Origin of the sequence: Streptomyces sp. MB09-01 (assembly GCF_033794505.1) — a bacterium.
GTDB lineage: Bacteria > Actinomycetota > Actinomycetes > Streptomycetales > Streptomycetaceae > Streptomyces.
In genome coordinates, this window is the sequence record NZ_JARAYQ010000030.1 from 1 (window position 1) to 48,804 (window position 48,804).

44 protein-coding genes and 3 pseudogenes are annotated in these 48,804 nt (G+C 72.7%); 27 read left to right on the forward strand and 20 right to left on the reverse strand.

What is annotated here, in order from left to right; genetic code table 11:
* From PV721_RS09500 to PV721_RS09520, 5 genes and pseudogenes are all read left to right on the forward strand, one after another.
* A partial coding sequence (locus tag PV721_RS09500) for a serine hydrolase domain-containing protein (RefSeq protein WP_319722419.1) occupies nt 1-1,165 on the forward strand: 1,165 nt, incomplete at its 5' end.
* 58 nt (nt 1,166-1,223) lie between these two features.
* Nucleotides 1,224-1,748, forward strand: coding sequence for a GNAT family N-acetyltransferase (locus PV721_RS09505; RefSeq protein WP_319722420.1), 525 nt, complete (start codon nt 1,224-1,226; stop codon nt 1,746-1,748).
* A gap of 51 nt (nt 1,749-1,799) precedes the next feature.
* On the forward strand, nt 1,800-2,591 hold the full coding sequence (locus PV721_RS09510) for a class I SAM-dependent methyltransferase (protein ID WP_319722421.1): 792 nt from the start codon (nt 1,800-1,802) through the stop codon (nt 2,589-2,591).
* A gap of 468 nt (nt 2,592-3,059) precedes the next feature.
* Nucleotides 3,060-3,455: pseudogene (locus PV721_RS09515) on the forward strand (low temperature requirement protein A); the annotation flags it as partial.
* A gap of 45 nt (nt 3,456-3,500) precedes the next feature.
* Nucleotides 3,501-3,899, forward strand: a complete 399-nt coding sequence (locus PV721_RS09520) for a DUF4440 domain-containing protein (RefSeq protein WP_319722422.1) — start codon at nt 3,501-3,503, stop codon at nt 3,897-3,899.
* A gap of 30 nt (nt 3,900-3,929) precedes the next feature.
* Here PV721_RS09520 and PV721_RS09525 read toward each other — a convergent pair whose 3' ends face one another.
* Nucleotides 3,930-7,175 (reverse strand): amidohydrolase family protein, encoded by a 3,246-nt coding sequence (locus PV721_RS09525; protein ID WP_319722460.1) that lies wholly within the window; start codon nt 7,173-7,175, stop codon nt 3,930-3,932.
* Nucleotides 7,176-7,343: 168 nt separating this feature from the next.
* Between PV721_RS09525 and PV721_RS09530 the strand changes: the two genes are divergently transcribed.
* Nucleotides 7,344-8,240 carry an aminoglycoside phosphotransferase family protein gene (locus PV721_RS09530; RefSeq protein WP_319722461.1) on the forward strand — a complete coding sequence of 299 codons (897 nt, stop codon included), beginning with the start codon at nt 7,344-7,346 and terminating at the stop codon, nt 8,238-8,240.
* A 123-nt stretch (nt 8,241-8,363) separates the two neighbouring features.
* Here the strand turns inward: PV721_RS09530 and PV721_RS09535 are convergent, their stop codons facing one another.
* The gene (locus PV721_RS09535) at nt 8,364-8,900 is read right to left on the reverse strand and encodes a hypothetical protein (RefSeq protein WP_416371067.1); all 537 of its coding nucleotides are present in this window, start codon (nt 8,898-8,900) and stop codon (nt 8,364-8,366) included.
* Between the two features lie 248 nt (nt 8,901-9,148).
* Nucleotides 9,149-9,346, reverse strand: coding sequence for a response regulator transcription factor (locus tag PV721_RS09540; protein WP_319722424.1), 198 nt, complete (start codon nt 9,344-9,346; stop codon nt 9,149-9,151).
* 789 nt (nt 9,347-10,135) lie between these two features.
* On the opposite strand from PV721_RS09540, the gene PV721_RS09545 reads away from it, so the two are divergent.
* Together PV721_RS09545 and PV721_RS09550 are read left to right on the forward strand one after the other, a co-directional pair.
* Entirely contained in the window at nt 10,136-11,023 is an 888-nt protein-coding gene (locus tag PV721_RS09545; protein ID WP_319722425.1) for a helix-turn-helix domain-containing protein, read from the forward strand.
* A 91-nt stretch (nt 11,024-11,114) separates the two neighbouring features.
* Nucleotides 11,115-12,122 carry a LuxR C-terminal-related transcriptional regulator gene (locus PV721_RS09550; protein WP_319722426.1) on the forward strand — a complete coding sequence of 336 codons (1,008 nt, stop codon included), beginning with the start codon at nt 11,115-11,117 and terminating at the stop codon, nt 12,120-12,122.
* Nucleotides 12,123-12,337: 215 nt separating this feature from the next.
* Here PV721_RS09550 and PV721_RS09555 read toward each other — a convergent pair.
* Nucleotides 12,338-12,595: pseudogene (locus PV721_RS09555) on the reverse strand (DUF2690 domain-containing protein); the annotation flags it as partial.
* A gap of 377 nt (nt 12,596-12,972) precedes the next feature.
* Between PV721_RS09555 and PV721_RS09560 the strand changes: the two are divergent.
* From PV721_RS09560 to PV721_RS09570, 3 genes are all read left to right on the forward strand, one after another.
* Nucleotides 12,973-13,392 (forward strand): helix-turn-helix transcriptional regulator, encoded by a 420-nt coding sequence (locus PV721_RS09560; RefSeq protein WP_319722427.1) that lies wholly within the window; start codon nt 12,973-12,975, stop codon nt 13,390-13,392.
* Between the two features lie 10 nt (nt 13,393-13,402).
* Nucleotides 13,403-13,816, forward strand: a complete 414-nt coding sequence (locus PV721_RS09565) for a VOC family protein (RefSeq protein ID WP_030711955.1) — start codon at nt 13,403-13,405, stop codon at nt 13,814-13,816.
* 79 nt (nt 13,817-13,895) lie between these two features.
* Complete coding sequence (locus PV721_RS09570; protein WP_319722428.1) at nt 13,896-16,298, forward strand: excinuclease ABC subunit UvrA; 2,403 nt, start codon at nt 13,896-13,898, stop codon at nt 16,296-16,298.
* A 96-nt stretch (nt 16,299-16,394) separates the two neighbouring features.
* Here PV721_RS09570 and PV721_RS09575 read toward each other — a convergent pair whose 3' ends face one another.
* The 5 genes from PV721_RS09575 to PV721_RS09595 all read right to left on the reverse strand — a co-directional run bounded on the left by PV721_RS09575 (nt 16,395) and on the right by PV721_RS09595 (nt 20,525).
* Nucleotides 16,395-17,579 (reverse strand): cytochrome P450, encoded by a 1,185-nt coding sequence (locus PV721_RS09575; protein ID WP_319722429.1) that lies wholly within the window; start codon nt 17,577-17,579, stop codon nt 16,395-16,397.
* Nucleotides 17,569-18,276, reverse strand: coding sequence for a tRNA-dependent cyclodipeptide synthase (locus PV721_RS09580; protein WP_319722430.1), 708 nt, complete (start codon nt 18,274-18,276; stop codon nt 17,569-17,571). The genes PV721_RS09575 and PV721_RS09580 overlap by 11 nt, the downstream gene beginning before the upstream one ends.
* Before the next feature lie 302 nt (nt 18,277-18,578).
* Nucleotides 18,579-18,812, reverse strand: coding sequence for a hypothetical protein (locus PV721_RS09585; RefSeq protein WP_319722431.1), 234 nt, complete (start codon nt 18,810-18,812; stop codon nt 18,579-18,581).
* Nucleotides 18,813-19,011: 199 nt separating this feature from the next.
* Nucleotides 19,012-19,884 carry a PhzF family phenazine biosynthesis protein gene (locus tag PV721_RS09590; protein WP_319722432.1) on the reverse strand — a complete coding sequence of 291 codons (873 nt, stop codon included), beginning with the start codon at nt 19,882-19,884 and terminating at the stop codon, nt 19,012-19,014.
* 14 nt (nt 19,885-19,898) lie between these two features.
* Nucleotides 19,899-20,525, reverse strand: coding sequence for a hypothetical protein (locus PV721_RS09595; protein ID WP_319722433.1), 627 nt, complete (start codon nt 20,523-20,525; stop codon nt 19,899-19,901).
* Nucleotides 20,526-20,596: 71 nt separating this feature from the next.
* Between PV721_RS09595 and PV721_RS09600 the strand changes: the two genes are divergently transcribed.
* Complete coding sequence (locus PV721_RS09600; RefSeq protein WP_319722434.1) at nt 20,597-21,565, forward strand: TAXI family TRAP transporter solute-binding subunit; 969 nt, start codon at nt 20,597-20,599, stop codon at nt 21,563-21,565.
* Nucleotides 21,566-21,569: 4 nt separating this feature from the next.
* Here PV721_RS09600 and PV721_RS09605 read toward each other — a convergent pair whose 3' ends face one another.
* The 3 genes from PV721_RS09605 to PV721_RS09615 are packed head-to-tail and all read right to left on the reverse strand — an operon-like array spanning nt 21,570 to nt 25,235.
* A complete protein-coding gene (locus PV721_RS09605; protein WP_319722435.1) occupies nt 21,570-23,072 on the reverse strand; it encodes a HAMP domain-containing sensor histidine kinase in 1,503 nt (500 codons plus the stop codon).
* The gene (locus tag PV721_RS09610; RefSeq protein WP_319722436.1) at nt 23,069-23,803 is read right to left on the reverse strand and encodes a response regulator transcription factor; all 735 of its coding nucleotides are present in this window, start codon (nt 23,801-23,803) and stop codon (nt 23,069-23,071) included. Before PV721_RS09610 ends, PV721_RS09605 begins: the two co-directional genes overlap by 4 nt.
* A gap of 34 nt (nt 23,804-23,837) precedes the next feature.
* Entirely contained in the window at nt 23,838-25,235 is a 1,398-nt protein-coding gene (locus PV721_RS09615) for an MFS transporter (RefSeq protein ID WP_319722462.1), read from the reverse strand.
* 310 nt (nt 25,236-25,545) lie between these two features.
* On the opposite strand from PV721_RS09615, the gene PV721_RS09620 reads away from it, so the two are divergent.
* Together PV721_RS09620 and PV721_RS09625 are read left to right on the forward strand one after the other, a co-directional pair.
* On the forward strand, nt 25,546-26,889 hold the full coding sequence (locus PV721_RS09620; RefSeq protein ID WP_319722437.1) for a phytase: 1,344 nt from the start codon (nt 25,546-25,548) through the stop codon (nt 26,887-26,889).
* A gap of 108 nt (nt 26,890-26,997) precedes the next feature.
* A complete protein-coding gene (locus PV721_RS09625) occupies nt 26,998-27,846 on the forward strand; it encodes a PaaX family transcriptional regulator C-terminal domain-containing protein (RefSeq protein ID WP_319722438.1) in 849 nt (282 codons plus the stop codon).
* Nucleotides 27,847-27,851: 5 nt separating this feature from the next.
* Here PV721_RS09625 and PV721_RS09630 read toward each other — a convergent pair whose 3' ends face one another.
* From PV721_RS09630 to PV721_RS09640, 3 genes are all read right to left on the reverse strand, one after another.
* A complete protein-coding gene (locus PV721_RS09630; protein ID WP_319722439.1) occupies nt 27,852-28,511 on the reverse strand; it encodes a GDSL-type esterase/lipase family protein in 660 nt (219 codons plus the stop codon).
* Nucleotides 28,508-28,666 carry a hypothetical protein gene (locus tag PV721_RS09635; RefSeq protein WP_319722440.1) on the reverse strand — a complete coding sequence of 53 codons (159 nt, stop codon included), beginning with the start codon at nt 28,664-28,666 and terminating at the stop codon, nt 28,508-28,510. Before PV721_RS09635 ends, PV721_RS09630 begins: the two co-directional genes overlap by 4 nt.
* Nucleotides 28,667-28,901: 235 nt before the next feature.
* Nucleotides 28,902-30,542 (reverse strand): carboxylesterase/lipase family protein, encoded by a 1,641-nt coding sequence (locus PV721_RS09640; RefSeq protein WP_319722441.1) that lies wholly within the window; start codon nt 30,540-30,542, stop codon nt 28,902-28,904.
* 305 nt (nt 30,543-30,847) lie between these two features.
* Between PV721_RS09640 and PV721_RS09645 the strand changes: the two genes are divergently transcribed.
* The 6 genes from PV721_RS09645 to PV721_RS09670 are packed head-to-tail and all read left to right on the forward strand — an operon-like array spanning nt 30,848 to nt 35,819.
* Complete coding sequence (locus tag PV721_RS09645) at nt 30,848-32,023, forward strand: ABC transporter substrate-binding protein (protein WP_319722442.1); 1,176 nt, start codon at nt 30,848-30,850, stop codon at nt 32,021-32,023.
* Nucleotide 32,024: 1 nt separating this feature from the next.
* Nucleotides 32,025-32,903, forward strand: a complete 879-nt coding sequence (locus tag PV721_RS09650) for a branched-chain amino acid ABC transporter permease (RefSeq protein WP_319722443.1) — start codon at nt 32,025-32,027, stop codon at nt 32,901-32,903.
* Nucleotides 32,900-33,892 carry a branched-chain amino acid ABC transporter permease gene (locus PV721_RS09655; RefSeq protein ID WP_319722444.1) on the forward strand — a complete coding sequence of 331 codons (993 nt, stop codon included), beginning with the start codon at nt 32,900-32,902 and terminating at the stop codon, nt 33,890-33,892. Before PV721_RS09650 ends, PV721_RS09655 begins: the two co-directional genes overlap by 4 nt.
* Entirely contained in the window at nt 33,889-34,668 is a 780-nt protein-coding gene (locus PV721_RS09660) for an ABC transporter ATP-binding protein (RefSeq protein ID WP_319722445.1), read from the forward strand. The genes PV721_RS09655 and PV721_RS09660 overlap by 4 nt, the downstream gene beginning before the upstream one ends.
* Nucleotides 34,665-35,375 carry an ABC transporter ATP-binding protein gene (locus PV721_RS09665; protein WP_319722446.1) on the forward strand — a complete coding sequence of 237 codons (711 nt, stop codon included), beginning with the start codon at nt 34,665-34,667 and terminating at the stop codon, nt 35,373-35,375. The genes PV721_RS09660 and PV721_RS09665 overlap by 4 nt, the downstream gene beginning before the upstream one ends.
* An 18-nt stretch (nt 35,376-35,393) precedes the next feature.
* Nucleotides 35,394-35,819: a VOC family protein gene (locus PV721_RS09670; RefSeq protein ID WP_319722447.1), complete on the forward strand. Its 426-nt coding sequence runs from the start codon at nt 35,394-35,396 to the stop codon at nt 35,817-35,819.
* Here the strand turns inward: PV721_RS09670 and PV721_RS09675 are convergent.
* Together PV721_RS09675 and PV721_RS09680 are read right to left on the reverse strand one after the other, a co-directional pair.
* Nucleotides 35,788-36,759 (reverse strand): hypothetical protein, encoded by a 972-nt coding sequence (locus PV721_RS09675; protein ID WP_319722448.1) that lies wholly within the window; start codon nt 36,757-36,759, stop codon nt 35,788-35,790. The genes PV721_RS09670 and PV721_RS09675 overlap by 32 nt on opposite strands.
* Nucleotides 36,760-36,788: 29 nt before the next feature.
* Nucleotides 36,789-36,975, reverse strand: a pseudogene (locus tag PV721_RS09680) (two-component sensor histidine kinase); the annotation flags it as partial.
* Between the two features lie 135 nt (nt 36,976-37,110).
* Here PV721_RS09680 and PV721_RS09685 point away from each other — a divergent pair.
* Complete coding sequence (locus PV721_RS09685) at nt 37,111-37,536, forward strand: YjbQ family protein (protein WP_319722449.1); 426 nt, start codon at nt 37,111-37,113, stop codon at nt 37,534-37,536.
* A gap of 131 nt (nt 37,537-37,667) precedes the next feature.
* Entirely contained in the window at nt 37,668-38,042 is a 375-nt protein-coding gene (locus tag PV721_RS09690; RefSeq protein WP_319722450.1) for a hypothetical protein, read from the forward strand.
* Between the two features lie 55 nt (nt 38,043-38,097).
* Here PV721_RS09690 and PV721_RS09695 read toward each other — a convergent pair whose 3' ends face one another.
* The gene (locus PV721_RS09695; RefSeq protein ID WP_319722451.1) at nt 38,098-38,556 is read right to left on the reverse strand and encodes a hypothetical protein; all 459 of its coding nucleotides are present in this window, start codon (nt 38,554-38,556) and stop codon (nt 38,098-38,100) included.
* A gap of 63 nt (nt 38,557-38,619) precedes the next feature.
* Nucleotides 38,620-40,860, reverse strand: a complete 2,241-nt coding sequence (gene katG / locus PV721_RS09700) for a catalase/peroxidase HPI (RefSeq protein WP_319722452.1) — start codon at nt 40,858-40,860, stop codon at nt 38,620-38,622.
* A 301-nt stretch (nt 40,861-41,161) separates the two neighbouring features.
* On the opposite strand from katG, the gene PV721_RS09705 reads away from it, so the two are divergent.
* The 5 genes from PV721_RS09705 (at nt 41,162) to PV721_RS09725 (ending at nt 48,402) form a co-directional block, all read left to right on the forward strand.
* Nucleotides 41,162-41,572, forward strand: coding sequence for a transcriptional repressor (locus tag PV721_RS09705; RefSeq protein WP_319722453.1), 411 nt, complete (start codon nt 41,162-41,164; stop codon nt 41,570-41,572).
* A 104-nt stretch (nt 41,573-41,676) separates the two neighbouring features.
* Complete coding sequence (locus PV721_RS09710) at nt 41,677-42,159, forward strand: DUF6328 family protein (protein ID WP_319722454.1); 483 nt, start codon at nt 41,677-41,679, stop codon at nt 42,157-42,159.
* Nucleotides 42,160-42,352: 193 nt separating this feature from the next.
* Nucleotides 42,353-46,267, forward strand: a complete 3,915-nt coding sequence (locus PV721_RS09715) for a Pls/PosA family non-ribosomal peptide synthetase (protein ID WP_319722455.1) — start codon at nt 42,353-42,355, stop codon at nt 46,265-46,267.
* Between the two features lie 99 nt (nt 46,268-46,366).
* Nucleotides 46,367-47,782: a M1 family metallopeptidase gene (locus tag PV721_RS09720; RefSeq protein WP_319722456.1), complete on the forward strand. Its 1,416-nt coding sequence runs from the start codon at nt 46,367-46,369 to the stop codon at nt 47,780-47,782.
* A 65-nt stretch (nt 47,783-47,847) separates the two neighbouring features.
* Complete coding sequence (locus PV721_RS09725; RefSeq protein ID WP_319722458.1) at nt 47,848-48,402, forward strand: 2'-5' RNA ligase family protein; 555 nt, start codon at nt 47,848-47,850, stop codon at nt 48,400-48,402.
* Nucleotides 48,403-48,418: 16 nt separating this feature from the next.
* Here PV721_RS09725 and PV721_RS09730 read toward each other — a convergent pair.
* The coding region (locus tag PV721_RS09730) for an RICIN domain-containing protein (protein WP_319722459.1) at nt 48,419-48,804 on the reverse strand (386 nt) is incomplete at its 5' end.

Consider the following 48,804-nt stretch of genomic DNA (forward strand, 5'->3'; position numbering starts at 1 on the left):
CCGGGAAGTCGCCGCCGCCCCCACCCCGGACGCCGGCGGCGACTTCCCGGTGCTCACACCCGCCGTCGATGCCCGACTGGACGCCGCCGTGCGCAAGGTCATGGCCGAGGCGCAGGTGCCGGGCGTGATCGTGGGGCTGTGGGCACCCGGCAAGGGCAGCTACGTGAAGGCCTTCGGCGTGGCCGACAAGGCGACCGGTGCACCCATGCGGACCGACTTCAACACCCGCATCGGCAGCCAGACCAAGACGTTCACGGTCACCGCCCTCCTCCAGCTGGTCGACCAGGGCAAGGTCGGACTGGACGACCCGATCGGCGACTACATCGACGGCGTGCCGAACGGGGACCGCATCACCCTGCGCGAGCTGGCCGGCATGCGCAGCGGGCTCTTCAACTACAGCGAGGACCCGGACTTCGACAAGGCGTTCACCAGCGACCCCGATCGGCCCTTCTCGCCGCAGCAGTTGCTGGACTACTCCTTCAAGCACCCGGTCCAGTTCGAGCCGAACGCGCAGTTCCAGTACTCCAACACCAACCTGATCCTGCTCGGTCTGCTGATCGAGAAGGTCACCGGCAGGCCGCTCAAGGAGGTCATCAACCGGGACGTCGTGGGGCCGGCCGGACTGCGCCGCACGCTCTTCCCGACCGGCGCGGAGTTCCCCGAGCCGCACGCGCAGGGCTACACGGACCAGACGGCCTCCGGCAAGATCGAGGACGCGGCCGACTGGAACCCGTCCTGGGCCTGGGCAGCCGGAGCGATGATCTCCGACCTGGAGAACCTGCGCAGCTGGGCACGGACCCTCGCCACGGGCACGCTGCTGACGCCCGCGACGCAGGCACAGCGCCTGAAGACCACCTCGGTCGGCATTCCCGGCGCCGGCTACGGGCTGGGCCTCTTCAACGTCCAGGGCTGGATCGGTCACAACGGCTCGCTCCCGGGCTACGAGAGCCTGGGCGTGTACCTGCCGCAGGAGCAGGCGACCCTGGTCGTCATCCTCAACACCGACGTCCTGCACGACGGCCAGGAGCCCAGCACCCTCTTCGGCGAGGCGATCACGAGCATCGTGACGCCGGACCACGTGTACCCCGGCCACAAGCCGACGGCACCGAAGCCGTCCGCACCTGCATCGCCGGCCTCCACGCCGCCCGCGCCCACGTCCGGCTGAGGTCCGCCCCCGGCAGCACCGGATCGGGTCGGATGATCCGACTGTTATGGTCCGAGGTATGCCAGAGCTCATCAGCCCCACCCCCCGCCTGCACAGCTCCTGGCTCGCCGCGCAGCTGGAATCGGGCCCCGACGCCCACATGGACGGCGCCGGGCTCGGCTCCGACGACGACGTGGACAGCCCGGAGGGCTTCGCGGCCTGGGTGGACCGGCTGCACCGGTACGCGGACCGTACGCTGCCGGTCGAGCACGGCCGCGTGCACGCCACGTACTGGTGGATCGCCGAGGGCGACACCTATCTCGGCGCCATAGACCTGCGCCACTACCTGAACGGCTTCCTGCTCGACGCGGGCGGCCACATCGGCTACAGCGTCCGTCCCTCGGCCCGCCGCCGCGGACTGGCCACTTGGGCCCTCAGGGCCGTCCAGCACGAGGCCCGCCTGCTGGGGATGGACCGGGTACTGCTGACGTGCGACCCCGGCAACGAGGCCTCGATCCGCACGATCGAGGCCAACGGCGGTGTGCTGGAAGACGTCCGCGAAACCCTGATCGGCTCCAAACGGCGCTATTGGATCAACCTCTAGCGGTCGTGTCGTAACAGTGCCGTCCGGCCGTACCGGGTCGATAGTGGGGCTGTGAGCGACTGGTCGGAGGGACCCGGGCAGGGCGGCGCCGCAGAGGGCACCGCCTGGTCCGGACGTGACGGCGCGCGGGCCTTCGCGGCGGTGGAGGCGGCCACGGACTGGCTGCTCGGGTACCCGTTCGTCTTCCGGGCCCTGTCCCGCCGGACCGGCCCCGGCGCGGTCCTGGTGGACTACGGGTGCGGGCCGGGCCGGGTGGCCGACCGCGCGGCCCGCCAGCTGGGGGCGCGGGTCATCGGGGTGGACACCTCCCCGGAGATGCTGGCGCTCGCCCGCGCTTCGGCGACCGCGGTGGCGGAGTACCACCTCGTGGAGGACGGCCGGGTGACGGGCCTCGCGGACGGCTGCGCGGACGCGGTCATGTGCAACCACGTGCTCGCGTCGCTGCCGACCGAGGACGCGGTGCTCGGCGTGTTCACCGAGATCCGCCGCCTGCTGCGGCCGGACGCCCCCTTCGTGCTGCTGACCACCGACCCCGCCTGCAACGGCACGGAGTACGCCTCGCTGCGGATCGGCGAACCGGGCGAGGTGTACGGCCCGGGGGACGAGCTGACGGTACGGCTGCGGCGCACGGACGGAACCTGGCAGGAGATGCGCAACCACGCGTGGCCCGTCGGCTACTACGCGGGCCTGCTGGAGCGCGCCGGCTTCCGGGACGTCGTCCAGCACCGGCCCACCGTGGACGAGGCGCTCACCGTCGCCGACCCGGACCTCGTGGCCGGCCGCGCGTGGCCGGCGGAGCGTGTCAGGCCGCCCCTGGTGATCACCAGTGCGCTCGCGGTCTGACCGGACGGACGGCCCGTGGAGGCGGGTCACGAGCGTCACCGACCGCGGATCCGCGAGCCTGCGCCCCGGCCCCGCCGCCTGCTCATGCTCTCGGCCATGTTCTGCCTCGCGGCGATGGCCGCCGCGGTGCCGGGCGCCGACGGTGACGGCGACCGCGCGGCGGGTACGCGCTCGACTACGCGGGCACCCGGCTGGTGCTGCTGGGGCTGTGGTGGCCTGCCACCCGCTTCCCCGCGCCCCTGCGCATCCCGCGCTGGCGGCCACTGAGCTACTGCCTGGCCTCCGCCGTGCTCCGGGCCGCGTCGGTGGCGGTGCCCCTGCCCTGGCACTACGCCGTCCGGGCCGCGCTCCTCATCGCCGAGATCGTGCTCCTGCTGGGTTCCCGGGGCCGCGGGGGTCGGTCGTCCTTCGACTTCGTCCGACTTCGCCGCGACCTCGGCGGAACTCGTCCTCGGGTCGGCGCAGGGCAGCAGGGCCTACCTCCTCGCCCGCGACGTGGGCGGCTTCCTGCACTTCTTCGTCACTGCCGCCGTCATCTGCACGGCCGCCGGCCTGGCCACCGCCGTCGAGGAGGCCGGCCACGCGCATCTGCACCGCGGCGCGGTCTGGGCCCTCGCCGGCGGGCTCGCCGTCTACCACCTGGCCCACGCGGCCATCGCACTGCGCTTCGGCCGCCCGCCGCGAGACGTCGCGACCTGGGCCGTGCCCGGAGTCGCCGTTCCGCTGCTCGTCGTCCTGGGCACCGACCACCTCACGCCCTGGCAGGTCGTCCTGCTGCTCGCCGCCGAGGCCGTCGGCCACCTGCTGTACGCCAAGTCGATCGCCCGGCGCCGCACCCGCGCGGCGAGGAGCCGGCTCCCCTGAAAACGGAGCGATCTCCCCCGCCCGTAAGGGTGTTACTGTCGCGCCATGTCCAAGGCCGAGATAGACGTGGTGACCGCCGAGTTCTTCGGCGCCTTCGACAACCGCGGTGGCAAGGCCGCCGACGTGGGACGGCTCCGGCGGCTGATGCTGCCGGGCGCAGTGGTCGTGAAGACCGGCCCGGACCTCACCTCCTACACCGTGGACGAGTTCATCGAGCCGCGCCGGCTGTTGCTGTCCGGCGGCCGGCTGGCCGAGTTCTCCGAGTGGGAGACCTCCGAACGGACCGAGATCGCGGGCGACATCGCGTCGCGGTTCGGCGAGTACCGCAAGTCCGGGATCCTGGACGGCGAGCCGTTCGAGGGCGGCGGGACCAAGACCATCCAGTTCGTCCGGACCCCGGAGGGCTGGCGGATCGCCGCCTTCGCCTGGTTCGACCAGCCCTGACCACGAGGCCGGCGGCGCCTTGCGCCGGCCTCAGCGGGCGTCCCCGGGAGCGGTGCAGCAGCCGTCCCGGAGCATCTGGTGCAGCACGGCCCGCCAGTCCCCGGCGACCGCGTCCGCCGTCGTGCCGGAACGGGTGAAGGCGTGCTCCAGAGCGGGGCGTTCCCGCAGGAGACCGGCCCGCAGGGTCGCCCGTACGCGGATCAGGTCCGCGAAGTCGGTGAAGGGATCGCCGTCGACGAGGGTGAGGTCGGCGATCCTGCCCGGCTCCACCGTGCCGAGCCGGTCCGCGACGCCGAAGACCCGGGCCGGGGTCCGGGTCACGGTGGTCAGCGCCTGCGCCGGTGACATCCCGTACCGGTGCAGCGCGCGCAGGGCGAGGTGCAGGTGGAGCCCGACGGGGGTGAGCGGCGCGTCGGTGCCCAGCGCGAGGCGTCCGCCCCCCTCGACGACACGCCGGTAGACGCCCACCTCCCGCTCCAGGACGGCGCTCTGCTCCGCGCTCGGTGCGGTCGCGGCCGCGGCCCGGACGGCCTCCACGTCCCAGGGCGGCATCAGTGCCGTCACGCGGGGATCGGCGGCGAGCGCCGGATCGGCGCCGAGCAGCGGCAGCGCGGTGAAGGGGGTGGCGATGAGGTCGAAACCGCCGCGCGCGTACACCTCCACGGTGTCCTGGTACGTGTGGCCCCGCGGGGTCGCCCCGTGGCCGTACTCCGCGCGCTCGGTCGCCACCAGGTGCGTGGTCAGGTCCTGGCCGGCCTGGATGCCGGGGGCGCACAGGTGGGAGCCGGCCAGGACGCCGAGCCGGTCGTGGGCGAACCGGGCCGCCTCGGCCATCAGCTCGTAGGGGGCACGCACGTACGTCTTGACGAAGTCCCAGTCCAGCGCCGCGGCCCGGGCCAGCGAGCGGGCGAACCCCGCACGGGTGCGATGGGCGCGACCCATGCTGTAAGCGACCCGCGAGCCGTCGAGGAGCTCCCCGCCGGCCAGCAGCCGCGGCGCGGCGAGCAGCCCTGCCCGGATGTCCTCGCGCAGCCGGGCCTGCTCGTAGGCCGAACCGCCCAGCGAGACCACGGTGGTGACCCCGTACGCGAGGTGCAGCGCACCCTGGCGCGCACCGTACGTGTAGGGGTACGGATGGACGTGCGAGTCCCACAGGCCCGGCAGGACCGTGCCGCCGGAGGCGTCCACGGTGCGGGCGGCGCGGCGGCCCCTCCGATGCGGCTCTACCGCGGTGATCCGGCCGCCGCTGACGAGGACGTCGACGTCGGCCCGGGGCGGGGAGCCGGTGGCGTCCCACAGCAGCCCCGCGTGCACGACGGTGTCGACGGGGGCGGGGCGCCGGTAGGAGAGGGAGACGGGCACGGTGCGGGCGGGCCCGGCGGGCGCACCGGAGGCGTCGAGGGCGAGCAGGCGCAGCCGGGCGCAGGACTGGTAGAGCAGGGTGCGCGAATCCGCGGACCAGGAAGGGTGGTCGGCGGCCTCGTCGGTCAGGCGGCGGGCCGGGCCGGCGGGCGTGCCGTCGGGCCGGACGGGCAGCAGCCACAGGGCCGACTCGCTGACACAGGCCAGGAAGCGGCCGTCGGGTGACCAGACGGGTCCGGAGGCGTAGCGGTCCGCGAGCGAGGCGTGCGGGGCGAGTGCGTGCAGGCGGGCGGCGCCGGTGGCGGTGTCGACGATCCGGATGAGGTTGTAGCCCTCGCGGAAGCGCCGGCTGAGCCGGTTGCGGTCGCACAGGGCGAGGTGACGGCCGTCGGGCGACCAGCTGGGCGGGCCGGGCAGTCCGCCGCCACCCAGTGCCGGGACCAGCGGGGTCTCGGTCCCGGTCGCGAGATCGCGTACGAGGAGGTGCCCGGCCAGGTCCAGCGCGGCGAGCCGCTCGCCGTCCGGGGAGAGCGCCCCGTAGACCCGGCCGCCCGGCGCGAGCACGCTCTCCCGGCCGCCGTCGAGCTCCCGGCGGCGGACGGCGTTCAGCCCGTCGCGGTCGTCGGTGTAGACCAGGGCCCGGCCGTCCGGAGTCCACACCGGCCCCTGGACGTAGGCCGTGGCGGGGGCCTGGACGACCTTGCGCGGCGCCCCGCCGGCGACGGGCGCGACCCACAGCGCGTTGAGCGCGGCGAAGGCCACGCTGCGGCCGTCGGGGGACAGGGCGGGCAGGTGGATGCCCCGGACCCGGCGGCTCCGCTCGGCCTCCAGGACGTACTCCTTGACCCGGTAGCGGGGGCGCGTGAGGTCGAGCGTGGCGTCGAGGGGGATCTCCTGGCCGTCGCCGCCGTCACGGTGCGGGCGGATCACCCGGAACCGGCCGTCGAGGGTGATCAGCAGCCGGTCGTCGCCGATCCAGCGCGGGGGAGCGGGCGCGAGGTCGCCGTCGAGGGGGACCTGACGGCCGTCGGCGAACAGGGTCAGGTTCTCGGCCTTGCGGGGGCCGGGGGCCGCGGACAGCCAGGCGGTGCGGCCGGCCGGGGAGAGCGCCGGGGCGAGCAGCCGGCCGTCGGTGACGGTGTGTTCGATCCGTACGGTCCCGGGGCCGTCGCCGGGACCGGCGGAAACGGAGGCGATGGTCCGGGCGGTCAGGGTGTCCCCGGCCGGCGTGCCGGAGGTCACGGTGGCGCGGACGAACAGCACGCGGGAGCCGTCCGGGGACCAGACGGGGTCGAAGTCCTCCCACTCCCCGTCCTGGCCGGGCCCGTCCTGCCCGGGCAGGCCCGTCAGGCGGCGCGGGCGGCCGCCGGTGACCGGGACGGCCCAGATCCGGTACGGGCTGCCGGCCACCGGATCACCGCCGCGTTCGGAACAGCAGGCGAGGGTGCGGCCGTCGGGCGACCAGGCCGGCGCGCGGTGGTCGAAGGGACCGTCGGTGAGCCGGCGCAGGCCCGAGCCGTCCGCGTTCATCACCCAGAGGTGGAAGACGCCCCCGCGGTAGGCGCTCATCGCGACCTGCCGACCGTCGGGGGAGAACACCGGACGCCCGGGCTCCAGATCGGGCGGGGTGAGCGGCGTCGCGGGCCCGCCGTCCGGGGGCAGCGACCACAGGACGTTCTGCACCTCGGCGACGACCCGGTCCCCGCCTGCCGTGGCGGTCGCGGCGCCGTTGGTCGCACGGGTGAACCGCAGCGCGACCGGCGCCGCCCCGACCGCGGCGGCCGGGGCACCGGCCGAGGTGTCCTCGGCACCGGCCGCGGTGTCCTGGGCGCCGGCCGCGGGGGAACGGCCGAGCAGCGCCGCCGCGGCTCCCGCCGAAGCAGCCTGCAGCACGGTCCTGCGCGCAACTCGCATTCCGACCACTCGCCTCACCTGTCGAGGTACCTGCGATGACCGCCCCGGACATCCCGTCAGCAGCCAAACGATCAAGACCCCCTCCGGGCAACGGTGACACCGTCCGGGATAAATCGTTTGCTCCCGGCGGCCCTTGACGGTCGGATGGCGGTCGTGAGCACAGGACAGATGCATCCCGATCAGCACCCCGTCGGCGACGACCTCGTACGGCGGCTGGTCGCCGGGCAGTTCCCGCAGTGGGCGGGGATGCCGGTGGAAAGGTTTCCCTCCGGCGGCACGGTCAACGCCATGTACCGGCTGGGTGAGGACATGGTCGTACGGCTGCCCCTGCGCGGGGGCGGAGCCGAGGACGTGTTCACGGAACGGGTGTGGCTGCCGCGACTCGCTCCCCGGCTGCCCACGGCCGTTCCCGAGGTGCTCGGGTCCGGAGAGCCCGCCGAGGGCTATCCGTGGAGTTGGTCGGTGTACCGGTGGCTGGCGGGGGAGAACCCGGAGGCGGGCGCACTGGGCGAACCCGAGGCGCTGGCCCGGGACCTGGCCGGGTTCGTGGCGGCGATGCGGAGCATCACCCTGCCGGGGCCGCCGCCCGCCTACCGCGGCGGACCGGTCGCCTGGCTCGACGGGGCCACCCGGGCGGCGATCGAGGAACTGCGCGGGATCCCGCAGGAGGGCGTCGACTGCGATGCTGCGGCCGCCGTATGGGAGGACGCGCTGCGGGCCCCGGACCGGGGCGGGCCGCCGGTGTGGCTGCACGCCGATCTGACGCCGGGCAATCTGCTCGTGCACGGCGGCAGGCTGACCTCGGTGATCGACTTCGGGTGCACGGGGGTGGGTGACCCGGCGTGCGACCTGTTCCCCGCGTGGAACCTGCTGCCGGCCGATGCGCGGGAGGTCTTCCGCGAGGCGCTCGGCGTGGACGACGCGACCTGGAGACGAGGCCGGGGCCGGACGCTCTCGCAGGCGCTGATCGCGCTGCCGTACTACCGGAGGACCAACCGGACGATGGCGCACAACGCCCGGCACGTGATCCGGGAGGTGCTGGCGGAAGTGCACGGCATGGGCTGAGGCCTTCGGCCGCCGCCCATGGCGTGACCGGCACCGCCACGGGGTCGTCTCGCCGCCGCTCGTGCGGCGCAGCGGGCCGGGCGGGGGCTTCGGCGACGCCCCGCCCGGTTCGCCGTGCGTCGCTCAGGAGCTGGCCGCCGAGGTGCATGCCGAGCTGCCCCCGCAGAAGGTGACGTCCCAGTGGTTGCCCTCCCGCGCGTAGACGTTGCCCGCGGCGGACCGGTAGCGGGCCGCGCCGTCGCCGCGGTTGGCGATCCGCGTGAAGCTGCCCGTGACGTAGTTGCCGACACACCTGGTCGGACTGAAGTCGATCTTGTAGCCATTCCAGTGGCTGTAGGTGCCGGACGCGTGGCCCACCTCGGTACCGCCGGTGATGGTGAGGGTGCACCCGCCCGCCTTGCGCAGGGTGATGACGTCGCTGATGCTCGCGGCGTTGACCTGCTCCAGGGAGGTGCAGGTGGCGTTGGTCCGGTTGCTGCAGCCGCCGCTCGAGCACAGGCCTATTCCGCCCGTCGCGTTCAGCTTGCCGACGGCCGACGCGTGGCTGAGCTTGGCCGGGGCGGCGTGGGCGGTGCCGGGCACGAGCAGGGCGGCTAGGGCGGCGGTGGCGCCGACGAGGCTGGTGGCGAAGGTGCTGCGGACTCGGCTGCGCATGAGGATCTTCCCCTTGTCGGATCGGCGTCATGGTGTCCGGGGCCGCTCGCTGCGTAACGCGGCGCGGCCTGCCGGCCGGTGACGCCCAGTGCAGCACCGGGAGCCGAACCCGGCCAGGCCGAACAGGACGGCTGACCGGTGCAGGACGGCTGACCGGTACCGGACAGGGGAAGGGTGGTCCGGTCCGGTCCGGTTCGGTCCGGTCCGGTTCGGTACGGAACCGGCGGCGGGCCGCCTCCGTACCGTGGAGACGCTCAGTGGCCGGCGGGCAGCCAGCCGATCCTGATCGCGGCGAGCGCCAGGGTGAACCGGTTGCTCGCGCCGGACCGCTGGGCCAGGGCTTCCACCTGGCGTCGTACGGAGCGTTCGCTCAGGTTCAGCCGGCGGGCGATCGCCCCGTCCTTGGCCCCGCCGGCCAGGAGCACCAGCACCTGCCGCTGGACGGGAGACACGGCGGCGGGCTGGCGCAGGGGGTGTGGGAGCCGGCCGCGGTCGACCGCGCGCAGAGCAGGTCGATCTGTTCCAGCAGGGCGTTCTGTTCGGCCAACAGACGGCGGTGGGCCCTCAGCAGGCTTTCCCGGTCCGCCAGCAGCTCGTGGTACAGGTGCAGTGCCGGCGGCACCTGCTCACCGGCCGTCGCCGTGGTCGTCGTGGTCGTCCTGGTCATCGTGCTCCTCCGCGGCTCGGGCCCGCCCGGCCCCGTGCGTCGTCCCAGGAGCGGTACCAGGCAGATGATTTGGCCATCCTCAAGATGATCGTCTCGCTTCCGGCAAGAGCCGTGTCCGTGCCGGCCCGCGCGCTGTTCCTGACGAGCTGATCGAGCTCGGGCCGGTAGCCGGCGGGCCAGCGGCAGGCCCGGGATCGCACACGGGAGTTCGCGGAGAACTTCGCGGAGCTGCCTTTCCCCTCGGGTCCCCGGACAATTCGTCGATGAGTCGAGCCGGTTCAGTCCCAGATCATGGGGATTACCTCAATTCTGAAGTCTGGAAAGACCCGGCCTCCGGGTCATTTCCTTTGCGGCGGGTCGCCGTGTTCCTGGTGACCAGCTTTCCGCCCGGCACGGACCGGTGGAAGGGGGGACGCGTGAGAGCAAGTACTCCGGAGAGCTTGGTGTCACCGCTCGGAACCGGCCAATTGCCCTGTCCACCCGGCAATGTGCCGAGACCCGCCTGTGGATTCCGTCCGGGCTGATGCATCCTGGTGGCCGTCCGGACCGTAGGCGCCCTATACGGGGGGTAGGCATGGTCTTGATCGTTCGCGCTCCGGAGCCCGCTGCCGGAGGTGCCGAGAGCGTCAGGTCGCGACCCACAGCGGCCCTGCGGGGGCAGATCATCGCCTACCACGGCTACCGGCTGCCGGAAGGCCGGCCCCGGTCCCGGCTCGAAGTCCCCGACGGCGTCGTGACGGTGGTCATCGCCCTCGCGGGCGGCCTGAGCCTCACCGCCGGCGGACCGCCCCGGGGCGCCTCGTCCTTCCTCTCCGGACTGCGCACCACCGCGACGCGCGGTGAGCACACCGGAGGCCTGCACGGCATCGAGGTCACCTTCTCCCCGCTCGGCGCCTACCGGACCTTCGGGATACCCATGAGGCACTTCACGGAGGCCTTCGTCGACCTGACCGACCTGCTCGGCCGGACCGCAGCCTTCCTCGTCGAGCAGCTGCAGCACACCGAAGCCTGGGCCGACCGGTTCGCCCTCCTCGACGCCGTGTTCCTCTCCTGCGGCGGCGACCGCGGCGGCAGCGTCTCACCCGAAGTCCGCGAGGCGCTGCGGCGGTTGTGGGCGGCCGGCCGGCCGGAGACCCTCAGCAGCATCTCCAGCGAGGTCGGCTGGAGCTCCCGCCATCTGCGCGCCTGCTTCGGCCGGCAGGTGGGGCTGGCACCGAAGTCCGTCGCCAGGGTGGCCCGGCTCCAGCGGGCGCTGCGCCTCCAGTCGCTCGGCCTGGACGGGGCCGAAGTGGCGGCCTTGGGCGGTTTCCACGACCAGGCCCACTGCATCCGCGAGTTCAAGGCGATGACGGGGCTCACCCCGTCGCAGTTCGCGGCCCGCCGGGGCGGCCTGCCGCCCGGCTCCGCGCTGGACCGGGTGGCGGGCCGGGTGACCAGCCTGCTGTTGCCGGATACGGCCTGAACTCCGATTCCTACAAGACCGCCGGCCCTGCTTCCCCCCATGCTGCTGTGCGCCTGGAAAAGACGTTGTCGACGTGGGTAGGAGCGCCGGGATGCTGTCCGCACTGGGACTCGACACATCGACCGAGGCCGTCTACAGGCTGCTGGCCGCACGCCCCGAGGGCTGGGGCGTCGGGCAGATGGCCGAGCGGCTCGGACTCGAGGAACAGCACGTGCGGGACGCGTTGGACAGACTCGCCGAGCTCTCCCTGCTGCGCAGGTCGGCGGACCGGCCCGGAGGATGGCGCGCGATCCACCCCGAGCTGGGGCTGCAGCTGCTGCTCCGCCGCCAGCAGGACGAACTCGAGCGGCGCCGACGGGAACTGGACGAGACCCACGTCGCGGTCACCCGGATGATCGCCGACATCGCCGGGCCCGCACTCGGGGTCGCGGGCGAAGGCGGGAGCGACGAGACCGACAGCGAGCGCCTCATCGGCATGGACGCGATCCAGAGCCGACTGGAGCAGATCGCCGACAAGGCCGCCGCCTCGGTCTGTACGTTCATGCCGGGCGGCGGCCACTCCGCGGCGTCCATCGAGGCGGCACGGCACAACGACGCCCAGATCCTGCTCCGCGGGGTGGAGGTCCGGACGGTCTGCCTGGACAGCGTCCGCAACAGCGCTCCGACGCTGGAGTACGCGCGCTGGCTGACCGAGTCCGGGGGCGAGGTGCGCACGGTTCCCAGCCTGCCCCTGCGGATGATCCTCATCGACGGTGCCAGCGCGCTGGTCCCGCTGGACCCGTCGGACACGCGCCGTGGTGCCGTCCTCCTCCACGCGGCCGGGGCCATGACCGCGCTGTCGACGCTCTTCGAGCAGGTGTGGGCGGTCGCGCTGCCGCTCGGCGCACAGCAGGCCAGGGACGAGGGCACCGGGCTCACCGTGCAGGAACGGGAACTGCTCACCCTTTTGGCCAAGGGGCTCACGGACGAGACGGCCGCCGGGAGGCTGGGCGTGTCCCTGAGCACCGTCCGCCGCAGCATGGCATCGATCATGGAAAGGCTCGGTGCGCGCAGCCGCTTCGAGGCCGGGCTGCGGGCGGCGCAGGCCGGCTGGCTGTGAGCGGAGCCGCACGGCGAGGGGAACGGGGACGGTGCCTCACCCCGGCGAACAGCGTCGCCGCGGTGAGGCACCGCCGGCGGTCCGGCCTCAGGAGGTAACGTCCGCCCCGGTCGCCGGCGCGAGCGGGCCGAGGAGCGCGGCCCCGGTGACGAGGAGCTTCCGCTTGGTTCCGCTCAGTGGATCCATGGACGGATGCCTGGTCATGTCCGGTCCCCTCAGAAGTCGCCCGTGCACGCGGTGTTGGTCCTGCCGAACTCGGAGGGCCAGATGCCGCAGGCCCACGCCTTCACGTCCTTGTCGTTGATCATGACGGTGTAGAACTTGCCGCTGCCGTTGGTCGTGTACTTCTTGCCCTGGCTGTTCTTGATCTCCATGCGGGAGCCGGACGGTGCGTTGATTTTGAACCGGCCCCAGGCGGCCCGGCAGGACGGGCTGTAGCGCAGCTCCATGGCGCCCATCGGGTCGCTGGACTCCGCGACCGTGCGGGCGTCGTTCTGGCACGAGGTGCTCGCAGGGTTCTTGCCGTTGCACGCCGCTCCGACGCAGGTCGGAGCGGCCGGCGGCCGACGCGGTGGGCACCGTCAGCAGGCCGGTGGCCAGGAGCGCACCGGCGCTGAGCGAGACGGCGATGATTCGGGTCCTCATGACATGCCCTTCCGAGGTGATGAGGGGTGGGTGGGGGGCGACGGACGCGTCCGTCGTGAACGCACGGGAAGCATCCGCGCGGCAGGGGTGCCCGAGGTAGGTCCGACGGCTGAGAGCAAGCGCTCCTGAACGCTTGCTCTCAGCCGCCGGACCGATTTCGCACAGGTGGCCGACGCCCCGGCCCCGCCCGTGCGATGCTGGCTCCATGACCTTGGAGGACCTGGTACGCCTGCGTCGCGCGCGGGACACGATGGACCGCGACTACGCGCAGCCGCTGGACGTTCCGGCGCTGGCCAACGTCGCCCTCATGTCCCCCGGACACTTCTCCCGCAGCTTCCGCGCCGCCTTCGGGGAGACCCCGTACAGCTACCTCATGACCCGCCGCGTCGAGCGGGCGAAGGCACTGCTCAGGCGGGGAGACCTCAGCGTCACGGAGGTCTGCTTCGAGGTCGGATGCACCTCGCTCGGGTCGTTCAGCTCGCGGTTCACCGAACTCGTCGGCGAGAGCCCGAGCGCGTACCGGGCCCGCCGCCACGAGGCCGGCGCGGCGATCCCGGCGTGCATCGCGAAAATTCATACGCGACCGATCAGAAACGGAGAAGCGGAATCGGCCACCGCCTCGTAGCGTCGGAGGCATGACCATCAAGCTCTCTCAGTGCTTCATCGCAGTCGACGACCACGACAAGGCGCTCGCGTTCTACCGCGACGTCCTCGGCATGGAGGTGCGCAACGACGTCGGGTTCGAGGGGATGCGCTGGGTGACCGTCGGCTCACCCGAGCAGCCAGACGTGGAGATCGTCCTCGAACCTCCGCTCGCCAACCCCAACGCCTCCCCGACGGACAAGCAGCAGATGGCGGAACTGCTGGCCAAGGGCATGCTGCGCGGGGTGATCTTCTCCACCGACGACGTCGACGCGACCTTCGAGCGCATCCAGGCAGCCGGCGGGGAGGTGTTGCAGGAGCCGATCGACCAGCCGTACGGCGTCCGCGACTGCGCCTTCCGCGACCCGGCCGGCAACATGCTCCGCTTCAACCAGCCGAAGCGGTGAGACCGCAGGCAACAGGGTCCGGACCAGCGAAACCGACGGGGACCGCGCACGCGGTCCCCGCCCGAACGACGGAGAGACGATGAGCAAGGCCACGGGGACGGGGACGGGGGCGCGGTCGTCCGCGCCGCACGGTGCCGACAGCCACGATGTGATCCGCGTGCACGGCGCGCGCGAGAACAACCTCAAGGACGTCAGCATCGAGATCCCGAAGCGCCGGCTCACGGTGTTCACCGGGGTCTCCGGCTCGGGCAAGAGCTCGCTCGTGTTCAACACGATCGCCGCGGAGTCCCAGCGGCTGATCAACGAGACGTACAGCACCTTCGTCCAGGGCTTCATGCCGACGCTCGCCCGCCCCGAGGTCGACGTCCTCGACGGTCTGACGACCGTCATCACCGTCGACCAGCAGCGGATGGGCGCCGATCCCCGCTCCACGGTCGGCACCGCCACCGATGCCAACGCGATGCTGCGCATCCTCTTCAGCAGGCTCGGGAAGCCCCACATCGGCCCGCCCAGCGCATACTCCTTCAACACCGCCACGGTCCGGGCGAGCGGGGGGATCACCGTCGAACGCGGCGCCGCCAAGACCAAGACGGTGAAGGCGACCTACAACCGCACCGGCGGCATGTGCACGCACTGCGAAGGCCGCGGCAAGGTCTCCGACATCGACCTCACCCAGCTCTACGACGACTCCAAGTCCATCGCCGAGGGCGCGTTCACCATCCCCGGCTGGAAGTCGGACAACGTGTGGACCGTGGGGATCTACGCCGAGTCGGGATTCCTCGACCCGAACAAGCCGATCCGCCGGTACACCAAGAAGGAGATGCAGGACTTCCTCTACCGCGAGCCGACCAAGGTGAAGGTCAACGGCGTCAACCTCACCTACGAGGGGCTGATCCCGAAGATCCAGAAGTCCTTCCTGTCCAAGGACAAGGAGGCGATGCAGCCGCACATCCGGGCGTTCGTGGAGCGGGCGGTCACCTTCACCACCTGCCCAGAGTGCGACGGCACCCGGCTCAGCGAGGGGGCCCGGTCGTCGAAGATCAAGCGGATCAGCATCGCCGACGCCTGCGCGATGGAGATCAGGGACCTCGCCGAATGGGTCCGCGGTCTCGAGGAGCCGTCGGTGGCACCGCTGCTCTCCGCCCTGCAGCAGACCCTCGACTCCTTCGTCGAGATCGGCCTCGGCTACCTCGCCCTCGACCGGCCCGCGGGCACGCTGTCGGGCGGCGAGGCGCAGCGCGTCAAGATGATCCGCCACCTCGGCTCCGCGCTCACCGACGTCACCTACGTCTTCGACGAGCCCACGATCGGCCTGCACCCCCATGACATCCAGCGGATGAACGACCTGTTGCTGCGGCTGCGCGACAAGGGCAACACGGTCCTCGTGGTGGAGCACAAGCCCGAGGCGATCGCGATCGCCGACCACGTGGTCGACCTCGGCCCCGGCGCCGGGACGGCGGGCGGCACCGTCTGCTTCGAGGGCACCGTCGAGGACCTCCGGGCCGGCGACACGATCACCGGCCGCCATCTCGACGACCGGGCCACCCTCAAGGAGACGGTGCGCGAGCCCGCCGGCACCCTGGAGATCCGCGGCGCGACGGCGAACAACCTGCGGGACGTCGACGTCGACATCCCGCTCGGAGCACTGGTCGTCATCACGGGGGTCGCCGGCTCCGGCAAGAGTTCCCTCGTCCACGGGTCGATTCCCGCGCGCGAGCAGGTGGTGTCGGTCGACCAGACGCCGATCCGCGGCTCCAGGCGCAGCAACCCGGCGACCTACACCGGACTGCTCGACCCGATCCGCAAGGCGTTCGCCAAGGTCAACGGCGTGAAGCCGGCCCTGTTCAGCGCCAACTCCGAGGGTGCCTGCCCCACGTGCAACGGCGCCGGGGTCATCTACACCGACCTGGCGATGATGGCGGGCGTCGCCACCCCCTGCGAGGACTGCGAGGGGAAGCGGTTCCAGGCGGAGGTGCTGGAGTACAAGCTCGGCGGCCGCGACATCAGCGAGGTCCTCGCGATGTCCGTCAACGAGGCCGAGGAGTTCTTCGGCGCCGGCGAGGCGCACACGCCGGCCGCGCACAAGATCCTGGACCGGCTCGCCGACGTGGGCCTCGGGTACCTCACCCTCGGCCAGCCGCTCACCACGCTGTCCGGCGGCGAGCGGCAGCGGCTCAAGCTGGCCACCCACATGTCGGAGAAGGGCGGCGTCTACGTCCTCGACGAGCCGACGACCGGCCTCCACCTCGCCGACGTGGAGAACCTGCTCGGCCTGCTCGACCGGCTCGTCGACTCGGGCAAGTCCGTCATCGTGATCGAGCACCACCAGGCGGTCATGGCGCACGCCGACTGGATCATCGACCTCGGCCCCGGCGCCGGCCACGACGGCGGCAAGGTCGTCTTCGAGGGCACTCCCGCCGACCTCGTGGCCAAGCGCTCCACGCTCACCGGCGAGCACCTCGCGGCCTACGTCGGCGCCTGACCCCTGGCGGGCGTCGCACGCGCACCGCTACGGGGACTGCCCCGGCCGGATGTTCCGGCCGGGGCAGTCGTCGTACGCGTGCACGCGCCCGGCGGGTTACCAGAGCACGGGCAGGCGCTCCGGCAGGCGCTTCATGAAGCGGGTCCGCCAGACCAACTGGTCGATGGGGACGGCGAGCTGGAGGTTGGGCATCTTCTCCAGCAGGACCTCGATGGCGATCTCGGTGTGCCGCTTGCCGAGGGCGGTGGCGGGGCAGTAGTGCTGCCCGCCGCCGAAGGAGAGGTGCGTGCCGGCGTTCGCCCGGTCGATGTCGACGACGTGCGGGTCCGGGTACACGGCCGGGTCGGTGTTGGCGGCCTCGACCAGGACGAGCATCAGCTCGCCCTTCTTCACCTCGACGTCGCCGAGGGTGACGTCCTCCAGGGCGAGGCGGGGCAGCCCGTCGGCGATGGAGAGGTTGATGCGCAGGAGTTCGTCCACGGCGGCGGGGATCTTCTCCGGCGCCTCGCGCAACTGCTCCCACACCTCGGGGTGCTGGATGAGGGAGACGAGTGCCATCGTCAGGAAGCCCATGGTGGAGATGACACCGGCGCCGAAGAGCGTGACGCCGACCGTGGCCAGCATCTCGTCCGTCAGGTGGGCGTAGTCCGGGTCGTTGCGCAGGGCGGCGAGTTCGGAGATGAGCCCGGTGGTGGCGGGGTCGTCCAGGCGCTCGACCATGTAGGCCATGTCCCGGTCCCAGTTGAGCTTGGCACCGGTGACCGGGCAGGCCGAGTTCATGAAGGCGATGTCGAGGCTCGCGGCCAGGCGCGGGGCGTCGGCCTCCGGGATGCCGAGGATCCGGCAGTGGAGGCGCTCGGCGTACGGGTTGGCGAACTGGCCGCGCAGGTCGACCGGCGCCCCGTGGGTCAGCAGGCTGTCCACGAGCGAATTGGCCTCGGCGCGCATCCAGTCGATGAGGCCGTCGGTCTTGGGGTTGATCGCCTTGAGGACGGCCTTGCGAAGGCCGGCTCCGGTGATGTTGCCCATGTTGTTGACGACCTCGGGCGGGATCGTCAGGGCGTACTGGCGGGGCACGCCGGGAGCCGAGGTGTCCTTCAGGCTGAACCGGGGGTCCTCCAGGACCAGCTTGCACAGTTCATAGGAGGAGACGAGCCAGGCTTCGTCACCGGCTATCGTGCGGACCCGCTTCACGGGCTCGTTGCGGAGCTCCTCGATCTCACGGGGGAGCTGGTCGCCGCGCGCGGAGAACGGGAAGTCGAGCAGGGTGTCAGTGGGCATCGGGGTGTCCTTCGGCGGGCGTGATGATGGCGTGGCCCTGGTTGCGCGAGGCGCGCAGACCCGACCCGCGGGAGTAGAGCAGTTCCGCCATCGGCAGGAGCTGGTGGTAGCAGTTGAGCGAAGACGGCACGCCGAGGATGGCCGGCGTGTCGAGGAAGAGCGGCGCCTCGGCACAGACGTACTCGAGGCACACCTCGCGCTGCCGGGTGGTGGCGGACTTCCCGTCAAGGACCTTGGAGGAGAGGAATGCGTCGACCAGGGAGTTGCAGGTCTTGCGGAACTCCGGGTCGTTGTCGAGCAGGCTGTTCAGGTGGCTGTGCAGAGCGCGGTAGGCCGGGATGTCCGTGAGGGAGGACATCGGCCGGGCGCGCAGGCGGGTGCCGGTGGGGTCGGCTTCTGCGGCGGCGTTGTTCACCTTGGCGCGAACGCCCCGCAGATTCTTGACCGCCTTGCGTCGGGCCTCGTCCTCGCCGTAGCCGAGGGCCTCGTACATCTCCGCTACGTGCAGGTCGGTGTAAATGAGGTCGACCTGCTCGAAGTTGCGCATCCCCCATTGGGCGAGGTCGAGAACGCGCTGGGCGGAGAAATAGCTGTTGCCCGGAGAGATGCCTATGACGGCATGGTCGCCTTCGGTGCTGATCACCTGGCAATGCGGGGTGTACGGCCGGACTGTGAAGACTTCGGTCGCTGTCGTCAACAGGTGTCGGGTCCTTTGCGCCGCAAGTCCCGTGGGGCCCTGTGCCCCGGGTGTGGCGGCGACGTGAAGGAAGGTACCGCAACTCTGTGCGACCTTCCATCACTTCCTGTTGGTAACTCACCTGTCGGACAACACGGTTGTCTGGGGCATCTATTGAGTGGGCCGTGCGGGGCGAAGAGTTGGCGCTGAGTTCGCGCTGAGTTGGCGAATTCCGGGGGCCGTTGTGGCCGGGCCGGGGACGAGGCCGCCCGGATGGCCGCCGGTCCCTGTCCCCGGGCTTCGTGGACGCGTCGCCCCGTCGGTCAGAAGGTGCCCGCCCAGTCGACCAGCGGCATGGTCTCGAAGGCCGAGACGGACGTGGCCGCGGTCTCCCCGTTGTGGGAGCCGACCGTGTTGTCGCGTCCGGCGTTGAAGACGTCGTCCTGGACCACCTGGGTGATGGTGCTGCCGACGACGAACACGTACGTCGAGCCCGAGTCGGCGGCCGCGGGCGCGGCGGTGGCGAACAGACCCGCCCCGCCATGGAGGGCCGACACACGGCGATCGCCCTGAATGGCCCACGCCGGCGTGCTCTCCCCCCCCGGCGGATCGTCACGGTGGTCATCGCCCTGGCCCTGGGTGCGCTCCTCGCGCTCTCGCGTACCGTCGCCGGCAGTTCCCTGCCTCACCGCCCGCCGGCGCGCCCTCGCATCCGAGCCCGAGGCCCTCGGGCATCGCCGAACGCCGTACGGCCCCTCACTCCGGCGGCAGTTCGCGCAGTCGGCCCTCCGCGACGAAGGCGACGCCGCCCCCGACGCGCACGGAGCGGACCTCCTCGCCGAGACCGTCGGCGATGACCGTCATCTCGCTGGGGCGGCCGGTGAACCGGCCCTGACGCAGAAGGGCCGGCTCACCGGCGCCGATGCGGCCGTGGCGGCGCAGGTAGGCGGCTGCGCAGCCCGCGCCGCTGCCGGTCGCGACGTCTTCGAGGACCCCGTCGTTGTTCCAGTGCCGTCCCTCCAGGGCCGCGGCGTCCAGAAGGTAGGCGAACTGGGCGCCGATGCGGGCCAGGGGCCCGTCGAGGGGCGCGGTGACGCGGGCGCGGGCCAGCGCGTCGCCGCGTACGGGGAGCACCAGGTAGCGCAGGCCCGTGGAGACGACCTCCGGCGGCAGGCCGGGGTCCAGGTCCCCCGGTTCGAGCGCGAACAGGGCGGCGAGGCCGTGCGGGTCGGGGCGGCCGAGGAAGGCGGCGGAGCCCTGGTCGAGGAGGCTCGCGTACCGGCCCGGACCGCGCCGCTCGGTGGTGACCTCCACCGTCCGGGCCGGCAGCCGCAGGGTCCAGACCTCGCGGTCGGCAGCGCCGCGGAGGGCGTGCAGCACGGCACCGGCGCCGATGAGGGGATGACCGGCGAAGTCCAGTTCCCCGGTGAGGTCGAAGACACGGGCCCGCGCCCGCCGGGGGTGCGCGGGCGCGCCGTCCCGGAGCAGGAAGACGGACTCGAAGTGGCGCAGTTCGCGGGTGACGGCCTGCATCTGTCCGCCGGTCAGCGCATCCGCCTCGGGGAACACCGCGAGGCTGTTCCCGCTGTACGGGTGGCCGGTGAAGACGTCGACGTGGTGGTAGCGCACGGGGTCGCGGGCCGTCAGTGGGCGAAGGGCGGTTCGAAGCAGCCGCTCTCCATGTAGGGGCCGTTCGTCTTCACCTGGTAGTTGGTCTTCTGCACGAAGGCCGTCACACAGGCGTCGTCGTGGACCCGCAGCCCGACGCGGGTGCCCTCGGGGGTGACGTAGTGGTCGGCCTGGAAGCGCGGCTCCATCTCCCGCACGCTGAGCGTCCCGCCGAGCCGTTCGCCCTTCGGCCCGGTCTTCTCCTCCTCGTATCCGAGCGGCCGCAGGGCCGACCGCACGCTCTGGGGGTCCCACTTCCCCTCCTCCCAGAGCCGCTTGAGCACGGGCTCGATCCGGTCGGCCTCCCTCCGGGCGTCCTTCGCGCTGGCGGGGGACATCTCGCCGGAGCGGCGATGGGCGTTGTTGTCCCCGTAGTGCGGGGCGCCGTCGCCGGCTCCGGGCTCCACGTAGGGGGAGGCGCCCGGGGCACCGGGACTCGCACCGACGGCCGCACTCGGGCTCGCGGTCGGGAGCGCGCCCGGGGCGGCGGGTGCAGCGTCCGTGCCGCGGCGCTCGCCGCAGGCGGTCAGGGACAGGGCAGCGCTCAGGAGAAGAGCGGCCGCGGCGGAGCAGCGGCGCGGCCCGCGTATCGAATTGACCATGGGAGGACTCTGCCATGCCGGGCCGCGAAGCCGCCCTCCGCCACCACGGCCAGACCCCCTAGGCTTGGGTGGTGACCAGCGCAGGGCCCAGCCGCCGACGGGCGATCGCCGCCGGGCTCGGCGCCCTCGCCGGGGCACTGGCCGGCTGCTCGGGCGAGGCCGGACCGGTACGCAGGCTGCGGCTCGCGACGGGACCGGAGGGCGGGCCGTACAACGCCTTCGGGAAGGCCCTCGCCCAAGCCGTCGCCGCGAGCGGCCGGCCGCTCGAGATCGTGCCCGTCAGCACCGCGGCGAGCGTGGACAACCTCCGCCACCTCGACGGCGGCTCCGTGGAACTGGCGCTGGCGATGGCGGACGTGGCCGAGGATGCGGTACTCGGGCGCGAGTCGTTCTCCCGGCCGGCCGCGGTGACGGCACTGGCCCGGGTGTACGTGAACTACACGCACCTGCTCGTCCCTGCGGACGGGCCGGTACGCGCGGTCCAGGACCTCGCAGGGCGTCCGGTCGCGGCCGGCGCGGAGGGCTCGGGCGTACAGGTCGTGGCGGAACGGGTCCTGCGGGCGGCCGGTCTGAGCGGGGGCCCCGCGCCCGCCCGCGCACGGCGCCTGGGCCTCGCGGCCTCGGTCGGGGCGCTGCGCGAGGGCACGGTCGACGCGTTGTTCTGGTCCGGGGGCGTGCCCACACCGGCCCTGTCGGGGCTGGCGCGCGAGCTGCCGCTGCGCTTCCTGCCCCTCGACGGCTACGTGGGCGCGCTGCGGGAGCGGTACGCCCCCGCCTACTCGGCGGTCACCCTGCCGGCCGGGGTGTACGGGCTCGCGGAGCCGGTCGGGACCATCGGGGTCGGCAACTACCTCCTGGCCCGTGCGGACGTGGGGGAGGGCGCCGCGCGCGGGCTGCTCCACGTCGTGTTCGAGCAATGGCGTGACCTGCTGCGCGAGGTCACGGCGGGGGCGCGGCTGGAACCCCGGTTCGCCATCTCGACCGGGGAGGTGCCGCTCCACCCGGGGGCGGTCGCCTACTACCGGTCGGTCTACGGGTGAGCCGTCACGGGGCCGCGAGGCGGAGCTCGACGACCAGGCCGTGCGGCACGTTGCCGCGGACGTCCAGCCCTCCGCCGCTGCCGCGGGCGAGCTCGTCGGCGATGGCCAGTCCCAGGCCGCTGCCGCGCACGTTCTGGTGCGCTGGGGAGCGTGCGAAACGCCTGAGCAGCAGCTGCAGTTGGTCCTCCGGCGCGCCCGGGCCGTCGTCGGCGACCCGGACGACCGCGCTCCCGTCGGCCGCACGCGTGACGAACACCTCGACCCGGCCGTCACGCGGCACGAACTTGACGGCGTTGTCGAGGAGCGCGTCCAGGATCCGGCCGGCCGCGTCGGGCAGCGCCCGCGCCCGCAGTTCCTCGGGCAGGCCGGCGGCCGTCAGGCGCAGTCCCGCGGCGCGGAACACCGGGGTCCAGGCCGTCACCCGGTCCCGTACCGCCTGCGCCACGTCCTGGTCGCCCGGCTCCGCCGTGCCGGACTCCACCCGTGCCAGGGACAGCAGGCCGTCGAGGAGTTCCTCCAGGCGCTCCGCCTCGTCCAGGGCGCGGGCGTGCTCGGTGCGGCCGGGACCGGGAGCGATGTGCGGTTCCACGTTCTCCAGCTGCAGCACCAGGGTGGCCAGCGGGTTGCGCAGCTGGTGGGAGGCGTCGGCGACGAAGTCGCGCTGGCGGCCGATGGAGTCGGCCACGGCCTCCGCCATGGTGTTGAAGTGCTGCCGCAGGTGGCGCAGTTCCGGCGGCCCGGTGTCGGAGACGGCCCGCGCCTGGAGGCTGCCGGCGGTCAGCCGTTCCACCGCCCGGTCCAGATCGAGGAGCGGGCGCATCAGCCAGCGCGCGATCCCCGCCGCGACCAGGGCCGCCGCCGCGAAGGCGGCGACCGCCCCGGCGGCGATGAGCGCCCAGCGGACCGCCACGTCCCGGCGGGCGGCGTCGGTGGGGACGGCCAGCAGGACCGCCCCGCTGACCCGCTCGTCCCGGCCCACCGGTTCGGCGAGCACGACGGTCCTCGGGCCCCAGGGGCGCAGGGTGGGCAGCCGGTCGGTGGAGCGGCCGGTGAGGGCGCGACGACGGGCCTCCGCCGCCGCGGAAGGGGCCCTCGGGGCGGCGGAGGCGCGAGTGCCGGAGCCGCCGTCCGGGCCTGCTTCGCCCGAACCCATCCCCGTCCCCGTCCCCGTCCCTGTACCCGTTCCGGTTTCGGTGGCCGCGTCCGTGGCGGCCTGCGACGCGGGCCCCGAACCGGCCCGTGCGACGGTCTCTCCCGCCGTGTCGACCACCACCACGCCGGCTCCGTACAGCTCGGCGTAGCGGCCGATCTCGGCCGAAAGCTCCGCCCGGTCGGCGGCGGTGCGCATCCGGTCGGCGAGATCGGCGAACCGCACCGCCTCCGAACGCCGTTGCAGGAGCAGGTGCTCGGTGCGGCCGCGCGCGTAGGCGTCGGCCAGGGGGACGCAGAGCAGCAGGGCCGCGGCCCCCATGAGCACCATCAGCACGGCGAGGAGCCTGCGCCTCATCGCGGGCCGTCGCCGTCCGCGGGCGCGGTGGGGGACCCGAGCTGGTAGCCGAAACCGCGGACCGTGCGCACCAGGTGGGAGCGGCCGGTCTTGGCGCGGATCCCGGCCACGTGCACGTCCAGGGAGCGGGAGGCGGTGAGGAAGGCGTCCCCCCAGATCCGGTCCAGGATCACCTCGCGGGAATGCACCTCGCCCGGGCGGGCGGCGAGGAAGGCGAGGACGTCGAACTCACGGCGGGTCAGCCGCACTTCGGCGCCCGCCACGGTGACGGTGCGGCCCGCCAGGTCGACCTCGACGTCCCCGGTGCGGACCGGCCGGCCACCGGCGCCGGTGACGTCGGCGGGGTGGGCGGGGTGGGCGCCCGCCCGGCCGGGGTGGCTGTCCGTCCGCCGGCGTACCGTGTCGATACGGGCCATCAGCTCGGCCATCCGGAACGGCTTGACCACGTAGTCGTCGGCGCCCGCCCGCAGCCCCTGCACGATGTCGCGCTCCTCGCAGCGCGCGGTCACCACGATCAGGGGCGCGTCGCACACGGTCCGCAGCCGCCGCAGCAGTTCGAGCCCGTCGAGGTCGGGAAGGCCCAGGTCCAGCAGGACGAACTCGGCCTCGTGCACGTGCCGCAGGGCGTCCAGGGCCCGGCCCACCCGGCGCACCGTGTGCCCGCGCTGGGCGAGAGCGGTGCCGAGGGCCCGGGCCATCCGGTCGTCGTCCTCGACGAGAAGCGCGTGCATGGACAGTTCCCCCGCGACGTGTGACCCGGTCGCCTCAGCTTACGGGAGCCGCCGCCGGACGTCCCGGGGCTTCACCGGCGCCCGAACCGCTCCCGATGCCGGCACCGGCACCGGCGTCGGCATCGGCCTCGGCGCGGCTGAGTGCGGCGTTGCGGGTGTCCGGCATCAGCACGTACGTCACGAGGGAGACCAGGGCGCACCCGGAGACGTACCAGAAGAACATCTTCTCGTGGCCGCTGTTCTTGAACCACAGCGCCACGTACTCCGCCGTGCCGCCGAAGAGCGCGTTGGCGATCGCGTACGGCAGGGCCACGCCCAGGGCGCGCACCCGGGTCGGGAACAGCTCCGCCTTCACCGCCGCGTTGATCGACGTGTAGCCGGTGATGACGACCAAGGCCAGCAGGGACAGGCCGAGCGCGGACCAGTACGAGGACGCCGACCCGAGCGCGGTCATGATCGGGTACGTGCCGAGGGTGCAGCCCACCGCGAAGGTGATCAGCAGCGGACGTCGGCCGATCCGGTCGGACAGCATCCCGGCGAAGGGCTGCAGCACGGCGAAGAGGGTCAGAGCGGTGAAGCTGACCAGCGTGGCGGTCGTCTTCGGCATGCCCGCGCTGCCGACCAGGTACTTGGTGAGGTAGGTGGTGTAGGTGTAGTAGGCCACGGTGCCGCCGAGGGTGAGCGCCATGACGAGCCCCGCCTGCCGTCGGTAGAGCCACAGGGCCTTCAGCGTGCCGCGCGTGCTGTCGTCGTGGGCGTCCTCGCCCGACGACTCCTCCTTGAACGCGTCGGTCTCCTGGAGCCTGCGCCGCAGCCAGAAGACGACCACCGCGAACAACGCCCCGAGGACGAACGGGATCCGCCACCCCCAGCTCTCCAACTGGGCGGTGGTGAGGGTGTGCTGCATCGTGATCAGGATGCCCAGGCCGAGCAGCTGGCCGCAGGTCATCGACACGTACTGGAAGGAGGAGCCGAGGCCGCGCCGGTTGCGGGCCGACGCCTCGGTCAGATAGGTGGCGCTGGCCGCGTACTCGCCGCCGATGCTCATCCCCTGGAGCAGGCGGGCGAGCAGCAGCACCAGCGCGCCGAAGTAGCCGGCCTGGCCGTAGGTCGGGGCCACGGCGATCAGCAGGGCGGCCACCGACATCATGGTGACGGTGAGGGTGAGGGCGCTCTTGCGGCCGTGCCGGTCGGCGGCGCGGCCGAGGATCCACCCGCCGACGGGGCGCATCAGGAAGCCGACGGCGAAGATGCCCGCCGTGTTCATCAGCTGCGTGGTCGGATTGTCGCCGGGGAAGAAGGAGTCGGCGAAGTAGATCGCGAAGCTGGCGTAGACGAACCAGTCGTACCACTCGACCAGGTTGCCGAGCGACCCGCCGATCAGGGCGAGGCGGCGCTTCTTGCGCTCGTCCCCGGGCGGTGAAGCGGGCATGACGGCGGACGCGGACATGGCGGCTCCTGACGGAAGTCCCCGAGGGGAGAGGGAGGGATGCCCCGGTGGCGGGGAGTGTCCCGAGCATGGGACCGCCGTTCTGCCCGGACAAGCTCCGGCACGCAGATCTAACATTCTGCTAAGGAAGCCGCGCAGCTGCGGGGATTTCACGGCTCGGTCATGTGCACGTCATGTCCGCTCCATGGCGGCCACCCGCAGGTGGCCCACGGTGGTGGCGCCGGCCCGGGAGCACCCCCAGGGGACCGGACCGGAGCCAGGCCCCCACCCGAAACCGTGAGCAGGAGGCAGGATGAGCGTGATCAGGAGAAGGCGGACACCGGTCGTGGCAGTGGCGGCCCTCGTGGCCCTGGGAGTGGTCGCCGGGCCGGCGCACGCCCGCGGTGACCACGGCGCGGCGGCGTCGCTGCCGCAGGTGCAGGCCTCCCTGGAGACGCCCTCCCTGTTCGACGACGAGGCCGGCGGCAACGCGAACGCCGACGACCCCGCGATCTGGCGCAACGAGAAGGACCCGGACCGGAGCCTGGTGATCGCCACCGCCAAGGAGGGCGGCCTGCGGGTCTACGACCTGGACGGGCGCCAGGTGCAGTCCCTGCCGGCCCCGCCGCCGCCGAGGGCCGGCGACGCGCCCGGGCGTTTCAACAACGTCGACCTGATCACCGGGCTCCGCTTCCCCGGCGGCGCCCGTCACGACGTGGCCGTCGTCTCGGACCGGGGCCGCGACCAGCTGCGCGTCTACCGGATCGACCCCCGCCGGCCCTCCACGCCCCTGGTCGACGTCACCGACGAGTCGGCGGCCCCCCGCGTCTTCTCCGCAGATCAGGACGAGGTCAACGACCAGCGGACCGTCTACGGCCTGGCCGCGTACACCGACCGCCGCAGCGGCCGCTCCTTCGCGGTCACCAGCCGGCGCCACGCCACCGCCCTCGCACGCGCCGAACTCGTGCCCGACGCCCAGGGGAAGGTCGGCTACCGCACGGTCCGCACCACCTCGCTGCCCTCCACCTTCACCCTGCCCGACGGGAAGACGTGGACCCCGTGCGGTGAACCGGGCGAACTCCCGCAGATCGAGGGCATGGTCATCGATCCCGACACCGGCGACCTCTACGCGGGCCAGGAGGACGTCGGCATCTGGAAGCTGGAGGCCGACCTGCGTACCCCCGCCCGGCTGATCGAGAAGGTCCGCTCCTTCGGCGTGCCCGGCACCTGGAACCCCGGGACCGAGGAATGCGACGCGGGCGCGGACCCCGGCTTCGGCGGCCGGCACGTCTCCGCCGACGTGGAGGGACTGACCCTCTGGCGCGACCCGGAGCACCCCGGGCACGGCGGCTACCTGCTCGCCTCCAGCCAGGGCGACGACACCTTCGCCGTCTTCGAGCGGGAGCGCGGCAACGCGTACGTCCGGAGCTTCCGCATCACGGCCGGCACCAGGCCCGGTGCACCCGACGGTTCGCAGGAGTGCGACGGCGCCGCCGTCACCAGTGCACCGCTGGGCAAGAAGTTCCCGAACGGCCTGCTGGTCGTCCAGGACGGAGCCAACACCCCCGAGTCCACCGGTCCCGACGGGGAGGCCCGCACCGACACCGACTTCAAGTTCGTGGACCTGGGGCGCCTCGAACGCGCCGCGCGCCTCTGACCCGGGCCCGGGCAGGCCGGGCCCGGCCTGCCCGGGCCCGGCGGGACTGGACGGCGCCGCGTTCGCGCGGCTCGGTAGGATCGCGACCGCATACGACGGAAGGCGATCATGGCGGACAGTCCCCTCAGGCCCAGCTCGTTGATCAACACGGTCTACGGGGCGTTCCTGCGACGCCTCGGAGGCTGGATCTCCGTAGCCGACCTGGTCACCCTGATGTCCGAACTGGACGTCGACGGCCCGGCGGCGCGCTCGGCGATCTCCCGGCTCAAGAAGAAGGGCGTCCTCGAACCGGAGCGCCGGGGCGCCACCGGGTACCGGCTCAGCCCGGCCGCCCAGCCCGTCTTCGACGAGGGCGACCGGCGCATCTTCGGCAGCCTGGAACCGGCGAAGCTGAGCGACGGCTGGGCGATGGCCGTCTTCTCCGTGCCGGAGTCCGAGCGGTCGTACCGCTACCAGCTGCGCACCCGGCTGACCTGGCTCGGCTTCGGCAACATCGCCCCGGGCGTGTGGCTGGCGCCCGGCCGCCTCCTCGGAGACGCCCGCGACATGCTCGTCCGCCTCGGACTCAGCGACTACGTGCACCTGTTCGCCGCCGACTACGCCGCCTTCAGCGAGCTGCCCGAGACCGTCAGCTCCTGGTGGGACTTCCCGGCGATCGAGGAGCAGTACGCGGGCTTCACCCAGGCCTACGGACCCCTCGCCGCGCAGCTGACCGAGCAGCGCGACATCGACGGCGCCGAGGCCTTCCGCGCCTACGTACCGATGCTCACCCAGTGGCGCCGCCTGCCGTACCTCGACCCGGGCCTGCCCGCCGAACTGCTTCCCGCCGACTGGAACGCGGTCGCCGCACGGCAGATCTTCCAGCAGCTGAACGAGGTACTCGCCGCGCCCGGCCTGCGCCACGTACAGGAGATCACGGGCCTGGCGGAGGAGCCGCCGAGGCCCGAGAGGGGGTAGTCCGTCTAGACCGTTTCCTGCAGCCGGTCACCCGGCACGGCCACGGGCCCGGTCGCCTCCCCGGACGCACGATGGGCCGCCGTCGCCGCGAGGAGGGTGGGGAGGACGCGGACGGCGTGCTCGGCATACCCCCGGGGCGACGGGTGGACCCGGTCCGGGCCGAGGAGCTCGGCGGCCCGGATGCGGAAGTCGTCGACCGCCGACGCGGCGATGAGCGCGCCGAGCCGCGCGGCGGCGCGGGACTGCAGGCGCCCGAGCCTGCGGGCCCGGCGCGAGGCCGCCCAGCGGACCGGCGCGCGGAAACCCGGGGCGTTGCCGGGGTCGGGGCAGGGCATGACCACGACCTGCCGGCCGGCCGCACGCAACCGTTCGACCGCGCGCTCGAAATGGCGGGCGGCGCGGCCGATGGAGGTGGGGATCAGGGTGTCGTTGCTGCCGATGAACACCACGGCGATCTCGCGTTCGACGGTGCCGATGCGGTCCAGCTGGCGGTGCAACGCTGCGGTGGTGCTGCCGGACCTGGGCAGGACCCGCAGGTACACCGGGCAGCCGGTGGTCTCGGCCAGGGCGTGGGCCAGCCGGGCGCCGAGCGTCTCCTGGAACGCGATGTCGGCGGCGCTCGTGCCGGACCGGGCAGCGGGCGCGTGGGGGACGGTCGTGGTCATGCCGCTCCTGAAGGGGTCTGGCCGGTGCCCCGGGGAATGGGCGTACCGGATAACCGCACGGGCAGCATGATGAATTGACGGTTCATCATATTTCTGAAGGGGGGCTTGGGCTCGCCCAGCCGGGAGAGGTCGGTCCACGCGGAATCGATCTTCACGGAAAGTGATCATGACGTGGCGTGGAGTGATCATGCAAACCGGCTCACCCGAAAGGGTGCCCTATGCCGTCTTCGGGGCGGCGCGGATGCCCACGTACCCCACGGGGTGCCGTCGGGGGTGGCGACCTTCGCGCCGGCAGGTGCCGAGCAGCGGGGTGATGTCGACGGCCGGGGGCTGCGCGGCCTCCCGGCCGGGTCCTGCTCCGGGAGGCCCGCTTGCCCGGCCTCGCGCCCCTCAGCGCCCCGTCGACTGGTGCAGGCGCCGCCAGTAACCGGCGAGGTCGTCGACGGCGGAGGTGACCGAGTCCAGCCGCATCGTGGTGCGGGAACTGCGCTCGTAGCGCGCCCAGTTCGGAATGGGGCCGTGGTTGGGGTCGCCGGTGCGGATGAACGAGATCCAGGACGCGTGCATGGTCGAGGCCAGGCCGTCACGGACCCGGGGGTTCAGCCCGGCCAGGAACGGCGCCTGCGACCACTTGTCGAAGTTGTTGAACGAGAACGGCAGCTCCAGGCAGTGGGCCGCCCCCAGCTGGCCGTTCTGGGCGGGCGTCGGAAGGTCGAACTGGTACGCCCAGACCGGCCGCCCGCGGGCCGCTCGCCGCTCGGCCAGCGAGACCGCCGGCATGCGGAACAGGTCGTCGCCGACCAGGTCCATGAGGACGTCGACGGGGCGGGCGCCCGGCCGGGCCTCCTCGTACGCGGTGTATGCCTCGCCCGCCCGCGCTCCGAAGGTGTTCCGCACCCGCGCGAGCACCTGGTCCTTGGTCGCCCCGGTGTATTCCGGGTCGAGCGCGAAAGCGAAGTTGGCCTCCTCCCGGGTCCAGCCGATGAGGACGTCGACGTCCGCCCCGGGGCCGCTGAGCAGGAGGTCGGCCGGGTTGCGGTCCAGCGTCGCCTCGTCGATCACCGGCAGGTAGGGGGTCGACCAGTACCCCCATTGCCTGGTGTGGCCGAACATCCCGAAGGTGGCGGCGACCAGTTGGGGCCAGGGGACGGCCCTCAGCGCGGCCACGTCCGGCACTCCGACGATCTTGAGGAAGGCGGCGCTGCGCTGCAGCGACTCGGCCCGGGTGGGGATCTTCAGCCCGAGCGGCGGGCTCTGCAGGATGGCGCGCCGGAACAGCGGGCGCCCGGCGGGCCGGGCGCCGGCGAGCGCCGCCACCGAGAAGGCGCCGCCGGACTGCCCGGCGAGCGTGATGTCGTCCGGGTCGCCGCCGAACCTGGCGATGTTGTCCCGTACCCAGCGCAACGCGGCGAGCTGGTCGGTGAACCAGAAGTTCCCGCCGGCCCCGTCCTCGCCGAAGTAGAGGTACCCCAGCGGGCCCAGGCGGTAGTTGAGGGTCACGACGACGAGATCGCCGTTGCGCGCGAACGTCTCGCCGGAGTAGTTGGGCAGCGAACCGGAACCGGAGATGAAGCCGCCGCCGTGGATCCAGACCATCACGGGGCGCTTTCCGGCATCGGCCGCGGGGGTCCAGACGTTGAGCGTGAGGCAGTCCTCGCTGAACGGGGGCGCGCCGTGGTTGCCGAGCAGCCCGCCGCCCCCTTCCTGGTAGGGCTGCGGTGCGCTCGGGCCGAAGGCGGTCGCGTCGCGCGTTCCCTGCCATCCGGGATGCGGCTGGGCGGGCCGCCACCTGAGGGCGCCGACCGGCGGCGCCGCGTAGGGCACGCCCTTGAACACGGCGAGCCCTCCCTCGGTGACTCCGCGCAGCAGGCCCGCGGGCAGCTCCACGACGGGCGGGGGCTCGTTCGCCCGCGGGGCGGCCTGCGCCGAGTGAGCGCCCGGGAGGCCGCCCGGAAGGCCGGTGAGGAAGGCGGCGCCGGCCAGCACCCCGCTGTTCTTGAGGATTTTGCGGCGCGATGGATCGTCGGTCATGGTGCTTCACTCCCTGACGGATCGGGGGCCCGCTGCCCTAATGACATAGCGTGAATTTGACGAGGGTCAGTGCTACGGCATATGGGCGATCCGGGTCAAGGGGTGGAGCGCCCCCGTCGCGCAAATCTCGTGAACTATTGACGAGCGTCGTCAATGCGCGATAGACACGTGTCACCTCGACCCCGCACTCCTCTCCCGGGACCCCGTCGGGCACCCCCACTCCGCACCCCGTTCCGCACCACCATTCCGCACCCCATCGGCACCATCCGGTCCGCCAGGGCCGGGTCACAACGTACGGAGTCCCCATGGCAGGTCGGTTTCGCCCCGTAGGTCTGATCACCGCAGTCACCGGCCTCTTGCTGGCCACGGCATGCGGTGGTGCCAGCCTCGGCAACGGCGACGGCAGCAAGCAGAGCGGGCCCGTGAAGATCGGGCTCCTGGTCCCGCAGTCCGGGACCTACAAGGCGCTCGGCGACGACATGAAGCAGGGCTTCGAGCTCTACCTCGCACAGCACGGCGGCAGGCTCGGCGGCCGCGAGGTCCAGCTCGTGGTCGCGGACGAGGGGGAGACCGCCGACTCGGGCAAGGCGGCGGCCGAGAAGCTGGTCAAGCAGGACCGGGTCCTCGCGGTCAGCGGCGTGGTCAGCTCGGCCACCATCAACGGGGTCAAGGACCTCTTCGAGACCAGCAAGGTCCCACTCGTCGGCTCCAACGCCTCGCCCACGACCCTGACCGGGACCACGTACGTCTGGCGCACCTCCTACGTCAACGACGAGCCGGGCAAGGCACTGGGCCGGCACGTCGCCGAGAAGGCGGGCGGCCCGGTCTTCCTCATCGCCGCGGGCTACCAGGCGGGCAAGGACGAGATCGAGGGCTTCAAGTCCACCTTCCTGCCCGCGGGCGGCAAGATCGCGGGGGAGGAGGTCTACACCCCGTTCCCGGCCACCAAGAACTTCCAGCCCTACCTCTCGCAGATCGAGAACTCCGGCGCCAAGGCCGTCTTCTGCTTCTACGCCGGCGGCGCGGCCGTCGACTTCGTCAAGCAGTACCGGGACTTCGGCCTGGCCGGCAAGATCCCGCTCTACGCGCCCGGCTTCCTCACCGAGGGCGGCGTACTGAAGGGGCAGGGAGAGGCGGCCACCGGCATCCTCACCGCGCTCAACTACAGCGCCGACCTGGACAACGCCGCCAACAAGCAGTTCGCACCTGCCTACCGCACCGCCTACGGCGCCGACCCGACCACGTATGCAATGGCCTCCTGGGACGCGGCGCAGGTGCTCGACAAGGCGATCAAGGCGGCCGGCGGCGCCGTGACCCCGGAGACGGTCAACGCCGCCATCGCCACGGTGGGGGACATCGACAGCCCGCGCGGCACCTGGCGGTTCAACGGCGGCGGCACGCCCGTGCAGCCCTGGTACCTGCGGGAGGTCCGGCAGGGAGCCAACACCGTCGCGGGCGACCTCGGCCGGCTGGGCGGCTGACATGGGCGGATGGCTGGACGGCAATGTCGTCAGCGTGGTCGACGGGGTCGCCTTCGGACTGCTGCTGTTCACGATCGCGGTGGGCCTGTCCCTGGTCTTCGGCATGATGGACGTCCTCAACCTGGCGCACGGCACGCTCTACCTCGCGGGCGCCTACACCGCGTACGCACTCTCCGACGGGACCCTGCCGGGCCTCCTCCTCGCCCTGGCGGCCGGGGCCCTGGTGGGCGCCCTCGGGGGAGTGGCGCTGACGGCACTCACCCAGCCGCTGGCCCGGCGCGGGCACCTGGACCAGGCCGTGCTCACCCTCGGCATCACCTTCATCGTCGCCGACCTCCTCGCCGCCGTCTTCGGCGGCGAGGTGCTCCCCACCGACCCGCCCACCTCGCTGCGCGGGACCGTGGACCTCCTCGGCCACACGTATCCGGTGTACCGGCTGGTGTTCATCGCCGTCGCCGCCGGCCTCGCCACCGTCGTGTACCTCGTCTTCGAACGCAGCTCGCTCGGAGCCCTGGTACGGGCCACCGTCGCGGACCGTGACATGGTCCGCGCCCAGGGCATCGACATCCGCAAGGTGCTCTACGGAGTCTTCGCCGCCGGCGCTGCCCTGGCAGCGGTCGGCGGGGTCCTCGGCGCGCCGATCCTCGGTCCGGGGCCGGGCGTCGACGAGAGCGTGCTCGTCCTCTCGCTCGTCGTCGTGGTCGTCGGCGGCCTCGGCTCCGTGCGCGGCGCACTCGCCGGCGCCCTGCTCATCGGCCAGGTCCAGACGCTCGGTGTGGCCCTCCTCCCCGAGTACGCGCCCTTCCTCCTCTTCGGCACCATGCTGCTCGTGCTCGTGGTCCGCCCGCACGGCCTCGTCGCATCGGCGGTGCGCACATGAGCCACGCCGCTCCGTCCGGTGTGACGAGGCCGGGCTCCGCGACCCGGCGGATGCCGGTCACCGCCGTGGTCACCGCACTCGCCGTGGCCCCCTTCCTGCTCGGCCCGTACGCCATCGGCACCCTCTCCAGGGTCCTCGTCTTCGCCCTGCTCGCGCTGAGCGTGAACCTGCTCACCGGCCTCACCGGACTGCCGACCCTCGGCCAGTCCGCCTACTTCGGCGTCGGCGCCTACACGGCGGCGATCGTCGCGACCCGGGTCACCGACATCGGCGCACTCCAACTCCTCATCGCCGCGGGCGTGTCCGCGCTGGTGGCCGTGCCGACCGGATGGCTCGCCGTCCGGGCCCGCGGCGTGGTGTTCCTGATGCTGACGCTGGCCATCGGCGAGATCGCGTACAGCGCCGCGGTCAACTGGAAGACGCTGACCAACGGCAGCGACGGCATGTCCGGCATCCCGCCCGTCGTACCGCTGCCCGGCATGCCCGCGCTGGAGCTCGACGGGCTGGTCTACTTCTACGTACTGGCCGTCTTCCTCCTGCTCTTCGCGGCCGTCAGCCGCCTCGGCTCCACCCCCTTCGCCCTCGCCCTGCGCGGAATCCGCGACAACGAGGCCCGCATGAAGGCCATCGGCTACCCCACCCGCCGGTACGCCCTGACCGTCTACTGCGGCGCCGCGGCGCTGGCCGGCGCCGCCGGGTCCCTGTGGGTCTCCGTACAGCGGTTCGTCTCGCCCGGCGACGCCGGGTTCGAGATCGCCGCCCTGGCGCTGCTGGCCGTCGTCATCGGCGGATCGGGCTCGATGTGGGGCGCCTGCGCCGCGGCCGCGCTGATCTGGACCACCCGCGACCACCTCGGGAACCTCGAGGCCGTCGCCGGACGAGGGCCGCTGCTGCTCGGGCTGCTCTTCGTCGTCGCCGTCTACACCCTGCCCCGCGGCCTGGCCGGCATACGGCTCCCGTCGAGGCCGAACCGGAAGAGGACGGCGTGAGCGATCCCGCACCCGATCTACTGGAACTGCGCGGAGTCTCGAAGCACTTCGGGTCCTTCCGAGCCGTGGACGAGGTCAGCTTCACCGTGCGCCCCGGCGCGCGCCACGCGGTCATCGGCCCGAACGGCGCCGGCAAGTCCACCCTGTTCGGCCTCGTCTCCGGAACCCTGCCCGCCACCGCCGGATCCCTTCTCCTCGACGGACGGGACGTGACCCGGCTGCCCGTGCACCGACGGGTCGGGCTCGGCATCGCCGCGACCTTCCAGCACTCCAGCCTCTTCCTGCGGGAGACCGTGCTGGAGAACGTCCTGCTCGCGGCGCTGCGCCGGGCCGGAGCCGGTAGCGGAGGGAGGCCGGGCGGGCGGCGGGGGGCCGGTGCCCGGGCCGTCGCGACCGCGCGGGCGCGCACGCTGCTGGAGCGCGTCGGCCTGCCCACCCGGCACGACCTGCCGGCGGCGGAGCTCTCGCACGGTGAACGGCGACAGCTGGAGGTCGCCGTGGCGCTCGCCACCGAACCGAGGCTGCTGCTCCTGGACGAGCCCGCAGCCGGCATGTCCCCGGCCGAGACGGAGCGGCTGACGAAACTGATCGCCGCTCTGCCCCGCGAGGTGACCGTACTCCTCATCGAACACGACCTCGACATGGTCTTCGAACTCGCCGACACCGTGACCGTCATGCACCTCGGCAACCACCTCACCACCGGATCCCCGGACGAAGTACGGGCTTCCGCCGAGGTCCAGAGCGCCTACCTGGGCACCACGGAGGTCTCCTCGTGAAAACGTTCTTCAGCGTGCGCGGCCTGCGCTCCGGATACGCCGGCGGCGTCGTGCTGGGCGGCGTCGACCTCGACCTCGAAGCGGGCGGGACCCTCGCCGTCCTCGGGCGCAACGGGGTCGGGAAGACCACCCTCATCTCGACGGTCATGGGATTCGTCCGGCCCTACGAGGGCAGCGTCGAGCTCGACGGCCGGGAGATCGGCGGAGCCCGCGTCGACGTGATCGCCCGGGCCGGGGTGGGCGTCGTCCCGCAGGGGCGCCGGGTGTTCGCACCGCTGACCGTGGCGGAGCACCTCGCGATCGCCGCGCCGCGGCGCCGCGCGCGGGGGCCGTGGACCCGGGCGCGCATCCTCGACCTGCTGCCCCGGCTGGGGGAGCGGCTGGGACACCGCGGCCACCAGCTCTCCGGGGGAGAACAGCAGATGCTCGCGATCGCCCGGGCCCTGCTGGGCAATCCGCGGCTGCTGCTCCTCGACGAACCGTCCGACGGGCTCGCCCCGGCGATCGTCGCCCAGGTGGGCGAGGTGATCCGCGAGGTGAGCGCGCAGGGCATGACGGTCGTCCTCGTCGAGCAGAACCTGGGGCTGGCCCTGTCCGCCGCCCGACAGGTGGCCGTCATGCAGAAGGGCCGCATCGTGCACCGGGCGGACGCGGCCGCATTCGCCTCCTCCCCCGACGACCGGCGGCGTCTGCTGGGCGTCGACTGACACCGGAAGGACTCACCGATGGCTCCCTCTCCCGACCGCGAACCACCGTTCACCGCCTTCGGCCGCACGGTGGTGCTCGTCGCGGACGCCGAAGCCGCCCTGGTCTTCTACCGGGACGTCCTGGGCTTCGCCGTGCTGCACGACCGGACGGCCGACGGCTACCGCTACCTGCACATCGGCCTGCCCGGCCCGACCGGAGAACGGAGGGCAGGCCTCTGGCCGATGCCCGCGGCCTCGGCGGGGGAGCGCGAGCTGATCGGCCGTCAGTGCGGTGGTCGGCCGATGCTCGTCCTGTACACGGACGACGTGCGCCGGACCGGCACGCACCTGCGGGCCCACGGCGTGCGGGTGTGGAACGAACGGGTGGGGGACGCGGGCCGTTCCCTGCACTTCGCCGACCTGTACGGCAACGTCATCGTGGCGGCGCAACTGCCCGGCTCCTGAGCCCCGGCTCCCAATCCCCTGGGGCGCTGTCGCGCAGGGCCCGGGCGAGGGGGCGGGCGGTGTCGCGGGTACGGCGCGGAACGCGCCGGCCGCCCTCGACGAGCCGGGCGGTCCGGCCCATCGTCCGCAGGGCCCGCACCGACCCGACGGCCGGCACGGCGTCCATCAGGGTCGCCATGGCCGTGTCGGTCTCGCTCCAGTCACCCGCCCGGGCCAGGACCCGGGCGAGCTCCGCGGCGAACAGCACGCGGTAGGCCGGGCCGTCACCGCCGGCGTGCGCGGCGCCGTGGAGGAGGGAGGCCGCCGAGTCCAGGTCCCCCAGCGCGGCCCGCGCCAGCCCCCGGTGGCCTTCGAGCCCTGGCCGGTCGAACCACCAGGCCCAGGGCGGGTCGCGGTCCGTCGGCGGGTCGGCGAGCAGTTCGGCGGCGGTGCGCAAGGCCCGCCCGGCCTCGGGCCCGCGCCCCAGCCGGGCCAGGGCCCGCCCCGCACGCACCTGGAAGATGGCCGCGACGCGCCCGGAAAGGTCCTCGCGGGCCAGCACGGACGAGGCGATCCGCAGCGAACTCCCGGGCCGTCCCAGATGCTCCTCCTGCATCGCCAGCACCGCGAGGATCAGGGGTTCCACGGTGGCCGGCCCGGGCCCGCGGGTGCTCCGCGCCAGCTCCAGGGCCCGCAGGTGGAGCCGCCGCGACACGCCGTGCCGTTCGGCGTCGAAGGCGATCCACGCGGCGACCTGGAACAGCTCGGCCCGCGCGGCGCGCCCGGCGTCGTCACGCCCCGCTCGGTCCCGCCCCGCGTCGTCCCGTACCGGGGCGGCGCGGCCGACCGTACGGACCGCATCGAGGGCCCCGCCCACCGCCCACCGGGCCCCGGCCGCGACATCGAGCGCGACGAGCTCCTTCGTCAAGGCCTTCACCTCGACCTCCGGCACTTCGGACACCGCCGGTCCCCCTTCCGTCGATCGGCCGGCTACTGCGCAGGGCCGGGGTCGGGCAGGACCAGCGTGGCCACGGCCCCACCGTCCGGGGCGTTCGACAAGGCCAGTTCCGCGCCGGACCACCTCGGCCTGGCCCAGCGCGATCGTCAGTCCCAGGCCGTGCCCCCGCCCGCGCTCGGCCGCGCCGGTACGGAACCGCTGGGGCCCCTCGGCCAGCAGCGTCGGTCACGCATCCCCCGGAGCGTGTGCGGGGACGGATCGCGCCCCCTGTGATCATCGTAGGCCGCCCGGCCGGGCCGGTCGACACGGCCGTGGCTGCACGGCTGCGGGGAGCCACGGCGTGAGGATGGGGCCATGCCCGACACCTTCGCTTCGCGCACCATCGACGTGACGACCGGGGACCGGGAGACGGTCCACGACCTGACCGCAGCCTGTGCCGCCTTCCTCGGGGAGGTGGCGCGGGGCCGGTGCGGACTGCTGAACGTCTTCACGCCCCACGCGACCGCCGGCCTCGCCGTCATCGAGACGGGAGCGGGCAGCGACGACGACCTCCTGACCGCCCTGCGGTCCCTCCTGCCCGCCGATGAGCACTGGCGGCACCGGCACGGATCCCCCGGCCACGGCCGGGACCACGTACTGCCCGCGATCGTGCCGCCCCACGCGACGCTCCCCGTGATCGACGGAACGCTCGCGCTGGGCACCTGGCAGTCCGTCACCCTGGTGGACACCAACCGCGACAACCCGCGGCGCCAGGTCCGCCTGTCCTTCCTCAGCTGCTGAAGGAGCGTCAGACCGGGGGCGCAGGGGTGAAGACGTCACCATCATGACAGGTCAGAGGGCATTTTCGTAGGACCAAGGGCACAGGCGGATTGTCTTGTTCAGACCCCTGTGCGGCTTTGAGAATCACCGTCATGACTCACACAGCGCACCCCAGCCACGACGCCGTACTCAGAGCCCGAGTGGCCCTCCTCGGATCACAGGCGCTGCCGGTCCGTCAGGAGGTTGCCGCCTACCGCGTGCTCGCCCAGGTGAGTCCGCTGGCGTACCTGCCCCTGCTGACCGACGCGCTGTACGAATACAGCCGCCAGGAGTTCGCCGACCAGCCCGGGACGGCCCTGGCCCTGCGTGCGGAGGCCGTCGCCGCCGCACGCCGCATGTACTCCATGGAGCCCGAGCGTGCGGACCTGCTGGTCGGCGCGCTGATCCGCTACAAGAAGCAGCTGAAGGCGATGGGCCGTCAAGCGGAACTCGACGCCGTGGAACGGGAGATGGCCCGGATCGTATGACCGATACCGGCCGCGTCCGCGCGAGCACGGGGACCGCCGTGCGGAGCCGGGTCGGTCACCAGCGCCAGGTGAGGGCTTCGCCCTCCGCGACCTCGGACCAGCGCTGCGCCGCGCGGTCGAGCGCGGCCGAGGCCAGGGCGGTCTGCCGGTCGTCGAGGAGCCTGCGGCCCAGCCCCCGCCCGTCCGTGGGCAGCCCCGACCAGACGCGGTAGGCCCAGTTGACGCAGAGCTCGGCCCGCATGACCGCGTCGCCCTTGCGCCGCAGGACCTTCAGCCCCGACCGGCGGTGGCGGGTCGGCGCGACCGGTTCGAATCCTTCGAAGGTGGCGCCCTCCGCCGTGGCACCCCAGAATCCGTCGGTGATGCCCAGCGCGCTCTCGACCGCCGCGTGCACGAGGTCGTGGGGCATGGTCGGGCCGGTCGGCCGGGCCGCCAGCCGGACGTCCGGGCCCCGCCGGTCCCGTACTTCGAGCTCGTGGTGGTCGTCCGGAAGCTTCCGGAAGATCATTTCCAAGGTTCCGCCTCCTAGGGTGTCCGGGCCGGCCGGCCGCAGTGCCGGCCGGCCCGGACATCAGGGTCACACGAGGTCGAACCGGTCCAGGTTCATCACCTTGTCCCACGCGGCGACGAAGTCCTTCACGAACTTCCCCTTCGCGTCGTCGCTCGCGTAGACCTCCGCGAGCGCCCGCAGCTCCGAGTTCGACCCGAAGACCAGGTCGGCGCGGGTGCCGGTCCACTTGACGGCGCCCGTGGCGGCGTCACGGCCCTCGAAGGTGCTCTCGTCCCCGGCCGTCGCCTTCCACGTCGTCCCCAGGTCGAGCAGGTTGACGAAGAAGTCGTTGGTCAGGGACCCGGGGGAGGTGGTGAAGACGCCGTGCGAGGACTGCTGGTGGTTCGCGCCGAGCACGCGCAGACCACCCACCAGGACGGTCAGCTCGGGGGCGCTCAGGTTCAGCAGGTTCGCCCGGTCGAGCAGCAGGTACTCGGCCGGCAGCCGGTTGCCCTTCCCGAGGTAGTTGCGGAACCCGTCGGCGGTCGGCTCCAGCGCGGCGAACGACTCCACGTCCGTCTGCTCCTGCGCCGCGTCCGCACGGCCCGGCGTGAAGGGCACCTCGACGTCGAAGCCGGCGTCCTTGGCCGCCTGTTCGACGGCGGCCGCACCGGCGAGCACGATCAGGTCGGCGAGCGAGATCCGCTTGCCGCCGGACCGGGCGGCGTTGAAGGACTCCTGGATACCCGTCAGCGTGCGCAGTACCGTCGCCAGCTGGTCGGGCTCGTTGACCTCCCACCCGCTCTGCGGCTGGAGCCGGATGCGCGCGCCGTTGGCCCCGCCGCGCTTGTCGCTGCCGCGGAACGACGAGGCCGAGGCCCACGCCGTGGACACGAGCTGGGACACCGTCAGGTCCGAGGCGAGGACCTGCTCCTTGAGGGAGGCGATGTCGCCGGCGTCGACGAGCTCGTGGGTCACCGGCGGGAGCGGGTCCTGCCACAGCAGCGTCTCGGCGGGGACCTCCGGGCCGAGGTAGCGCACGACCGGGCCCATGTCGCGGTGGGTCAGCTTGAACCACGCTCGGGCGAAGGCGTCCGCGAACTCGGCGGGGTTCTCCAGGAAGCGCCGGGAGATCTGCTCGTAGGCCGGGTCGAACCGCAGCGAGAGGTCGGTCGTCAGCATCGTCGGAGCGTGGCTCTTGGACGCGTCGTGGGCGTCGGGCACGGTACCCGCGCCGGCCCCCTCCTTCGGCCGCCACTGGTGGGCGCCGGCAGGGCTCTTGAACAGCTCCCACTCGTAGCCGAAGAGGATCTCGAAGAAGCTGTTGTCCCAAGTGATCGGCGTGTTCGTCCAGATGCCCTCGAGACCGCTGGTGATCGCGTCGGCGCCCTTGCCGGTACCGAAGGAGTTCGCCCAGCCGAGGCCCTGCTGCTCGATCGAGGCGGCCTCGGGGTCGGCGCCGACGCTCTCCGCCGGTCCCGCGCCGTGGGTCTTGCCGAAGGTGTGGCCGCCGGCGATCAGGGCGACCGTCTCCTCGTCGTTCATCGCCATCCGACGGAACGTCTCACGGATGTCGCGCGCGGCGGCCAGCGGGTCCGGAGTGCCGTTCGGGCCCTCCGGGTTGACGTAGATGAGGCCCATCTGGACCGCGCCGAGCGGGTTCTCCAGCTCGCGGTCGCCGGTGTAGCGCTCGTCGTCGAGCCAGGTGGTCTCGGGACCCCAGTAGACGTCCTCGTCGGGCTCCCAGACGTCCGCGCGGCCGCCGCCGAAGCCGAAGGTCTCGAAGCCCATCTGCTCCAAGGCCACGTTGCCGGTCAGGATCATCAGGTCGGCCCACGACAGGCTCTGGCCGTACTTCTTCTTGACCGGCCACAGGAGCCGGCGGGCCTTGTCGAGGTTCCCGTTGTCCGGCCAGCTGTTGAGCGGTGCGAAACGCTGCTGGCCGGCGCCGGCGCCACCGCGGCCGTCGCTGATCCGGTAGGTGCCGGCGCTGTGCCAGGCCATCCGGATCATGAAGGGGCCGTAGTGGCCGAAGTCGGCGGGCCACCAGTCCTGGGAGGTGGTCAGCACCTGCGCGATGTCCCGTTTCACCGCCGGGAGATCGAGGGTCTTGAAGGCCTCGGCGTAGTCGAACTCCTCGCCCAGCGGATTGGCCACGGCGGGGTTCTTGGCGAGGATCTTGAGGTTGAGCCGTTCCGGCCACCACTGACGGTTTCCGCCGCCCTGGGTCGGATGCGGGGCCCGCTCGTGTGCGACGGGGCAGCCACCGCCCTCCGGCTTGGCGTCAGTGACGATTGCATCGTGGTTCTCGGCATGGTTCTCAGACATGGGAATCCTTCCGTACCAGGCGGATCGCGGTGTTCAGGAACTGAATGCGGGGGAACTGTCGGGGCAAGGGCCCCGTGTACGGCCTCGGCCGCCTCGCTCGGTTCGACGCCGAGGCGGTCACCCGTCCCGGACGGTGTCACCTGCCGCTCTGGAGTCTTCCTGTCTCTTGGCTATCTACGAAACCGATCCTACGATGGACGGAATCCAAGTCAAGAAGCACACCAAGCCCATATCCGATCGGATCCCGGACGTCCGTCGATGAACGCCGGGTACCCGTCGAACCTGAAACAGGTGAGCCGATATGAGTGACCTGCTGCGGCGGCTGCGAGGGCGTGGCTGGCGGATGACGTCCCAGCGGCGCGTGGTCGCGGAGGTCCTCGACGGCGACCACGTGCACCTCACGGCCGACGAGGTGCACGCCCGCGCGGCCGAGCGGCTGCCCGAGATCTCCCGGGCCACCGTCTACAACGCCCTCGGCGAACTGGTCGCACTCGGTGAGGTCATGGAGGTCACCACCGACGGCCGGGCCAAGCGCTACGACCCCAACGCGCACCACCCGCACCAGCACCTGGTGTGCTCCGGCTGCGGCCTGATCCGCGACGTCCACCCGACCGGAAGCGCGCTGGCCGGCCTCCCTGCGGAGGAACGCTTCGGCTTCACGGTGTCCGGGGTCGAGGTCACCTACCGGGGCCTGTGCCCGGCCTGCGCCTAGGAGTTGTGGGAAGGGACCGGGAGTGAGGGGGCGCTGAGCGGGTAGGCGCGGCACACCGGGCTCCGCCCCGTCCTGACCGTGAGCCATCGAACTGTGGAGGTGCCATGTCGGAAGCCCCCGACGGAAGAAGCGAGAGCGAGGAGGAACGCGCGGACCGGCAGTGGCAGGAGCTGATCCAGGAGATCCGGGTCGCCCAGACGGGCGTGCAGATCCTCTTCGGCTTCCTGCTCACGGTCGTCTTCACCCCCCTCTTCCACGAGCTTCCGCAGACCGACAAGACCATCTACATCGTCACCGTCGTGCTCGGCTCCCTGTCGACCGGCGCGCTCATCGGGCCCGTCGCCTTCCACCGCATCGTCTCGGGCCGGCGCATCAAGCCCGAGGCGGTGGCCTGGGCCTCGCGCCTCACCTTCACCGGGCTCGTCCTGCTGCTGGCCACCTGCACCGCGGCCCTCTTCCTGGTCCTGCGGGTCGCCACCCGCGACGCCCTCGTGCCCTGGCTCGTGGCCGGAGTGCTGGCCTGGTACCTCCTGTGCTGGTTCGTCCTCCCGCTGTGGGCGCGGATCCGGTACACCGCCGAGCACTGAGAGGCCCGTTCACGACCCGTTCACCACGGTGCGGCGCCATCGTTCCTTCCCGGCCACCCGCCAGGCTTCAACGAGAAAATCCTTGATGCCGCACTAGACTGGTGGGTTGTTTGGCGCTGGAACGGAACAACCCGGGCAGACCTGGGCTCCGCCGGCGACCCGGAGGGTTTCCGGGAACGAGACGCGAGGGCCGATGGCTGCAACACCGGAGCACGGTGAACTCACTCTGCTCGACGGCGGGGACGCGTACGGGGCCGACTGCGGGGAGACCGGAAAATCCGCCCGCTTCTGCGCCGGCCCCGCCGCCCCGCCGCGCACCCTCGTCGACATCTTCGAAGCCTCCGTACGGGCGTACCCCGACGAGCTCGCCCTGGACGACGGCACCACCCGGTTGACCTACCGGGCGCTGGCCGCCGAGGTCGAGCGCCGCCGGCGGGCCCTCGCGGCCGCCGGGGTGGGCCTCGGCGACCGGGTCGGGGTACGCGTGCCCTCCGGCACCAACGAGCTGTACGCGGGCATCCTCGCCGTGCTCGCCGCGGGCGCCGCCTACGTTCCGGTCGACGCCGAGGACCCGGACGAGCGCGCCGAGCTGGTCTTCGGCGAGGCCGGGGTGCGGGCGGTCCTGGGCGCCGGAGCGCGCGTCGACGTCACCGACCCCGCCGACGCCGGAGCCGCCGCCCGGCCCGGCCCCGAGCACGACGCGTGGATCATCTTCACCTCCGGCTCCACCGGCAAGCCCAAGGGCGTCGCCGTCAGCCACCGCAGCGCCGCCGCCTTCGTGGACGCCGAGGCAGCGCTGTTCGTCACCGAGGAGCCGATCGGCCCGGGGGACCGCGTCATGGCCGGGCTGTCCGTCGCCTTCGACGCCTCCTGCGAGGAGATGTGGCTCGCCTGGCGCTACGGCGCCTGCCTCGTGCCCGTCCCGCGCGCCCAGGTGCGCAGCGGTGCCGACCTGGGCCCCTGGCTTGCGGACCAGGAGATCACCGTGGTCTCCACCGTGCCGACCCTGGCCGCGCTCTGGGAGCCCGAGACCCTGAACGAGGTCCGACTGCTGATCTTCGGCGGCGAGGCCTGCCCGCCCGAGCTCACCCAGCGCCTGGTCACCGAGGGCCGCGAGGTCTGGAACACCTACGGCCCCACCGAGGCCACCGTCGTCGCCTGCGCCGCGCTCCTCACCGGCGGAGAACCGATCCGGATCGGCCTCCCGCTGAACGGCTGGGAACTGGCCGTGGTCGACGAATCCGGCGAGCCCGTGCCGATGGGCGGCAGCGGCCAGCTCGTCATCGGCGGCGTCGGCCTCGCCCGCTATCTCGACCCCGAGAAGGACGCCGAGAAGTACGCCCCGCTGGAATCCCTCGGCTGGCAGCGCGCCTACCGCAGCGGCGACCTCGTCCGCGCCGAACCGGAAGGCCTCGTCTTCCTCGGCCGCGCCGACGAGCAGATCAAGCTCGGCGGCCGCCGTATCGAGCTGGGCGAGGTGGACGCCGCGCTGCAGGCCCTGCCCGGCGTCGCCGGCGCGGCCGCGGCCGTACGCACCGCGCGCAGCGGCAACCAGCTGCTCGTCGGCTACCTCGTCACCCAGGAGGGCTGGGACCACGCGGCGGCGGTCGAGCGGCTGCGCGCCGAACTGCCCGCGGCCCTCGTACCCCTGCTCGCGCCGGTCGGGGAGCTACCGACCCGCACCTCCGGCAAGGTGGACCGGAACGCGCTGCCCTGGCCCCTGCCCGAACTGGAGACCACCGGTCCCGCCGAGCAGCTCTACGGCACCGAGGCCTGGCTCGCCGAGCAGTGGAGCGAGACCCTCGGCGTGGCCGTCACCAGCGCTGCCGACGATTTCTTCGCGATCGGCGGCAGCAGCCTCGCCGCCGCCCAGCTCACCACCCGGCTGCGCACCCGCTACCCGAGCGCGGCCGTACTCGACATCTACCAGCAGCCCACCCTGCGCAAGCTGGCCCGGCGGCTGGAGAAGTCCGTCCAGGACGACGGCGCGGCCCGGACGGTCGTCCCCGTACCGCTCCGCTCCAAGGTGGTGCAGTCGCTCCTGCTGCTCCCGCTCTTCACCCTGGTCGGCCTGCGCTGGACGGTGGCGCTGCTGGCCCTGGGTAACGTCCTGCACTGGTTCGGGCCCTACCCGTGGGCGCCGACCGCGTCCTGGTGGCTCGTGGCCGCCGGCGCCGCGCTGCTCTTCAGCCCGCCCGGCCGCCTCGCGATCGCGGCCGGCGGCGCCCGGCTGCTGCTGCGCGGAGTGAAGGCGGGCCGCTACCCGCGCGGCGGAAGCGTGCACCTGAGGCTGTGGACGGCCGAGCGGCTGGCCGAGTACACCGGCGCGACCTCGCTCACCGGCTCCTGGCTGGAACGCTACGGCCGGGCCCTCGGCGCCAAGATCGGCCCCGAGGTGGACCTGCACTCGCTGCCCCCGGTCACAGGCATGCTCAAACTCGGCCGCGGCTGCGCCGTGGAGTCCGAGGTGGACCTCTCCGGGCACTGGCTGGACGGGGACCGGCTGGAGATCGGAACGGTCAGGGTCGGCGCCGGCGCGGTGGTCGGCACCCGCAGCATCCTCTTCCCCGGCGCCCGCGTCGGCAAGCGGGCCGAGGTGGCCCCCGGCTCGGCCGTGGTCGGCCAGATCCCCACCGGCCAGCGCTGGGCGGGAGCGCCGGCCGGCAAGCTCGGCAAGGCCAAGCGCAACTGGCCCAAGGAACGCCCGCCGCGTTCGGTCCACTGGCGGGCCATGTACGGAGCGACCGGCTTCAGCCTCACCGCACTGCCCGTGCTGGCCACCGTGCCCGCCCTGCTCGTGGTGAGCCGGTTCGTGCCCGCCGACGCCGGCCTCGTCCAGGCCCTGCGCGGAGCGCTGATCGCCGTCGTCCCGGGGGCGCTCGCCTTCGGGTTCGCCTACGCGCTGCTGCTGCTGGTCTCCGTACGGCTGCTCAGCCTCGGACTGCGCACGGGCAACCATCCGACGCACAGCAGGGTCGGCTGGCAGGCCTGGACGGTCAGCCAGCTGATGGACCTGTCCCGGGAGACCCTCTTCCCGCTCTACGCCGGGCTGATCACCCCCGTCTGGCTGCGGCTGCTCGGCATGAAGATCGGCCGGGGCGCCGAGGTGTCCACCGTGCTCGCCCTGCCGAGCCTCACCACCGTGGGCGAAGGCGCGTTCCTCGCCGACGACACCCTGACCGCCCCCTACGAACTGGGCGGCGGCTGGGTGCGGATCGGACACTCCGAGATCGGCCGCCGGGCCTTCCTCGGCAACTCCGGAATGACCGCTCCCGGCCGTACCGTGCCGGACTACGGGCTGGTCGGCGTCCTTTCCGCCACCCCGAAGAAGGCCAAGAAGGGCAGCTCGTACCTGGGCCTGCCGCCCGTCCGGCTGCCGCGGTCCACCGCCGACGCCGACCAGAGCCGGACGTACGACCCGCCCGCACACCTGCTGTGGGCGCGCGGCCTGGTGGAGCTGTGCCGGCTCGTCCCCGTCTTCTGTTCGGCCGCGCTGGCCGTCCTGACCGTGGCGGCCCTCTGCGCGCTGGTCGCGGCGACCGGGCTGGGGATCTGGGGAGCCGCGCTGCTGTCCGGAGCGGTCCTGCTGGCCGCCGGTCTGGCCGCCTGCGCGGTGGGGGTGGCCGCGAAGTGGCTGCTGGTGGGCCGGCACCGGGTGGGCGAGCACCCGCTGTGGAGCGCCTTCGTATGGCGCAACGAGCTGGCCGACACCTTCGTCGAGGTACTGGCGGTGCCGTGGCTGGCCGGATCCGTGCCCGGGACCCCGCTCCTGTCCCTGTGGCTGCGGGCGTTGGGGGCCCGGATCGGCCGCGGGGTGTGGTGCGAGAGCTACTGGCTCCCCGAAACGGACCTGGTGGAGCTGGGCGACGCGGTCAGCGTGAACCGGGGCTGTGTGTTGCAGACCCACCTCTTCCACGACCGGATCTTGAGGACGGATACTGTGGTCCTCCGCGAGGGCGCCACCCTGGGCCCGGGCGGAATCGTCCTGCCCGGCAGCACGGTCGGGGCCCGCAGCACACTGGGTCCCGCCTCTCTCGTGATGGCCGGGGAATCCGTCCCCGCCGACACCCGCTGGCTGGGCAATCCGATCGAGGCGTGGCGGTCCTGAAAGGACTGCACCTGCGGTGGTCGGGAGCGGCAGTGACGGCAGCAGGGCAGCAGGACACCAGCACGTCGTACGAGCACAGCGCAGGGAGCGGAAGCGGCAGTGAGCGGCCAGAAGACAGAGGTGTCGGACCCGTACTTTCCGGCCAACGGCGACTCCCGTTACCGCGTGCACCGGTACGAACTCGCTCTGCAATACCGTCCCGGCCCCAACCGGCTGGCCGGGACGGCCCGGCTCAGCGCCATCGCCGGGCGGGCACCGCTCGCGGAGTTCCACCTCAACCTGGCCGAGTTCAAAATAGGACGCGTCCTGGTCAACGGCCGCGCGCCGCACTACACCCACCGCGGCGGCAGGCTCCGCATCCGGCCGGCCAAGCCGCTGCCCGCCGGCGCCGCCTTCACCGTGGAGGTGCACTGGGCGGGCAACCCCAAGCCGGTGAGCAGCCCCTGGGGCGGGCTGGGCTGGGAGGAACTGACCGACGGCGCGCTGGTGGCCAGCCAGCCCGTCGGCGCCCCCTCCTGGTACCCGTGCAACGACCGGCCCGCCGACAAGGCCTCGTACCACATCTCCGTCAACACGCCCTCCGCCTACACGGTCGTGGCCGGCGGCCGCCTGCTCACCCGGACCACCAGGGCCAGCACCACCACCTGGGTGTACGAGCAGCCCGCCCCCACCTCCAGCTACCTCGTCGGCCTGTCCATCGGCATGCACCAGACGGTGCTGCTCGGCGACCCCGGACTCGGCGGCGTTCCGCAGAGCGCCCACGTGCCCGCGCACCTGCTGCCGCAGTTCTCCCGCGACTTCGCCCGGCAGCCCGCGATGATGCAGCTGTTCGAGGAGCTGTTCGGCCCCTACCCCTTCGGCGAGTACGCCGTGGTCGTCGCCGACGAGGAACTGGACGTACCGGTCGAGGCCCAGGGCCTCTCCCTGTTCGGCACCAACCACGTGGACGGCGCGCGCGGTTCGGAACGCCTCATCGCCCACGAGCTCGCGCACCAGTGGTTCGGCAACAGCGTGACCATCGCCGACTGGCGGCACATCTGGCTGAACGAGGGCTTCGCGAAGTACGCCGAGTGGCTCTGGTCGGAGCGCTCCGGCGGGCGCACCGCGCACGAGCTGGCGGCCTCCGCACACCGGCTGCTGGCCACGCGGGCGCAGGACCTGCGGCTGGCCGACCCGGGCCGCAAGCTGATGTTCGACGACCGCCTGTACCAGCGCGGCGGCCTCGCCGTGCACGCGATCCGCTGCGCCCTCGGTGACGGCGCGTTCTTCCGCATGCTGCGCGACTGGGCCACCGTGCACCGCAACGGGGTGGTGACCACCGCCGGCTTCACCACCCATGCGGCCCGCTACGCCGCCGAACCGCTGGACGACCTCTTCTCGGCCTGGCTGTACGCGCCCGCGCTCCCGCCCCTGCCCTCACCGCCGGCCCTGCCGTCCATACCGGCGAGGCCGGGCTACCCCCCGACGAACGGCAGACCCGACAAGGGCCGCGGCCGCGGACGCGCCTCTGCTTAGCGTCTGATCGCTCGGTGAAGAAAAGTCGCCTGGCCTCCGGGGCGGAGGTGACACCATGCGGTGCCATGGCAGATGACAGCACCAGCGTGTTCGAGGCGGGCCAGACGGGACTGGTCGTCCGGATCCCGGAGGCCGAGCCGGTCGTCCGGGCGTGGCGGGAACGGCTCGACCCCTCGGCCCACGACGGGATCCCCGCCCATGTCACCGTGCTCTTCCCGTTCCTTGACGAGGGCCGGGTGGACGCCCTCGTCCACTCGGCCCTCGCGGACCTGCTGGGCGGCCACCCGCCGTTCGACCTGCAGTTCGAGAAGTGCGGGCGGTTCCCGGACGTGCTGTACCTCGTCCCCGAGCCGGACGCGCGATTGCGGCAGCTCACGCAGGCGATCGCGGACCGCTGGCCCGAGGCTCCGCCGTACGGTGGCCGTTTCGCCGAAGTGGTGCCGCACCTGACCATCGCCCAAGGCCGGGAAGGCGTCGCCACCCTGGAGGAGATCGAGGCCGACCTCGCCGGCGGGCTCCCGTTCACCTCCCACGTCTCGTCGGTGGAACTCATGGTCCACGACGGGACGGAGTGGCAGGAACGGGCATCGTACGCACTCGGAGAACGAAGCGGCTCATGAGGCTCCTGCGCAGGCTCTAGCTCTGCCTCGTCCAGCGCTGCGACGCTTCCCCGCCGCAGGACTTCGTCACCAGGCCGCTGGCCATGCCCAGGTCGAGGCAGCCTCCGCCGAGGTCGCTCCGGAGGCTGCCGTTCGCACCCGTACGCCAGATCCGGCCGATGTCCTGGGCGCAGTCGCCCACGAAGACGGCCTGGCCGAGCCCGTTGGAGTACAGGCACTGGCCGCTCTGCTGGTTGACGAGCTTGAAGCTCCCGTCCGACCTGCCCTGCACGGTCCACCGGGCGGATCCGTCCGAGCAGTCGCCGAAGTCCGAAGACCCGAAGACCTGGGTGATGCACTTGCCGTTGTTGCCGTTGCGGTAGCGGTAGGTGCCCGAGGCGGGGGGAGCGGGAGGTGCCGGGG

Bases quoted from the DNA above. Each gene is read 5' to 3' on its own strand.
- PV721_RS09685 (WP_319722449.1), top strand. From the start codon at position 37,111: ATGCCCGACACCTTCGCTTCGCGCACCATCGACGTGACGACCGGGGAC.
- PV721_RS09615 (WP_319722462.1), bottom strand. From the start codon at position 25,235: ATGCCCGCTTCACCGCCCGGGGACGAGCGCAAGAAGCGCCGCCTCGCC.
- PV721_RS09620 (WP_319722437.1), top strand. From the start codon at position 25,546: ATGAGCGTGATCAGGAGAAGGCGGACACCGGTCGTGGCAGTGGCGGCC.
- PV721_RS09505 (WP_319722420.1), top strand. From the start codon at position 1,224: ATGCCAGAGCTCATCAGCCCCACCCCCCGCCTGCACAGCTCCTGGCTC.
- PV721_RS09565 (WP_030711955.1), top strand. From the start codon at position 13,403: ATGACCATCAAGCTCTCTCAGTGCTTCATCGCAGTCGACGACCACGAC.
- PV721_RS09610 (WP_319722436.1), bottom strand. From the start codon at position 23,803: ATGCACGCGCTTCTCGTCGAGGACGACGACCGGATGGCCCGGGCCCTC.
- PV721_RS09560 (WP_319722427.1), top strand. From the start codon at position 12,973: ATGACCTTGGAGGACCTGGTACGCCTGCGTCGCGCGCGGGACACGATG.
- PV721_RS09550 (WP_319722426.1), top strand. From the start codon at position 11,115: ATGCTGTCCGCACTGGGACTCGACACATCGACCGAGGCCGTCTACAGG.
- PV721_RS09595 (WP_319722433.1), bottom strand. From the start codon at position 20,525: ATGGTCAATTCGATACGCGGGCCGCGCCGCTGCTCCGCCGCGGCCGCT.
- PV721_RS09650 (WP_319722443.1), top strand. From the start codon at position 32,025: ATGGGCGGATGGCTGGACGGCAATGTCGTCAGCGTGGTCGACGGGGTC.
- PV721_RS09525 (WP_319722460.1), bottom strand. From the start codon at position 7,175: ATGCGAGTTGCGCGCAGGACCGTGCTGCAGGCTGCTTCGGCGGGAGCC.
- PV721_RS09710 (WP_319722454.1), top strand. From the start codon at position 41,677: ATGTCGGAAGCCCCCGACGGAAGAAGCGAGAGCGAGGAGGAACGCGCG.
- PV721_RS09640 (WP_319722441.1), bottom strand. From the start codon at position 30,542: ATGACCGACGATCCATCGCGCCGCAAAATCCTCAAGAACAGCGGGGTG.
- PV721_RS09705 (WP_319722453.1), top strand. From the start codon at position 41,162: ATGAGTGACCTGCTGCGGCGGCTGCGAGGGCGTGGCTGGCGGATGACG.
- PV721_RS09655 (WP_319722444.1), top strand. From the start codon at position 32,900: ATGAGCCACGCCGCTCCGTCCGGTGTGACGAGGCCGGGCTCCGCGACC.
- PV721_RS09545 (WP_319722425.1), top strand. From the start codon at position 10,136: ATGGTCTTGATCGTTCGCGCTCCGGAGCCCGCTGCCGGAGGTGCCGAG.
- PV721_RS09725 (WP_319722458.1), top strand. From the start codon at position 47,848: ATGGCAGATGACAGCACCAGCGTGTTCGAGGCGGGCCAGACGGGACTG.
- PV721_RS09575 (WP_319722429.1), bottom strand. From the start codon at position 17,579: ATGCCCACTGACACCCTGCTCGACTTCCCGTTCTCCGCGCGCGGCGAC.
- PV721_RS09530 (WP_319722461.1), top strand. From the start codon at position 7,344: ATGCATCCCGATCAGCACCCCGTCGGCGACGACCTCGTACGGCGGCTG.
- PV721_RS09630 (WP_319722439.1), bottom strand. From the start codon at position 28,511: ATGACCACGACCGTCCCCCACGCGCCCGCTGCCCGGTCCGGCACGAGC.
- PV721_RS09605 (WP_319722435.1), bottom strand. From the start codon at position 23,072: ATGAGGCGCAGGCTCCTCGCCGTGCTGATGGTGCTCATGGGGGCCGCG.
- PV721_RS09570 (WP_319722428.1), top strand. From the start codon at position 13,896: ATGAGCAAGGCCACGGGGACGGGGACGGGGGCGCGGTCGTCCGCGCCG.
- PV721_RS09520 (WP_319722422.1), top strand. From the start codon at position 3,501: ATGTCCAAGGCCGAGATAGACGTGGTGACCGCCGAGTTCTTCGGCGCC.
- PV721_RS09715 (WP_319722455.1), top strand. From the start codon at position 42,353: ATGGCTGCAACACCGGAGCACGGTGAACTCACTCTGCTCGACGGCGGG.
- PV721_RS09645 (WP_319722442.1), top strand. From the start codon at position 30,848: ATGGCAGGTCGGTTTCGCCCCGTAGGTCTGATCACCGCAGTCACCGGC.
- PV721_RS09670 (WP_319722447.1), top strand. From the start codon at position 35,394: ATGGCTCCCTCTCCCGACCGCGAACCACCGTTCACCGCCTTCGGCCGC.
- PV721_RS09625 (WP_319722438.1), top strand. From the start codon at position 26,998: ATGGCGGACAGTCCCCTCAGGCCCAGCTCGTTGATCAACACGGTCTAC.
- PV721_RS09690 (WP_319722450.1), top strand. From the start codon at position 37,668: ATGACTCACACAGCGCACCCCAGCCACGACGCCGTACTCAGAGCCCGA.
- katG (WP_319722452.1), bottom strand. From the start codon at position 40,860: ATGTCTGAGAACCATGCCGAGAACCACGATGCAATCGTCACTGACGCC.